Annotated in this window: 51 protein-coding genes and 1 pseudogene (1 of these 52 running past the window's edge); 49 read left to right on the forward strand and 3 right to left on the reverse strand. The window is 45.1% G+C overall.

What is annotated here, in order from left to right:
• Positions 1-56: 56 nt before the first annotated feature.
• Positions 57-233: a hypothetical protein gene (locus tag BM184_RS15280; RefSeq protein ID WP_157080409.1), complete on the reverse strand. Its 177-nt coding sequence runs from the start codon at positions 231-233 to the stop codon at positions 57-59.
• Between the two features lie 402 nt (positions 234-635).
• On the opposite strand from BM184_RS15280, the gene BM184_RS07470 reads away from it, so the two are divergent.
• From BM184_RS07470 to BM184_RS07540, 14 genes and pseudogenes are all read left to right on the forward strand, one after another.
• Positions 636-1,703 carry an NERD domain-containing protein gene (locus BM184_RS07470; RefSeq protein WP_179195048.1) on the forward strand — a complete coding sequence of 356 codons (1,068 nt, stop codon included), beginning with the start codon at positions 636-638 and terminating at the stop codon, positions 1,701-1,703.
• A 283-nt stretch (positions 1,704-1,986) separates the two neighbouring features.
• Positions 1,987-2,439 (forward strand): annotated as a pseudogene (locus BM184_RS15400) (nuclease-related domain-containing protein); the annotation flags it as partial.
• Positions 2,440-2,511: 72 nt separating this feature from the next.
• Positions 2,512-3,243, forward strand: a complete 732-nt coding sequence (locus BM184_RS07480; protein WP_086943091.1) for a plasmid pRiA4b ORF-3 family protein — start codon at positions 2,512-2,514, stop codon at positions 3,241-3,243.
• A gap of 358 nt (positions 3,244-3,601) precedes the next feature.
• Positions 3,602-4,537, forward strand: a complete 936-nt coding sequence (locus BM184_RS07490; RefSeq protein ID WP_256213072.1) for a macro domain-containing protein — start codon at positions 3,602-3,604, stop codon at positions 4,535-4,537.
• Entirely contained in the window at positions 4,534-5,538 is a 1,005-nt protein-coding gene (locus tag BM184_RS07495) for a DarT ssDNA thymidine ADP-ribosyltransferase family protein (RefSeq protein ID WP_086942915.1), read from the forward strand. The genes BM184_RS07490 and BM184_RS07495 overlap by 4 nt, the downstream gene beginning before the upstream one ends.
• Positions 5,539-5,905: 367 nt before the next feature.
• Positions 5,906-6,652 (forward strand): YecA family protein, encoded by a 747-nt coding sequence (locus tag BM184_RS15530; protein ID WP_086942916.1) that lies wholly within the window; start codon positions 5,906-5,908, stop codon positions 6,650-6,652.
• A gap of 338 nt (positions 6,653-6,990) precedes the next feature.
• The gene (locus tag BM184_RS07505; RefSeq protein WP_086942917.1) at positions 6,991-7,692 is read left to right on the forward strand and encodes a type IV toxin-antitoxin system AbiEi family antitoxin domain-containing protein; all 702 of its coding nucleotides are present in this window, start codon (positions 6,991-6,993) and stop codon (positions 7,690-7,692) included.
• 64 nt (positions 7,693-7,756) lie between these two features.
• Positions 7,757-8,620, forward strand: coding sequence for a nucleotidyl transferase AbiEii/AbiGii toxin family protein (locus BM184_RS07510; RefSeq protein WP_256213073.1), 864 nt, complete (start codon positions 7,757-7,759; stop codon positions 8,618-8,620).
• Between the two features lie 352 nt (positions 8,621-8,972).
• Entirely contained in the window at positions 8,973-9,689 is a 717-nt protein-coding gene (locus BM184_RS07515) for a nuclease-related domain-containing protein (RefSeq protein WP_177208587.1), read from the forward strand.
• An 89-nt stretch (positions 9,690-9,778) separates the two neighbouring features.
• Positions 9,779-10,135, forward strand: coding sequence for a type II toxin-antitoxin system RelE/ParE family toxin (locus tag BM184_RS07520; protein WP_068562077.1), 357 nt, complete (start codon positions 9,779-9,781; stop codon positions 10,133-10,135).
• The gene (locus tag BM184_RS07525) at positions 10,132-10,443 is read left to right on the forward strand and encodes a helix-turn-helix transcriptional regulator (RefSeq protein WP_068562078.1); all 312 of its coding nucleotides are present in this window, start codon (positions 10,132-10,134) and stop codon (positions 10,441-10,443) included. The genes BM184_RS07520 and BM184_RS07525 overlap by 4 nt, the downstream gene beginning before the upstream one ends.
• A 419-nt stretch (positions 10,444-10,862) precedes the next feature.
• Complete coding sequence (locus BM184_RS07530) at positions 10,863-11,654, forward strand: nuclease-related domain-containing protein (protein ID WP_143091126.1); 792 nt, start codon at positions 10,863-10,865, stop codon at positions 11,652-11,654.
• A gap of 650 nt (positions 11,655-12,304) precedes the next feature.
• Entirely contained in the window at positions 12,305-13,231 is a 927-nt protein-coding gene (locus BM184_RS07535) for a GGDEF domain-containing protein (RefSeq protein WP_177208588.1), read from the forward strand.
• 380 nt (positions 13,232-13,611) lie between these two features.
• Entirely contained in the window at positions 13,612-14,511 is a 900-nt protein-coding gene (locus BM184_RS07540) for a nuclease-related domain-containing protein (RefSeq protein WP_086942922.1), read from the forward strand.
• A gap of 316 nt (positions 14,512-14,827) precedes the next feature.
• Here the strand turns inward: BM184_RS07540 and BM184_RS07545 are convergent, their stop codons facing one another.
• On the reverse strand, positions 14,828-15,532 hold the full coding sequence (locus tag BM184_RS07545) for an EAL domain-containing protein (RefSeq protein ID WP_086942923.1): 705 nt from the start codon (positions 15,530-15,532) through the stop codon (positions 14,828-14,830).
• 424 nt (positions 15,533-15,956) lie between these two features.
• On the opposite strand from BM184_RS07545, the gene BM184_RS07550 reads away from it, so the two are divergent.
• From BM184_RS07550 to BM184_RS07560, 3 genes are all read left to right on the forward strand, one after another.
• Entirely contained in the window at positions 15,957-17,006 is a 1,050-nt protein-coding gene (locus tag BM184_RS07550) for a GGDEF domain-containing protein (RefSeq protein ID WP_086629561.1), read from the forward strand.
• Between the two features lie 344 nt (positions 17,007-17,350).
• Positions 17,351-19,615 (forward strand): putative bifunctional diguanylate cyclase/phosphodiesterase, encoded by a 2,265-nt coding sequence (locus BM184_RS07555; protein WP_086942924.1) that lies wholly within the window; start codon positions 17,351-17,353, stop codon positions 19,613-19,615.
• 67 nt (positions 19,616-19,682) lie between these two features.
• Positions 19,683-21,179, forward strand: coding sequence for an HD domain-containing phosphohydrolase (locus BM184_RS07560; protein WP_086942925.1), 1,497 nt, complete (start codon positions 19,683-19,685; stop codon positions 21,177-21,179).
• 67 nt (positions 21,180-21,246) lie between these two features.
• On the opposite strand, the gene BM184_RS07565 is transcribed toward BM184_RS07560, so the two are convergent.
• Positions 21,247-22,230, reverse strand: coding sequence for a sensor domain-containing diguanylate cyclase (locus BM184_RS07565; RefSeq protein WP_160117133.1), 984 nt, complete (start codon positions 22,228-22,230; stop codon positions 21,247-21,249).
• Between the two features lie 280 nt (positions 22,231-22,510).
• Here BM184_RS07565 and BM184_RS07570 point away from each other — a divergent pair, with 280 nt between their 5' ends.
• The 32 genes from BM184_RS07570 to BM184_RS07730 all read left to right on the forward strand — a co-directional run.
• Complete coding sequence (locus BM184_RS07570; RefSeq protein ID WP_143091127.1) at positions 22,511-22,888, forward strand: hypothetical protein; 378 nt, start codon at positions 22,511-22,513, stop codon at positions 22,886-22,888.
• The gene (locus BM184_RS07575; protein ID WP_086942927.1) at positions 22,845-23,342 is read left to right on the forward strand and encodes a PilW family protein; all 498 of its coding nucleotides are present in this window, start codon (positions 22,845-22,847) and stop codon (positions 23,340-23,342) included. Before BM184_RS07570 ends, BM184_RS07575 begins: the two co-directional genes overlap by 44 nt.
• A gap of 9 nt (positions 23,343-23,351) precedes the next feature.
• The gene (locus BM184_RS07580; RefSeq protein WP_086942928.1) at positions 23,352-24,872 is read left to right on the forward strand and encodes a PilX N-terminal domain-containing pilus assembly protein; all 1,521 of its coding nucleotides are present in this window, start codon (positions 23,352-23,354) and stop codon (positions 24,870-24,872) included.
• Between the two features lie 17 nt (positions 24,873-24,889).
• Positions 24,890-26,515: a GspE/PulE family protein gene (locus BM184_RS07585; protein WP_218151005.1), complete on the forward strand. Its 1,626-nt coding sequence runs from the start codon at positions 24,890-24,892 to the stop codon at positions 26,513-26,515.
• Complete coding sequence (locus BM184_RS07590; protein ID WP_445790548.1) at positions 26,508-27,545, forward strand: type IV pilus twitching motility protein PilT; 1,038 nt, start codon at positions 26,508-26,510, stop codon at positions 27,543-27,545. Before BM184_RS07585 ends, BM184_RS07590 begins: the two co-directional genes overlap by 8 nt.
• Before the next feature lie 39 nt (positions 27,546-27,584).
• Positions 27,585-28,790 carry a type II secretion system F family protein gene (locus BM184_RS07595; protein ID WP_086942929.1) on the forward strand — a complete coding sequence of 402 codons (1,206 nt, stop codon included), beginning with the start codon at positions 27,585-27,587 and terminating at the stop codon, positions 28,788-28,790.
• A gap of 139 nt (positions 28,791-28,929) precedes the next feature.
• The gene (locus BM184_RS07600; protein WP_086942930.1) at positions 28,930-29,259 is read left to right on the forward strand and encodes a competence type IV pilus major pilin ComGC; all 330 of its coding nucleotides are present in this window, start codon (positions 28,930-28,932) and stop codon (positions 29,257-29,259) included.
• 115 nt (positions 29,260-29,374) lie between these two features.
• Entirely contained in the window at positions 29,375-30,130 is a 756-nt protein-coding gene (locus tag BM184_RS07605; RefSeq protein ID WP_086942931.1) for a prepilin peptidase, read from the forward strand.
• Between the two features lie 43 nt (positions 30,131-30,173).
• Positions 30,174-31,196 (forward strand): type IV pilus biogenesis protein PilM, encoded by a 1,023-nt coding sequence (pilM, locus tag BM184_RS07610; RefSeq protein WP_086942932.1) that lies wholly within the window; start codon positions 30,174-30,176, stop codon positions 31,194-31,196.
• Position 31,197: 1 nt separating this feature from the next.
• Positions 31,198-31,737 (forward strand): hypothetical protein, encoded by a 540-nt coding sequence (locus BM184_RS07615; protein ID WP_086942933.1) that lies wholly within the window; start codon positions 31,198-31,200, stop codon positions 31,735-31,737.
• Positions 31,734-32,291, forward strand: coding sequence for a hypothetical protein (locus BM184_RS07620; protein ID WP_086942934.1), 558 nt, complete (start codon positions 31,734-31,736; stop codon positions 32,289-32,291). Before BM184_RS07615 ends, BM184_RS07620 begins: the two co-directional genes overlap by 4 nt.
• Before the next feature lie 345 nt (positions 32,292-32,636).
• Entirely contained in the window at positions 32,637-33,290 is a 654-nt protein-coding gene (locus tag BM184_RS07625) for a VanZ family protein (RefSeq protein ID WP_086942935.1), read from the forward strand.
• 894 nt (positions 33,291-34,184) lie between these two features.
• A complete protein-coding gene (locus tag BM184_RS07630; RefSeq protein WP_160117135.1) occupies positions 34,185-36,749 on the forward strand; it encodes a G5 domain-containing protein in 2,565 nt (854 codons plus the stop codon).
• Between the two features lie 496 nt (positions 36,750-37,245).
• Positions 37,246-38,118 carry an acetyl-CoA carboxylase, carboxyltransferase subunit beta gene (gene accD, locus BM184_RS07635; protein ID WP_086942937.1) on the forward strand — a complete coding sequence of 291 codons (873 nt, stop codon included), beginning with the start codon at positions 37,246-37,248 and terminating at the stop codon, positions 38,116-38,118.
• Positions 38,111-38,875, forward strand: a complete 765-nt coding sequence (gene accA, locus BM184_RS07640; protein ID WP_086943093.1) for a carboxyltransferase subunit alpha — start codon at positions 38,111-38,113, stop codon at positions 38,873-38,875. The genes accD and accA overlap by 8 nt, the downstream gene beginning before the upstream one ends.
• A gap of 83 nt (positions 38,876-38,958) precedes the next feature.
• Positions 38,959-40,488, forward strand: a complete 1,530-nt coding sequence (locus tag BM184_RS07645) for an amino acid adenylation domain-containing protein (RefSeq protein WP_086942938.1) — start codon at positions 38,959-38,961, stop codon at positions 40,486-40,488.
• Between the two features lie 34 nt (positions 40,489-40,522).
• Positions 40,523-40,753, forward strand: coding sequence for a phosphopantetheine-binding protein (locus tag BM184_RS07650; protein ID WP_086942939.1), 231 nt, complete (start codon positions 40,523-40,525; stop codon positions 40,751-40,753).
• The gene (locus BM184_RS07655; protein ID WP_086942940.1) at positions 40,750-41,814 is read left to right on the forward strand and encodes a 3-oxoacyl-ACP synthase III family protein; all 1,065 of its coding nucleotides are present in this window, start codon (positions 40,750-40,752) and stop codon (positions 41,812-41,814) included. Before BM184_RS07650 ends, BM184_RS07655 begins: the two co-directional genes overlap by 4 nt.
• Before the next feature lie 20 nt (positions 41,815-41,834).
• Positions 41,835-42,059, forward strand: coding sequence for an acyl carrier protein (locus BM184_RS07660; protein ID WP_086942941.1), 225 nt, complete (start codon positions 41,835-41,837; stop codon positions 42,057-42,059).
• Between the two features lie 14 nt (positions 42,060-42,073).
• Positions 42,074-42,712, forward strand: a complete 639-nt coding sequence (locus BM184_RS07665; RefSeq protein WP_160117136.1) for a NeuD/PglB/VioB family sugar acetyltransferase — start codon at positions 42,074-42,076, stop codon at positions 42,710-42,712.
• A 41-nt stretch (positions 42,713-42,753) separates the two neighbouring features.
• Positions 42,754-44,043: an ATP-grasp domain-containing protein gene (locus tag BM184_RS07670; RefSeq protein ID WP_086942943.1), complete on the forward strand. Its 1,290-nt coding sequence runs from the start codon at positions 42,754-42,756 to the stop codon at positions 44,041-44,043.
• A gap of 62 nt (positions 44,044-44,105) precedes the next feature.
• A complete protein-coding gene (locus BM184_RS07675; RefSeq protein ID WP_086942944.1) occupies positions 44,106-44,777 on the forward strand; it encodes an LbetaH domain-containing protein in 672 nt (223 codons plus the stop codon).
• Position 44,778: 1 nt separating this feature from the next.
• Entirely contained in the window at positions 44,779-45,651 is an 873-nt protein-coding gene (locus BM184_RS07680) for a beta-keto acid cleavage family enzyme (RefSeq protein ID WP_086942945.1), read from the forward strand.
• Positions 45,652-45,857: 206 nt separating this feature from the next.
• The gene (locus BM184_RS07685) at positions 45,858-46,493 is read left to right on the forward strand and encodes a sugar transferase (RefSeq protein WP_086942946.1); all 636 of its coding nucleotides are present in this window, start codon (positions 45,858-45,860) and stop codon (positions 46,491-46,493) included.
• Between the two features lie 44 nt (positions 46,494-46,537).
• Positions 46,538-48,040 (forward strand): hypothetical protein, encoded by a 1,503-nt coding sequence (locus BM184_RS15535; RefSeq protein WP_086942947.1) that lies wholly within the window; start codon positions 46,538-46,540, stop codon positions 48,038-48,040.
• Between the two features lie 1,262 nt (positions 48,041-49,302).
• On the forward strand, positions 49,303-50,427 hold the full coding sequence (locus tag BM184_RS07700) for a glycosyltransferase family 4 protein (protein ID WP_086942949.1): 1,125 nt from the start codon (positions 49,303-49,305) through the stop codon (positions 50,425-50,427).
• 84 nt (positions 50,428-50,511) lie between these two features.
• Positions 50,512-51,315: a glycosyltransferase family 2 protein gene (locus tag BM184_RS07705; RefSeq protein WP_086942950.1), complete on the forward strand. Its 804-nt coding sequence runs from the start codon at positions 50,512-50,514 to the stop codon at positions 51,313-51,315.
• Between the two features lie 85 nt (positions 51,316-51,400).
• Positions 51,401-52,936: a lipopolysaccharide biosynthesis protein gene (locus BM184_RS07710; protein WP_086942951.1), complete on the forward strand. Its 1,536-nt coding sequence runs from the start codon at positions 51,401-51,403 to the stop codon at positions 52,934-52,936.
• A 35-nt stretch (positions 52,937-52,971) separates the two neighbouring features.
• On the forward strand, positions 52,972-54,792 hold the full coding sequence (locus BM184_RS07715; RefSeq protein ID WP_177208589.1) for a polysaccharide biosynthesis protein: 1,821 nt from the start codon (positions 52,972-52,974) through the stop codon (positions 54,790-54,792).
• A 146-nt stretch (positions 54,793-54,938) separates the two neighbouring features.
• The gene (locus BM184_RS07720; protein WP_086942952.1) at positions 54,939-56,138 is read left to right on the forward strand and encodes a DegT/DnrJ/EryC1/StrS family aminotransferase; all 1,200 of its coding nucleotides are present in this window, start codon (positions 54,939-54,941) and stop codon (positions 56,136-56,138) included.
• 130 nt (positions 56,139-56,268) lie between these two features.
• Positions 56,269-57,294, forward strand: a complete 1,026-nt coding sequence (locus BM184_RS07725) for a YveK family protein (RefSeq protein ID WP_086942953.1) — start codon at positions 56,269-56,271, stop codon at positions 57,292-57,294.
• On the forward strand, positions 57,291-57,671 hold the 5' portion of the coding sequence (locus BM184_RS07730) for a CpsD/CapB family tyrosine-protein kinase (protein ID WP_409373510.1). It continues 351 nt past the right edge of the window; 381 of the gene's 732 nt are visible here — the first part of the coding sequence; it begins with the start codon at positions 57,291-57,293; its stop codon lies beyond the right edge, outside the window. Before BM184_RS07725 ends, BM184_RS07730 begins: the two co-directional genes overlap by 4 nt.

Here is a 57,671-nt window from a genome sequence, read left to right on the forward strand (position 1 = left end):
GTTTTTCCGCAAACAAGGTAAATGTGCTTAACCTTGGTGTAATCAACAATCATCCGTCACAGCTCCTTCAACAAAGCGTACAGGATGTATTTTTCAATGCCTTGATATACTGAAACCGTTCGGTTTCGAACTGTATCCTTTATTTCAAAAGCAAGTTGTCGTTCGTGCGGTATTGGATCAAAATCAATTTGATTATCTAACTGAATAGGAACAATGTCCGGCTGTCTTTCCATTTGGGTACCTCCGTTATATATGATAACTGAAGTATAAATGGAAAAACTCCTCCCGAAAATCTACCTGATTATTTGGCGCTTACAATCAATATTAATGGAATCTTTTTTTATACCCCCAATATTGAAATAATCACTTTTAATCATAGTTTAATCTGATTGGGTATAGTAAAATTGAGGTTGAAATAATTGTTTGCATTAAGTTGAAAAGCATAATTGATCAGCCCTCTGTTCTGAAAAGTATTTCGTTTCATTCAGGATGAATTCTTGTTGCAGGACACGGGGCTTTTATATGGGAAAGTCAGCTGTCCCAGGTGGGTGCTTCGACAAATTTGCTCAGTACTGAGCGAGTTTTTTTTAAGTATCCAAATTATAAAATAACGCAAATGAGATAGGAGGGTTATGATGGGAGTTTTTGATTCATTCAAAGAATTGGTTACGCAAAAGCCGGTGGGTCTGAAGAAACCGGATTTTTATAAGGCGGACAGCGATGCGAAGAAGCAGCTGGAGCGGTTGCAGCAGCTTTACGCCACCGCGCCGGACAGGGTGAAGCCGCAGATTGAGCGCGATATGAAGCTGCTCGCGTACGGCATTGCCGGGGAGGAGAACGTCGCGTTCGAGCTGAACAACAGCTACCTGCCGATCATCGTCCTGCACGATCTGCGCCTCGAGCACGAGGGTCTGTCGGCTCAGATCGACTACCTCATCATCACCACGAAATTTTGCCTTATCGTCGAATGCAAAAACCTTTTCGGGAATCTTGAAGTCAATAGCCGTGGGGAATTTATCCGCGAACTAGAGTTTAATGGGAAGCGCAAAAAGGAAGGGATTTACAGTCCGATTACGCAGAATGTGCGGCACATGGAGATGATCAAGGCGCTGCGGCTGGGAAATAAACGGAATCCGCTGATGCGTGTTGCGCTCGATAAATCATTCGGCGAACTCCACAAATCCGTGATTGTGCTGGCTAATCCGAAAACCGTCATCAACCTGAAGCGAGCGCCGAAAAATGTGAAAAATCAGATCATCCGGAGCGACCAGCTGATTGACTACATTAAGCGGCTGCTGCGAGAAAGCAAGGATTTGGCATCGTCGGAAAAAGAGATGTACGAGATGGCGGATTTTTTTGTGGGGTTGCATAAGGAGAATCCGGTTGATTATACGGAGAGGTATTTGGTGGGCGATAGCGGTGAGGTGCGTGCTGAAGCGGTCGAAGTGCTGCCGAATCCGGTCGAAATCGACATCACCGAAACGCCGCTTTATCAAGCGCTCAAGCAGTACCGCTACGAAACAAGCAAAGCAGAGGGCATCAAGGCATATTATGTCTACAATAATCTCCAGCTGGAGGCGCTGATTGCGACAACGCCTGCGAATTTGGATGAGTTAAGGAAGGTTTCCGGTTTTGGGGATGTAAAGTGCGAGAAGTATGGGGAAGGGATTGTTGAGATAGTGAGAAGATATAGGAAAACTTGAAGTTATGGATGCATGTGGATAAATGAATAGATCGACTGCTGATTGAAGCCACATAAAATCGAGGTATGGTTAGGATGTATCTGGAATATACGGAATATCCCATCCCATTAGTATAGATTGTTTCTTTTTCCAAGCCAAAACGAGCTGGGGAAAGAACAGCCCAATTGGCAAAAGGCAATATGATAGAATAGATGTTCGGTTCAGTTTTCATTTTAAATTGGTAGATACGGATTTCGTGTTTTGACAAAAAGCAATTCATTTACTGGTAGAGGGGCTAACTGAAATGGAAATACTGATATTTATCATTTTTTTGGCGGCTTTAGTAATAAGGCCACCCCATCAAGGCCGTTTCAAATCATCCGGGTACAAAGAAGCGAGCGGGCATAGCTTGTTTGAGACGTTAACTGATCGCGGACGCAGCGGTGAATACTTGACCTATGTCTGTCTGGAGCAATTCGGCGAGGAACACAAATTGTTGACGAACGTCTACCTGCCCAAAGAGGATGGCACGACCACCGAAATCGATCTGATTATGGTTTCTGCGACAGGCATCTATGTTTTCGAATCGAAGAATTAAAGTGGTTGGATTTTTGGCGACGAGAAATCCAAATTCTGGACGCAATCGCTCAAAGGCGGGAAAAAGTTTCGTTTCTACAATCCCATCTGGCAAAACAAGAAGCACATCAGCGTTCTGCAGAAACACCTGAGTCTGGGCAGTGAGGTGTTCCGCTCCTACATCATTTTCAGTGAACGCTGCGATGAAATGGCGCAATTAGCGACTGTACTTGAGAAAGCGAGGAACTTAATTATGAAAGCATACATCATCAAAATCGAACTTTTGTATTCCAATCCCGTAATCTGGCGCAGGGTGATCATGCCCGCCGATGCGACATTCAGGCGCCTGCACGACGTCATCCAAACCGTGACCAATTTCCTGAGCGGAGGCCCTTATGGCGGCTACCATCTCTACGAATTTGACCTGTCGGCGGAAAACATTTCCGTCACGAATGACGAGGAAAGTTTTGAGGAGTATCAATATTACAAGCAAAATAAGAAACAGTATGAAGAACGACTAAGACTAGCGCCACTTGGATCATTTGAGCGGTCCGATCTGGAGCGCTTGATGAAAACCGTAGTGCGCCAACCATCCCGGATTAAAATCGATAACTATCTGGAAAAATACAAAGAAATCCGCTATTCGTACGATTTTGGCGACGGATGGGAGTTTCTGATCACGTTGGAACAGATTGTGGATGATTATCACTTTGGCTACCCGACATTGCTCGATGGTGCCGAATCGGCTCCGCCTGAAGATGTAGGTGGCTTGGGCGGTTTCGAGGAGTTCCTGAAAATCTACCGCGATCCATCACATCCCGAATATGCGGAAATGAAAGAATGGGCCGATTCACAAGAGTTCAGGGAATACGACCCCGACTGGATCAACAACTCACTGAAATACCTGAACTACAAGAAGACCGAGTGGGACCAAATCAACCACGATAACTATTTCATCATCGAAGACAAATACCGGAAGAATTGAACCATGAAAAGACCAGTGCGGCCGCACTGGTCTTTTTGCGCGGACCTACCTCCGATGAAGAGTGGCCTTGTCGAAGGTAAGATCTGCGCTAGGTACATCAACTCCGATGAGCGAATGCTGGCCGGAGCAGGTTGCGTGTTGGTTGGACGTACTCCGGCGAAGCCGCAGTGGTCGGAGGTGATGATTTTTATAAACGCTATTCTCCGGCGTGATTTCTTTTTTTAATGGAGAGGGACAAAAACTCGGATTTTGATGCTCTGAAATTCTCATTATCATAGATTGAATGCGGTGTCCGTATGTTATACTTTACTGGAGGTATGGGTAAAGTAAAGATAAAATGGGGGGATATAAGATGTTGATGTATGTCCAACAGGATATTTTCAAAAGTCCCGCGCAAGTGATTGTCAACACCGTTAACACAGTCGGGGTGATGGGAAAAGGTATTGCCAAACGTTACAAAGAAATCTATCCGGATATGTATAAACAATATCAAAAATTTTGTGAGCAGCATTTGCTGGATATCGGCAAACTTTGGATCTATAAATCCGATACAAAATGGATATTGAATTTCCCAACAAAAAAGCATTGGCGAAATCCATCCAAAATCGAGTATATCGAACAAGGTCTCAAGAAATTCGTGGAAACATATGAGGAAAAAGGTGTAATCTCCATTTCATTCCCGCAACTAGGCTGCGGAAATGGCGGTCTGGACTGGGAAAATGAAGTCAGACCTTTGATGGAGAAATACTTAAAAGACCTTCCGATTGATGTATTCGTGCATATTTACAGTGACAGGACTGCTGGTGCAGAACACATGAATGTTCAAGAAACAAAAAAATGGCTGCAAAGTAGCCCAAGTAACTTAAGTGCGGAGCAAGTATGGGATGATTTGGTGGATGCTGTTGAGGCTGATAACCAACTGGTCATAAATGATAGGCATTGGAAAATCACTTCAAAAAATATAGCCAGCAAAACAGACTTCAGTTACGATACAGACTCAGAACCCTATCTTCTAATAGCAAATGAAGGCAAGACGCATATTTTCTATCAAGCAGATTTATTCGAGTTGTGGATTAAATTGCGAGAGACCGAATTCATCAGGGACACGGATTTTCCTTCACATTTTAACCGTAGCGAGGAATTGCGCCTTGTGTTCAATCTGTTGGGGAAATTGGGTTATATTGAGATGGCTAAGGTCATCGATCCAAACGGGAAAGTCATCTTTGGGCTGACTGTCATAAACAGTGAACTACCCGAAACAGATTCTGCAAATCGAGAAGAGGTAACATTATGAGTGATTCTGTTACATCCTTTGGCGAAGTCATCAGTGAACTCCGAATGGCCAAATCGTTGGTTGGCTTGAACCGTGACAAGAAAAAAGTGTGGACCTCATTTTGCTTCCACTTTACCAATCTGAACAATGCGGTCTCGATTTTACAAAATGGGATGTTGGTATCCCGGAAAAAGGCATTGGAATCGGGCATAATGGAAAATGAAAATGCCAGCATCGATGTCATCAATCAGACGGACGAGGAATGGAAAAAATATGTTCGTCTCTACTTTAGGCCGAGAACACCTACCCAATACAATAATGAAGGATTCAGGAGCAAGTCTAATTTAGGATCTCTTCAGGCGCACTGCCCATTCCCAGTTTTCTTTCTTTTTGACTTAGAGGAAACTTTGCAGAAACCAAATTGTTATTTCACAAAAAATAGTCTCGCTAAAAGCGGAGAGCATGAATTGCTCCAGACACCTCAGCAATTCAGTGAGTTGCCATTTTCCAATATTTATCATGAGGGACCTTTTGAGAGTCATGAAAGAGATGAAATAGTCGCTTGCAGACATGCGGAAATCGTTGTTTTGGATGAACTGAAGTTGGATGAGGCATTAAAGTTTATTCTTGTCAGGAGCCAATCTGAAAAGAACACACTTTTGAGTTTGTTGGGACCCACAGAAACAGAAATGTATGCAGATAAAGTTAAGGTTGATAATAAGCAGATTGTGTTTTTCTCGCTTTGGACATACGTCAGCAAATCAGAGCTATCAAGTGATAAAGTCATTTTGACATTCAATAATGGGTTAGGGGACAAGACTTTCAATCTGAAAATCAAAATGACTGACCCTCAATCCGGATTAACCAACGAAGTAGTTTTTTCTGATTATAATTGTAATGGACCTTTTAAGGGGAAAATAGGAACGCCATTAATGGAATACAGAATAGAAGTATACCTTGATGATAATTTGGCATATGCTGATTGCTATAATGGTCATGAAGAAAGCGACCTGCCGTTCTAAACAGAACTAAATCAAGTTGGCTAACTCTGAGTAAAATTAAATGAATTGTTAACTGAGAAAGCAGCAGGCGATTTACCAACTTAGGTGAACATCAGCTGTTTTTTTATTTTTCCAAAAGCATTGCGCAAACTCCGGTGAGGGGATGCTGGCCGGAGCAGGCTGTATTGCGGGTGGCTGTACTTCGGCGAAGCCGCCGTGGTCGGAGGTGATAGTCTTTTTGGATGTTTTCCTCCGGCAAGGAACCCCTTAACCGGAGGAAAATAAATAAAGCCCACTATTTTTCAGGTTATTCTGTATTCCTCATGTTTCTCTATAGTAAAATGGATGGGAGAAGGAATGCAAAATTAAACCCGAGCGGAGTGAAAGCATGAATCAATTGACGGAATATATCATCGCTTTGAGCAATTTGTATGGCATGATCCAGAAGGATATTTTGGTGGAAATTTACAATACCCAAAACGAGGAGCCAATCAGCTTGGGGGAAGTGGAGGCGTACCTCGAGAATCCGCCGGCGGAACTGAAAAAGGGGTATACTTATCCCCACAAGGATTATTTCGTTCACGAAACGATTCTGGAGTTTGATGAGTTTGAATCGATGCTGGAGAAAAAGGGGGATAAGCCTTTTTATGTTCCGGCGAAAGAGGAACTTTTGCGCTATACGGATGATTTTTACTTTGAGAAGACGAAGCAATATAAGGTGTTTTATGATTATGTGAGAAAAAATTTGTTTGGCGGTGATGGGGTCAAGGCCCAGGAGCTTTGCGAGGAAATCCGTGATGCTTTCGAGTTGGATTTGGGCATGTCATCTGTGTCTAAGGCGTTGGAGCGTGCGGATGTCGTGTTCGATAATGAGCAACAAGTCAATGAAATGATGCGCCTGATGATGGACATGTCGAATCATATTCGCCGTTGGGAACATAACGGCAATACGCCCCAGGAGATTTTCGAGGAGTTCGAAAAGCCGCACTTGCGTCCATTGCCGAAAAAACCGTACCGCGCGAGCGCTTCGAATGTGGTCCCTTTTGAGAAAAAAGTGAAAATCGGCCGCAACGATCCGTGCCCATGCGGCAGCGGGAAGAAGTATAAGAATTGCTGCATGAATAAGGTGGAATAAAAAAGAAGAATCATTTGATCATATAGCCCGCGCAACTCCGACAAGAGCATCCTTACCGTAGTTGCACGGGCTTGTTTGTATTGTTCTCCGGCGAGCGAATGCTGGCCGGAGGAGGAAGCGCGGCAGTTGGCTGTACTCCGGCGAAGCCGCGGTGGTCGAAGGTGATGATTTTTTTGGGTTATTTCCTCCGGCGAGAGGATCTTAACCGGAAGAAATTGCTGCTCCGCTAAGGTTTTCTCCCCATAAAAAAACAAGGGTTTTGTCAAGATAAAATCAAAAAAACTTGACAAATACTACCGTTCTGAGTACGATTTGGGTAGTAAAAGAGGTGAGCAGTGATGAGTTTTACAAGTACAATTGTTGACAGTGTGAAAAGATATCCCGAACTGAAGATCATCGATGCACGTCAAATCTACAAAGAGAAATTCAGCGAAATTCCGGAGCAAGCCTTTTATCAGGCAGTTTCACGTATGGCAAAGGCTGGGGAAATTGAAAGATTAACGAAAGGAATTTATTGTAGACCAAAATCAGGGAGATTCGGGAAAATTCTTTCGAGTGAGAAGGACATTCTGGAGCACTATCTTGGCAAGAATGAAAAAAAAGGAATCATCATCGGTTATCGTATGTATACTATGTACGGATTGACAACTCAACTTTCCAAAGACATTCAAATGTACTCAAATATACCTCTCGAGGAAAAAAGACAAATCAGAAATGTTTCAGTGAAAAAAGCGGACCTCAAATTTGATTCATCGACAAAAAGCATGATAGAACTGCTTGAAGTTTTGCAGCACCACAAAGAGATTGAAGATCTTAATTACAAAAATTTACGGAAATTTCTGAGTGCTGCTTCAGAACATTATGATGAAAAAAAGCTGGAGAACATTCTCGGCGAAATCGGTTATAAAAAAAGCACGATCGCTTCTTTGAAAAATGTTCTGGATCACTTTGATGTGACCAATACTGTCGGAAAGTATTTAAAAGGAACCTCGAAATACGATGCATTGGATGTGAAAAAAATCTATGAAACTGCACCATAATCAATAGGATTTTGAAGAACTGCTTGAGTTGACGGCTCAAAGGAGACACATTCCTTCCGATGCGGTGAGGAAAGATTATTTCATCACGTTGCTACTGAAGAATCTTTCGGATAGTGAATTCGTTGACAGTATTGTGTTCAAAGGCGGTACTTCTCTGAGTAAATGTTACCCTGGTTCAATTGAGCGTTTTTCAGAAGACATCGATTTGACATATATACCCGAAGCTGGCCTCTCAACAAAACAGATCAATAAGGCGTTAAAAGCCGCTGAAAAGGTGATAATCGGGCGTGGGAAGTCTGAGCTCGTCATCGATGAAAGAAACGATCGGAACAAGAGTAGCTATGTCTGGTTCACAGATGAGTTTCGAAATCTTGAACGGATAAAATTGGAAATCGGATCGAGCGTCAGACCGCACCCATACGAAAGGAAAACGATGAAGTCCTCTATTCAAGAATTTTTGGAGAGTATCGGTGAAACGGATGCGATCGCTGAATATGAACTGAGGGAAGTCACGGTAAACGTCTTGGACGTGGAAAGAACATTCATTGACAAAGTAATGTCGGTAAAACGCCATGCCTTATCAGGAACATTATCAAGCAAGGTGAGGCATATTTATGATGTTGTCCGGTTATATCAATTGCCGGAAATCCAACAGTTCTTACAAAATAAAATAGCGTTGAAATCTATTGTAAGAATAACGAAAGAAACTGATGCGGCTTATTTAGAGAAACGAAAAATTTCTGATCAGTTTGATCCAACCGCAGCATACGATTTTCAATCTTGGAAAGAACATTTTTCCAAGGATACCAGAAAAAGTTATGAATTGCTGCACACCTCGTTGCTATACTCGGACACAATGCAGAATTGGGATGAAGCCTTGGCATTTTTTGAACAAATTGGAGAACTGCTCCAAGAAATCGGAGAGTAGTATATTGCGCTGAAAAGACCGATGGGACACTCCCATCGGTCTTTTTAGTATGACCACCAAGCGAAATCCTTACTGGAAAGGCGCAGTCCTCTCTTCCGTATAGCTCAACTCCGGGGAGCGAATGTTGGCCGAAGGTGACTGAATTGCGGGTGGCTGTACTCCGGCGAAGCCGCGGTGGTCGGAGGTAATAAGCTTTATTGAGATTCTCCTCCGGCGGAAGGACCGTTCACCGGAGGAGCGAGCGCAATTTAAATCTTACTGAAACAGCAATCAATTTCTGGTGAGTCGCGTATATTATCTTCGAATGCTTAAACGCCTCTCTCATACTCACCGATTAAAGGAGCTGCTGAATTTGGAAATAATACTGATTTTTCTTCTGGTTGTTGGTTTGTGTAAGGAATTTAGTGGAGCCCCGACGAAGCAGAAGAAACATAAGCGATACAACCGATACCAAAGGACCGCGTACAACGCTGCAAGCGGCAATAGCGTCTTCGATACGCTGTTTGATGATGGAAAATACGGTGAATTCCTGATCTATTCCTGTTTGGAGGACTTGGGCGATGCGCACAAATTGTTGACGAATATTTATATGCCCAAGGTAAATGGGACGACCACTGAAATCGACTTGATCATGATTTCGGCAACCGGCATCTATGTTTTCGAGTCGAAGAATTTCAGCGGCTGGATTTTCGGGGATGAGAACAGCAAGTACTGGAAACAGATTTTCCGAGGCGGCCGGCACTATCAATTCTACAATCCCATTTGGCAGAACAAGAAGCATATCAGCGTTCTGAAGCAGCATCTTGGTCTGGGCGACGAGGTTTTTCGTTCTTATATCGTTTTCAGTGAGCGGTGCGCCCTCAAGAAAATGTCTGTTTATTCGCCGGAAGTGAAGGTGATGAACCAGGATGTGCTGGCTTGCGAAATTGCAGAGGACATGATGCAGCGGCCAGAATTTTTCACGCCTTTGGAAATAGAACAGATCTACAATGAATTGAGTCGATACACCCAAGCTGATGACGAAACGAAACAGGCGCATATCGATGCGATTAAGCGCAGAAATCCGTGAGGGGGATATCTGTTCATATATAATCATGAAATGAATAATTGTAGCGTACTCGCTACAGTTTGTTGTATAATAACATAAAGAGGTGCCGAATGGTTAAACCTGAATTTGATTGGGGAGAAGAATTTGAAACGTTTCTAAACTCACTGAGTACTAAAGAAGAAGCGCAGTTCAGAGCACTGATAGATCGAGTCGAAAATACAGATTTGCAGGATTCCATCAGAAAAGAACGAGTTAAGAAGTTGGATGATGATATTTATGAACTTCGATCCCAAACAAATGATCATTGGTTGAGAGGCTGTTATTTTCAAATACAAGGCACCGAATATTATATCACGCATGGTTTCAGCAAAAAGACAAATAGAACTCCCACCAGAGAAATTCGCAGAGCGAAAGCTGTCAAAAAAGCATACTGGTCAGCCAGAATCAAAAGGAGGAATGACAAATGAGCAAGAACAGTGAAGTGATTAAGCGACGCAAGTCCGAAAGCCCCGAATTCAAACAGGCGTTTGAAGATGAACAAGCAAAATTGGATTTTGCAGATCTGTTATTCGAATTGAGAGAACAAACGGGATTGAACCAAACTGCATTCGCCAAGAAGGTAAACAAATCACGCTCGACCATTGCGCGGATCGAAAGCGCTAGAATGGAACCATCATTTTCCATGCTCGAAGACATAGCGCAGGCTTTGGGGAAACGCATCGAAATCAGTTTTGTAGATGCAAATCAACGAGTAGAAGAGAAATTAGTCAGATAGTCGCTAAAATACTATATTGAAAAGACCGATGGGACGATTATTCCATCGGTCTTTTCAGCATGCTCAAGAAACGAGATCCCTCATGGAAAAGTGTAGGGGCGTTCCTCCTACGAGAGGAGCGCTCCACGGAAGATAGTCTCGCGTCGGGCAGCCTACCTCCGACGAGCGAATGCTGGCCGGAGGTGATGCATTGCGGGTGGCCGTACTCCGGCGAAGCCGCCGTGGTCGGAGGTGATGATTTTTTTGATCTCCTCCTCCGGCAGAGAACCTTCTCACCGGAGGAAAACCCTCCCCGGCACCCCAATCAAGCAGGTAGCCGAAATTCCATGAATAAAGTTGTAGTCTAACTTCCGATAATATAGTAAAATCGATTTAGCGTGAGGCCGTTCATCGGAATCCTCTGTTTGGATAATCCGAAAATGATAGCGGTAACAATTCTCGGGTGGGTCGAAACTTTACGCAGCGCTGGCCGTCGGGAAGTCCGGCCAGTTTTCGCGGCTGACAAAACCATTCTGAAGGAGAGCACCGATTTGGAGACCCTCTTATTTTTTATCATTCTCGTTTTTCTTATCGCGGCGAGGCCGAATCACATCCGCTTCGTCAAGTCGGACAACGGTTCCGCGAGCGGGCACAGTCTTGCCGGGGCGCTGCTGGACAAGGGTACGAGCGGCGAGTTCATGATTTATAGTCACTTGGAAAAATTGGGCGAGCCGAATCGGCTGTTGCCTCATCTTCATTTGCCGAAGAGCGATGGGACCACGATTGAAATTGATCTCGTGATGATTGCGCGGACCGGTATTTATGTGTTCGAGTCGAAGAATTTCAGCGGCTGCATTTTCGGCGACGAAGACAGTCGTTATTGGACCCAGACGATGAAACGTGGTCCAAAGCATCAGTTTTACAACCCCATTTGGGAAAATGAGAGCAGCATCTCGTCGTTGAAACGTCAGTTGGCGCTCGAGGCCGATGCGTTCAAATCTTATGTCGTTTTCAGCGATCGCTGCACTCTGAAGAAAATGTACGTCCAGTCGGGCCCCGTCAAAGTCGTGAATCGCCACCTGATTGTGCGCGAAATCATCAAGGACATGGCCGAGCTGCCCGACATTTTCACGCCACTTGAAATCAAACAAATCTATTCCGAACTGGCGCTGTATACGCTTACAGCTGCTGCGATCGGGCAAGCGCGGATCGAAACTGTGCGGTTGGAATGAAGGAATGAATGTTAAGAGCTAGTAAACCTCCGGATTCCGGGGGTTTTTGTGTTGGTTGGGCGCATGAGTCTGTTGTGTGGACGGTCGCCAGCTCCGATGAGCGAATGCTGGCCGGAGGAGGCTGCGTGTCGGGCGGCTGTCCTTCGGCGAAGCCGCGGTGGTCGGAGGTTATCGTCTTTTAGGCGTCTGTCCTCCGGCGAGGAAGCCCCTGCTCGGAGGAAACCGGCACCTCTGAAGCCTTGAAAATATGAAAATACAATATATTGGTGTAAAATATCACTCATCACGTTTGTATTAAATACAAAATTGTATTTTTTTGATTTGTAAAAGTTTCCATCAATTTATAATGATATGTGTACAAACTAAAGTAGGTTATAATGAATTAGTTAATGCTGAGTACGGATCAAATATTTATATTCATTAAGGGCGTATGCTGACGCATCAGGATACAGATTCTAGCATGAGCAGTCCAATCAAAATTTAAAACGAGTTGATTCTACTGGGCATAGGTATATAAGGAGTTTACAATGGTTAGTCTACTGGCAAATATAGGGATCTTGTTTCTGGCTGTTTATTTCTGTTTGAAAAGCGGAAGATTAGGAGCGAATCACGATCATACAACAAAATCTGGCCTTATCGGATGCATTTTAATGGAAGTGCTGTTAGGCACGATTTTATTGAGTTTTTCCACGGTTATCTTGGGGATCAGATATGATTTCAGGGTGCTATTGTTTTGTTTTTCCGCAAAGCATATGGATTGGAGAATAACCAGTTCGAGCATTTTTTTGCTGGGGATCATCAGATTTTTTTGGGGGAACAGTGAGGCTGCCCAGGTAAACCTGATCGTCAGCATAATATTGGCCATCACCTTGCCGATGATAGTGAAGCTTATTCGGGACAGAATGAACGATTTGGCGCAACTGCTGGTCTTGGTCACCATTGCGCTTATTCCTTCCATCGTCTTTACCAAGCACATGATAATGGATAAAGGGCTTGTGCTGTTGATCAGTATTATTCTGATCGCTTTGAATTATGGCGCGGTTTTTGTGATGCATTACTTCATTTCGGATCTGTACGGTCTGATTGCCTCGGCCAGCACAGACCACTTGACGGCGCTCAAGAATGTGCGGCTATTTAACAGTGATCTGATAGAAATGGAGCGGAGAAAGCATCCGGTCACGTTGGCGGTGATCGATATTGATCATTTCAAAAATTACAATGATTGTTATGGACATGACAGCGGTGACGGCATCCTGAAGCAGCTGGCAGCTATGTTCAACGAACTGGCGACCCCGTATACCACTTTCTATAGAATCGGCGGGGAAGAATTCGGGGTGATCGCCGATTACTTTAGTCCAAGTGAAGCTGAGGCGTTCCTGCATAATCTGAAAAGTACCGTCGCCCACAGAAATTTCGCTGCACAAGCCGGCGAAACGATCAACCTCACCATCTCGGTGGGAGTTGCCCACAGCCAGAAGGGTGAAACTTTGAAAAATACACTCAAGCGGGCCGACATGGCGCTGTATCAAGCAAAAGAAACCGGCAGAAACAAAGTGATGGTATCCGCCCGGGCATAAAAAAGAGCATCTGCAAATCTGTTAGCATAGCTATATTTTAGAATAAAAAGCCGATCCCTGATGAGACGATACTCATTGGGGATTTTTTGTGCGTTTAATTAGTAATGTATCAGGGCGTCAGCTCCGATGAGGCAGGTGCCCGCCGAAGAAGAGGACTGCGCCGGATAGCTCAACTCCAATGAGCGAATGTTGGCCGGAGGAGGGTGCTTGGTGGGGCGACTGAACTACGGCGAAGCCGCGGAGTTCGGAGGTGATTGTCTTTTTGGATGTTTTCCACCGGCGGGAAGATCACTTATCGGAAGTCACCGAAAAAGAAATAAACGCAAAAGCGGATGGACTGCAGAGATTATTGGTGACAACAATTTGAGGAGGATCAGATTATGGCATACAAAGAACGCACGAAACCGCGCTTGCTCTGCATTTATGAAGCGTTGGCCAAGCGCATGAAATTGAGTCCGGATGACCATTATTATTTGTTGCATATGGACGGAGGCTTCGGAGGGGAACTCGGTCTTGATGTGCACACGGATGCGCTCGACTCGAGCTGTTTGGTATTGAACGATCTTCAATTGAGGCACAACCGCTGCTCATTTCAGATAGACACGTTGGTGATTTGCCCCGATAAGCTATTGCTGTGCGAGGCAAAAAATTATAAAGGCGTCCATACTTGGGGGCAGTTGACATTCAGGAAACCAAGCGGTGCCACTCTGGAAAACCCGTCTATCCAGCTGCGAAGGACCCAGGCAAGATTGACTGTATTGCTTACCGATTTGAAGATCGAAATGCCGATCGAAGCCTATGTTGTATACACCAATCCTGAATTCACTTTGCTGGGGGCGCAGGAAAATGCGGATTATTTGCTCCCTAGTCAAATTCCAGATTATTTTCAGAAATTGCAGGTGAGAGGTGAGATCGGTCCAGAACAACAACGCTTGGCGGATACGCTGATTCGAATGCATAATCCGCGCTACTTTGCGGAGGAGTTGCCGACAATCGAATACAGAAAATTGCGAAAAGATTTGTTTTGCCTTGCTTGCGGATCAGCGGTGCGACACGATGGCATCAAGTCAGTCTATTGTCCGGTTTGCCAAAAAAGGGAGCGGACGACAAAAACGATTGTGCACAATATCGAGGAATTCCGGCTGCTGTTTCCGAGTGAAAAAGTGACAACACCGCGGATGGCCGATTGGTGCGGCATGGAAAACAAAGATCGCGTCTATCGGGTGCTCTGCAACAGCTATCGGGCTGTCGGAAAAGGTCACGGGCGCCATTATGTGTGAATAGCTGAAAATTGTTAAAGGCAAGAACTCCGACGAGCGTTGGCTTCGTCGGAGTTCTTGCCTTTTTGTGATTGGTGGTTTCGATCAGATGGATGTATGTTAGGCCGGCTGCACCGGCCTGTGAGGGCACCGCACCTCCGGCGAAGCCGTGCGTCCCCGGAGGTAACCCTGGGACGTGATGCACCAGCTCCGGCGAGGGAAGCCTCCCCGGAGGACAGCCCCAGCAGACGGCGCCAACTACGACGAGGGCGTTGCTCACCGGAGGAGAGCGCACAAAAGCCTAGGAATGTTAGGCCGGCTGCACCGGCCGCAAAGGTCAAACTAATACTTGGCCTTTCCCATGGTAATAGCCTTGCTGATAAACCATACCCAAATTTTTAAGCTCATTGCTGAGGCTTTCGGATTCAATGCCTTCGACAATCATTTTAAGCTGATAATGTTCGGACAAATAAAGCCAACTGTTCAGAAATTTGAACAGAACTTCTTCGTTCAGATTTCGAAACTTCAGCAGCGAAACTTTTATCGTGGAGATGTTCGGGATGTTCCTCGCTACTAATTCAAAGTTATTTTGACCACTCCCCACATCATCAATCGCTACGGAGAATCCTTTTCTCTTCAGTCTTAAGATATAGTATTGGAGGTAATCCTCTCTATCTGATCGATCAAATTCGCAGTAGTGCTCAGTCAACTCGATGGAGACATTCCTTTTCATCGATGAAATAGTGTCCAGAAAATCCCAGGTTGAGGGATGCTGCAACTGTTTGGGATGCAGATTCAGTGATAATTTGGTGTTGCTGTGGATATCCATTATTTTTGCCAGTTCCCTCGAATAATAACCCATCAATTTGGAATTGCGTTGCTCTTCCTCGATGAACCACATGAATGTTTTTTCAGGAAAACGTTGCAGTTCTTTTGATCTTAATAGAATTTCGTACCCATCGATAACAGTTGTATTTGAACACAGCATGATTGGTTGGCACACTATGTATAAATCATCTAACAACTCTTGCGTATCATCCACTCACTTTCCCCCTTCACAAATACTGAAAATTTACTATTGAGAATATGTTGAATCAAATCCTATGGTTAAACAGTTGCAGCAATCAGAAAAATTATACTGGATGACTATTCGAATGCGCTTACTCTTTGGTAAAATTAAATATAAAATTACCAACTAAAGTTAAAGTATCGGCCTAAATAAAAAAAAATTAAGTCCAAAATAAAATACAATATTGTACTTTGGTTGTGTTAATTTTTTCGAAAACAAATTAGTATTATACAATATGAAATAAGTAAGTTATAATTGGCAAGATATTACTGTTTTAAAGAAGTTAGTCACTGAAATCAAACATTTGTTCCGAGGTGATGGATACACAAACTTTAAACAACAATCGAATAAAAATAATAACTTGTTTCTATTAAGGTATGCATGTAAGGAGTGCACAATGGTTAGTCTACTGGCAAATATTGGGATCATATTTTTTGCTATTTACTTTTACTTGAGAAGCAATTTTGGGTCGCCAAATCAAGATAATGAGAAAATATCCTACTTCATCAAATGCATTTTATTGGAAGTGCTGGTAGGAATCGTTTTGTTAAGCTTTTCCACGGTTGTTCTGGGGATAAGATATGACTTCAGATTTTTGATGTTTTGTTTTTCTGCAAAATATATAGATTGGAAAATAACCAGTTCAAGTATCCTATTGTTAGGGATCATCAGGTTTTTCTGGGGCAATAATGATGTTGCCCAAATCAACCTGGTCGTCAGCATTTTACTGGCAGTCACATTGCCGTTGATAGCCCACTATACCCAAGATAAGTTGAATGAGCTGACTCAATTGCTAGTCTTGGTCACTTATGCCATGATCCCTACAATTGTGTTTACCAATCATCTGATAGCTGATAAATCACTCGTGTTGGGGATATTCAGTATTCTGATTACCTCCGGGTATGCTGCAACTTATGTTATGCACTATTTTATTACGGATCTTTATAGATTGATCGTATCTGCGAGTACCGATCACCTGACGGATCTCAAGAATGTGCGCACTTTCAACAACGATCTGATATACGTGGAGCGGGAAAAGAAAGCAGTAACTTTGGCAGTGGTTGATATCGATTATTTTAAGGACTATAACGATAGCTTCGGACATGACAATGGCGATTTGCTTTTAAAACAGTTGGCGCAGGTGTTCAATGAGCTTTCGACTATTGACACAGATTTCTACAGAATCGGTGGTGAGGAGTTTGGCGTGATCATCGACACTCCAAATCAAAGGGATGCAGAGGAATTCATTCATGATTTGCAGGAAATAGTCGCTCACAGCAAATTTTACACAACTTCAGGCGAACCGGTCAGCGTTACCATATCTGTGGGGGTGGCGCACAATCGCACAGGGGAAACCTTGAAAAAAACGCTCAAACGGGCAGATGTGGCGCTGTATAAAGCAAAAAAAGGCGGCAGAAACCAAGTTATTGTTTCTTTTCCCCATTAAAGACAGGGGGTTCACTGAGTGGAACAAAACTGACAGCTTCGTTTGTTATAAGTAAGGATTTTAAACTAACGTACTATCAGCCTCTGTGCAACCCCATTAAAAAAAACAGCCACAACTGTTGATAAGACAACTTTTGTGGCTGTTTTTCGATTTTGGACAAAAAACAAATCAGTTCAGCATTTAAAGCCATATTCCGATAAGCAAATAATCAATATTGTTTCTATCGTTTTGTACATTAGATGATATAATCATTTAAGTGAATAGCAAGGGATAATTGATATCTCCGCTTTTCACAAGATTGTTTCAGAAAAAATAGGGCAATAAGTGTTATCGGGGGTTGAGTGATGGGAAGAGACAAATTAAAGATGGTAGAAATAACCTATTTCTTGGTACCCTTTTTGATAATATCAATAGGTTTCTCGATTTTGACAGCTTTAACAGTCAAAAATCGAATTGATGAACAGTATCGTCAGCTTGAAGAGACGACTTTAGAAATTGCAAACAGCTATTCCCACAGTTTGACTCACACAAGCAAAGCATATGAGATCATTACAGAACTTTTGGATGAAAAAATAATGATAGCAAGTCAAGCCATCATGCTTATTGAAAATAAGGATAATAATGAGGTGTTGGATAGTATTTCCAAAACGTTCAATGTGGATGAAATACATTTGTACAGCAATGAGGGAGTCATTACCAATAGCACTGATGAAGAAATTATCGGGTGGCAAGCACCTGAAGGACATCCGGTTCATGATTTCATGATGAGCGATCAGACTATGCTGGTGGAAGACGTCCGTCCGGACACCGAGAATGGTTTATATTATAAATTTGGCTATGTCAAAGATGAGACGGGTGGATTTGTTCAATTAGGGATTCTGGCTGAAAATATCCAGGATTTCATTGGGGCGTTTGAAATCACAAAATTATTAAGTGATATTTCAAACAGGGGAGATGTAAAACACGTATTCTTTGTCGACACGAAGTACGAAATCCTTGCGAGCAGTCTTCCAAACTATACAGGCAGTACAATCGATGTGAAAGACATTCGTGAGGAAATGGATGGCAATGAATCGGATGTGCATAGAGATGAAATAAATGGATCCTCATTCTTTAGAATTTCTGTACCTATATTTGTCGAAAAAGAAAAAATAGGGTCGTTGTTGATACATTGGCCAACCGATAAAGTGGATGCCAAAATTACTCAAATGCTTCGTTACGCTACTACGGTCTCACTAATTGTTATTAGTATAACGGGGGGCATCCTCTATTATGCTTATCGGAAAAATAAGTCCAACATCAAAATCGCTTACTATGATGAACTTACGGGCCTTCGAAACAGCAAATATCTTACGGAGTATCTATATCAAGTCCTACGAAATCCATACAGAAGAAGTAAAGCGGTGCTGCTTCTCAATTTCGTTAATTTTAAAACACTGAACATCACCTACGGATTTTTATATGGAGATGAGGTACTAAAACAGATTGCAGTTAAAGTCAGGACATTATTGGATTCGGATGACTTATTTTTCAGGTTTGACGGAGACAGATTTATATTAGTGCTTGAAGATTACGCAGACCAGCAAGAACTGAGAGCTTTCGCTGATAAACTTATGCACATTTTTGAGGATCCGATTATTGTAGGAACGGAACGTCAGTATGTGGCTGTTCAAATAGCTATAGTGGAGATCAAAGATAGACATACCTCAACGGATAAAATTCTGCAGGATGCAACACTGACACTTTCTCATATCAAGGATAGTTCAACAGATCAGGTGGCTTTCTTTAACGAAGATATGGAGAAACGACTCCTACGGCAAGATAAAATTGTAAAAGTATTGCGGGAAGTCATTGAAGGAAAAGATACTGAATCTTTTTATCTGGAATTCCAGCCGAAGCTCGACTTGATGAAAGATAAAATCATTGGGTTCGAAGCACTGGCTAGGCTTCGAATTGAAAATCTGGGCCAGGTGGCTCCGGATGAATTTATTGCTTTAGCTGAGGAAAAATTGTTGATCTATGATGTAGGCAACCATATTCTGCTGCGTGCATGTGACTTTTTAAAACGACTCCAGGATGAAGGCTTTCATGAAACGAGTGTAGCAGTAAATATATCCGGCATTCAATTGCTGCGGGAAGACTTTGTGGAGAATCTGCAACAAAAACTCTTTTCATCAGAAAAGGTCAAGAAGCCACTGGAATTCGAAGTTACTGAGACGGTATTGCTCGACCATTTTAGCCAGATCAACGAAACATTAGAGGCAATCAAAAAAATGGATATAGCCATTTCATTGGATGATTTTGGGACGGGTTATTCCTCTTTTTCCAGACTTGCTGAACTGCACATAGATACTATAAAGATAGATCGATTCTTTATCGATAAGATAAGTCATACAGCTGAAAAGGACCTGATCATTTCCGATGTCATCTCTATGGCCCATAAAATTGGGTTAAGCGTTGTAGCAGAGGGTGTGGAGGATGAAAGGCAAAAAGCCTACCTGCAAAAATATGGGTGCGATATCATCCAAGGCTATCTTCTCAGTAAACCGTTACCTGAAGAGAGTGCCATAAACTTTTTAAGACGTTACGAAAGTGACCTACAGCAGTGAATTTGCTCAGTAAACGTGACACATGAATGATTTGAATGCACCGGGAAAGTAATTAAAGGAGGATAAAATGGTAGTTGGATTTCAAGAAAATGACTTGGATAAACTTGACTCGGTAATTAAGAGTGATACCCATAAGGACATCTCATTGGAAATGCAAACAGAAAATAATCTGAGGGAGGAAAATATCGAGCTGCAACGCTATGTCTCAGTGATAAAAGATTTATTCTGTATTTTTTCATTCGGTGGAAAAATTATCAAAATCAATCGGGCATGGCGCGAATCATTGGGTTACAATGATTCGCAGATGATCGGCAAGAGTATTTTTGAAATCATCGTTAATGATGATGTTTATGCCACAAAATTTGCTATCAGTGAGTCAGTGAAATCTGGCGGGCTTGATAAATTTGTCAACAGAGTCCTGAACCATAAAGGGATAGTCCATTACTATGAGTGGCGTGTGAAAGTTTTTGAGAATAGCATATATGCATCAGGACGCGATATTTCAGATCTGATTATGACGCGGGAAAAACTTGAGTACTATCATAACAGAGATGCATTGACAGGGATGTATCAGCGCAGTTTTATCCAATCTTCATCCGAGGCGATGGTTCTGCCCTATCAACTGCCTCTTAGCGTCATTTTTGTTGATCTGAATGGGTTGAAACTGATCAATGACTCTTATGGACACGATCAAGGGGATGAATTACTGCGCACGATTTCACAGAAAATGCTAAGTTATCAACGGGAAGGCGACATTTTCGTCCGTTATGGTGGCGATGAGTTTGTGTTGTTGCTCCCATACACATCTTATGATGTTGCCTCTTCACTTGCTGACAAAATAAAAAATAGTGATACTTTAAAAATTTCCGGGAGATTCCCGTCAGAATGGGTTTCTATTTCATTGGGGGTTGCAACAAAGATAGGGATAGAAGACTCTGTTGAAGACATCATTATGGAAGCAGATAGATTGATGTACGAAGATAAGTTGCGCAAAAGCCGGAAGCACAAGCATTCGATTATTGAAGGTATCAAGTCGAATCCAAGGTTATTAAGGAAATGGGATCCGATTCACGCAGAAAATGTTGCCGACCATGCCGGAAAAATTGCAGAAAAAATGGGGCTTGAGCCATACTTACAGGAATTAGTGAAGAAAGCTGCCTTAGTGCATGATATCGGGAAAATAACTATACCGTCAAAAATTCTCAATAAGGACGCCTCATTAACTCAAAAAGAATTAGAGCAAATCAAACGCCATCCTGAATCGGGATACCAAATTCTTCGGTCCGTAGATGAATACGCATCTGTTGCGATGATTATCTTGTCCCATCATGAGTGGGTAGATGGATCAGGGTATCCAGAAAAATTGAAAGGAGAGGACATTCCTTTAACTTCCCGGATCATCGCAGTTGCCGATTCATATGATGCAATGACCAGTGGGCGTATCTATACCGATTGCAAAACAAAGGAAGAAGCTATTCAAGAATTAAGGGCATGCGCAGGATCCCAGTTCGATCCTGAAGTTGTTTCGGTATTCATTGAACAAGTACTTCTTTATGGAGAATAATGAGGCTGGAGACGACTTTGATTCATTTGAAAAAAGGAATCTTATACTCCTTTTGGCTATCCTACAATCAGGAATAGACGATACGATTTCGGCCAGTATGTTTTGCGTGGTAAAGACGCTCGTCGGCAAGTTCCAAGAGTTCCACCAGATCTTGCTTTTCGTGATTTGAGGCGATTCCAGCACTGACAGTCAAGGCATGCTTGATGGGGAAGTCAGTATTCTTGAGGCTTTGCTGAATGCGTTCCCCGATAATTCGAGCATTTTCACTCGCTAGATTTGGGAATATAATCAAAAATTCTTCTCCACCATATCGAGCAGCAATATCCACTTCACGAATGTTGGAACGGAGGACGGGACCGATTCTGTTCAACACTTGATCACCGACCAAATGGCCGTAGGTATCATTTATATTTTTGAAATGATCTATATCCAGCAATAAAATAGAGTAGTTTTTCTTATTCAGAAGACTGTATTGATGAATCGAGGATAACTTTTCATTCAATGCAGCCCTTGTGTACAGCTTGGTCAGGCTGTCAATTTCTGCCCGTGCACGCCAGAAAGTCGATTTATGAAGCAGTTCCCGTTTCTGGTTCTCGTCTTCAGTTATATCAAACACATTTCCTGCAAGGAACAGTGGCTTATGATCGGCTGACCATTGCGTAACTTTGCCACGATCATAAAAAACTTTCCAAGATCCGTCTTTTGCTTGAATGCGGTACTTGACTTCCCATACAGGTACTAATCCCTTGAGGTGCGCACGCATTTCATCCATCACAGCGTCATAATCTTCAGGGTGCAGCTTTTCTGTAAAAAATTCGAATCCCGTTTCTGCAGGCACTTCATCCTGTGAATACCCAAGCGCACTTGCTTTCAAAGGATTGAAAGTTACAATATTTTTTTGACAATCCCAAAACCACTGTCCCAGGTTTCCCAACCACGGGAATTTCGAGAAATCATCTTGGTATACTTGACTGATCAGTTCCTTGTTCAAACGTTTTAAATAGGCAATTTCATCCAATAGGCTTTTTTGCTCTGTTCCATTGTTTTTCATGATAACCTCCGTGTCAATATACGTCTTAACGACCATTTTACCATCATATTTGTGAATAGTCTTGTCGTTAAATGGGGGCTGTATACTCTAACGCAGGGGAACACCATTTTGCATGAATTCAATATCATTGACAGTCAACCGGCAAGATAATATACTCATTAATAACATTTTTAACAAAATTGTTGCATTTTGAGATTGGGAAAGCGGTCCGTATTTATAAATATATTTCCAAAGAGGGAAGAAGACCATGAAATGTTGGTATAGGAAACAAATGAAGGGTATGTTATCAGAAGAAGAGGGTATGACGCTCGTCGAGGTGTTGGCATCCATTCTGCTTCTGTCGCTTATCATCACAACTTTTTTATCTTTTTTTATCCAAGCAGCAAAAATAAATAATCAGACCGATACCGTCAATGAGGCAACTTTTATTGCACAAGAACAAATCGAATTACTTACCTACTATTCAAAGACAGAGAGTGTGGAAAAAACAAAGAGTCTAATGGAAACGGAAAGTTCGGGCACCAACTCAGGATTTCAGATTAAAACAGGATTGGTCAAATCAGGTGAGACACTCTACATAGGAACTGTGACGGTTTCCAAGGAAGGAAAAGTTCATGCACAAATGGAAACGCGGCTGTCGTTTCGTACAGCAGAATAGCTCGAAGATTAATCTACGGAACGAGTCAGGGATGACTCTCGTGGAGTTGTTGGCCAGTATTGCGCTGCTTTCTGTTGTGCTTTCATTGGTGGGGGCTGTTCACCTGTTTGGCCAAAAGCAATATCTGACGCAATCTTATTCCGCACGTCAATCAAATGATTTCGCTTACACGCTTTCTGTCATTTCCAGAGAAGTGCGCAAGGCGCCATTTGATGATATAACGGTATCAGAATCAGAATCAGGGGATGCCATTTTGACTGTTGGTGCTGAGGCATTCAGCCAAAAAGGCGCACAGCTTGTGAAAAATAATGATCAGGTTTTGGCAGAGGACGTTGAGGATTTCGTTGTCATTCCCGATGCTGAAACAAAGAGCGTCAAAATCGTGTTGAAAAGTTTGTCAGAAATGAATAGCCAGCCAAAAGAATATAAAACTACGATTTATTTCAGAAGGTGAGTGGATGGGATGGGAATCAAGCATCTCCGGGAGGACGAAAAAGGCAGTGGCCTGGTTTTGACATTAATGGTGCTTCTTGTGCTGTCTGTACTTGGTGTTTCAATCGGAGCACTCACACTCGGCAGCTATCGCCTGAGTGATGCCAACCGCGATGATACATCAGCTTATTATGTGGCAGAGGCAGGAGCTGTTGCAGCTTATGAAGAGATTCAGAGTGAAGTGTTGGGCGCTTATGAAAGTGATGCAACAGAGAGCTCCTTCTATGATCATGTGTCGACAATTGTAACCTCAAAAAATGGACAGTCCTCTGTTGATTTCGGGGAACAGTTCGGTAGCGACCCTACTGCCAAAATCACCACAGCGAAAAACGACTCAAAAAACTACACCCTCACTTCCATTGGAGAAGTGGATGGGAAAAAAAGAACCGTCACCAAACAATTCACTGTGACCTGGGTCAATAAAAATACCGGGGGCGGCGGTGGGTTACCGACACTCCCTGCCAATGCGGCTTTGCTGTCTCAAGGAAAGATTAAAATTTCCGGTGGTACCATACAAGGTGATATATATACTAACTCTACACAAAATGGCGGATTCACAATAGATGGCTGGCCCAATTTGAAGTCAAACACGCTATTTTACTCCAATACGATTTCAGCCGAGCGGTTGCTAAAGTATCCGAAAGATTATGTTAATTTCCCCAAATTGGTAGCTAAAGGCAACGCATGGGATAGCAATAGCTATTTTCAGGATTATACAAGTGTATTGAAGAATGCGACGATACTTAGTGAAAACACTGCAGGTTTTAAAAAATTACCTGACAAAACTATCGAATATGATAAATGGAACGCGTACAAGCTTCTTGATAATGGAAATCTTTTCCTGAATAATTGGATGCTTGATACCTACAAGCTTGATGTTTCAGACAACATTTCATTCAACGATATAATAGTTGGGTCGGGAAAAACGTTGACGATTGATCCAATGGGTGGGAATCATACCATTTTGGTAGATGATTTATCGGTCATGTCAGGGTCACTCAATATCGTTGGAGAAGGCACAATCACAATGGTTGTAACGGGTAAAATGGCATTCAATCATACATCATACATCAATAATCCCGGAACGAGTGATCAGCTCGTGTTTATATATAAGGGCCCTACGCCCAATTTTAATGACATTACAAAGATGAATGCCCACGTGATAGTCTTGGGAAATAAGGGGCCTCTCAATATAAACGGTTCGACTATAAATGGCGTAGTTTTTACGGATAATCAGAATGTCAATCATACAGGGTATAACGGACAAGGTTCATCCAATATGATGCTTATTGCACCAAATGGGAATGTAACCTTATCGAATGCTGCCATAAATGGTACAGTCATCGCGGAAAAATTTGAAATGGCGAACGATGGTGCGAGCCTCAAATATGCGGCCATCAACACAACTGGCTTTCCGTTCGGATCTACGGCGCCTGCTGCTGATCCGGAGCCGGAAGCTATCATCAGCTCAGAGCCAATCATAGAAAACTAGCAGAAAGGTGGGATAGCGTGGCGGATTTTAAGAAGAAAAAATTAGGGGATTTATTGAAAGAAGCGGGTCTCATAACGGAACTGCAGATTGTGGAAGCACTCAGCATGAAAAAGCAGGACGGAAAACTAGGGGATCTGTTGGTTGATCAAGGGTACATCACCGAGAAACAACTGCTGGATGCACTGGAAATCCAATTGAAACTAGAAAGTGTGTCCTTGTACCAATATCCGATTGATATGTCTGTAGTGGAGCTGATATCAAAAGATTTTGCACGGTCGAAATTATTGCTCCCGATCAAAAAAGAGCATAACCGCTTGATTGTGGCAATGAATGATCCCTTGGACTTTTATGCCATTGAGGAGCTGGAATTTTCCACTGGCTATGCCGTCAGACCGGTGATAGCGACACGGGATGACTTGCTGCAGACAATCAACCGCTTATACGACTCAAAAGAAGTGAGTATTGAGTACGTTGAGGGGGAAGATGCTCCAGCAGTAAGGATCTTCAATCAACTGCTGGAAACAGGCGTATCGCTGCGGGCATCTGATATTCATCTGGATCAGACCGAACGTCAAGTATCCGTCCGCTATCGCGTGGATGGCCTGCTCCGGAATGAACGTCCTTTGCCGAAAACCTTGATGAACGCTTTGGTTGCTCGGATCAAAATCATAGCGGGACTGAACGTTACGGAGACACGTCTGCCCCAGGACGGGCGTATCAGCACAACCGTTTTGGGTAAACGGGTGAATTTGCGTGTAGCTACCTTGCCGACCGTTTTTGGTGAAAAAATTGTCTTGCGGGTATTGGATATGTCCAATATGTTCAGAAAAGTGGAGGATATCGGCCTGGAGGGTGATATTTTAGCCGATTATCGGGAATTGATTGCCCAACCTTCGGGATTGATCTTGTTGACAGGTCCGACAGGTTCAGGAAAAACGTCTACGCTGTACGGTTCCATCAATGAATTGAACCATCCAGAAAGTAATATCATCACGATCGAAGACCCGGTTGAGTATCAACTCGAGGGCATCAACCAAGTCCAAGTCAATGCCCAGATCGGACTGACCTTCGCGACCGGATTGCGTTCCGTCTTGCGTCAAGATCCAAATATCATCATGGTGGGGGAAATCCGCGATAAAGAAACGGCTGAGAACAGTGTGCGTGCGGCTCTGACGGGTCACTTGGTGTTCAGCACGCTGCATACCAACAGCGCCATTGAGGCCATTCCCCGCTTGCTCGATATGGGGATTGAACCCTACTTGATTGTATCTGCCTTGAGTGGTGTCGTAGCGCAACGGCTCGTCAAAACCATCTGTAAAGATTGTGCCGACACCAGAGAGGCAACGCCGGTCGAACGGGAAATATTTGAGCGGCGCAACCAGACAATCGACACGATCACCTTCGGCAGAGGCTGTGATGTTTGCCGTCATACCGGATACCGTGGGCGGATGGCCATCCATGAATTGATTGTGATCACGGAAGAAATAAGGCAGCTGATGATGAATCAGGCGTCCATCCAGGAAATCAAGCAACATATCAAGCAGCAAGGTATCCGCTTTTTGGTTGACGATGGCTTGATAAAAGTGAAAGCGGGCAAGACCACATTGGAAGAGGTGTTGCGGGTTGCTTCAATCAATGAATAAGAGGGCGGAAATAATGGAACAAGTCGATACGATATTGACAGCCGCCTATGAAAAAAATGCCTCTGATGTCCATCTTGTCGTAGGTTCTGCACCGGTCTTCCGGGTGGATGGAAAGCTGATTCCCCAAAAACAAGCTCCCCTCACGCCTCAGGATACGGAACAGTTTGCGAAAACTATCCTGAGCGAGGACATGTGGGAGACGCTGGAACAGAAACGGGAAATTGATTTTTCTTATGGCATCCCTGACATTGCCCGATTCCGGGTGAATGCGTTCTATCAACGCAGTGCGCTTTCGCTTGCTTTCCGGATCATTTCCAAAGAAATTCCCAGTGTGGAAAGCCTAGGCCTTCCCGCCATCGCGAAAAAATTGGTTCAACAACCACACGGACTTTTTTTAGTGACGGGTCCAACTGGCAGCGGGAAAAGCACCTCTTTGGCGGCACTGATCGATTATGTGAACGAAACGATGAACCGACACATCATTACCTTGGAAGACCCCATCGAATACTTGCATATGCATAAGCAATCTCTTATTGAACAGAGGGAAGTCGGATTCGATACCTTATCATTCAAAGAAGGTCTGCGTGCAAGTCTGCGCCAAGATCCCGATGTCATTCTGGTGGGGGAGTTGCGTGATATGGATACCATCTCCACGGCCATCACGGCATCAGAAACGGGGCATTTGGTTTTGGGGACGTTGCACACCTCGGATGCAGCCGGCAGCATTGAACGGATGATTGATGTTTTCCCAGCAGGGCAAAGGGATCAGATCCGTTTGATGTTGGCGAATGTGCTCTTGGGCATCTTGTCGCAGCGACTACTGCCGACCAAGAAGTCTGACGGTCGCGTGGCAGCAACCGAAATGTTGGTCAACAATCCAGCAATCAAGAATTTGATCCGGGCTGAAAAAATGCATCAAATCCCCAATGTGCTGCAGACATCCCTTGATCAAGGGATGCACACCATGGAGATGAGCATCAAGCGGCTCGTCGAAGAAGAAATAATCAGCCGGTCGCATCTATTAATATAGTAGAAGAAAAAAATCGTTGAATAAGGAAGGAGGGTAAGGATGGCCGTTTTTGCCTACAAAGCCAAAACTAGAGATGGAAAACTGATGAAGGGGAAAATAGAGGGCACTAATAAAAAAGAAGCCCTGAATGAACTCAGACATATGGACCTGATCGTCTTTGAAGTGGATGCGCTGAACGCTGTCTTGAACAAGGACATCAATTTTCGTACCTCTTTGAAATCAAAGGATTTTATTGTATTTCTGAGACAGTTTTCCTCTTTGATGAACGCAGGCATTTTACTTGTGGATGCGTTGGATCTCCTTGCCGCCCAATCGACAAGCTTAGCACTCAAAGAAGCATTGGAGGAATTATCGGAGGAAATACGCGAAGGCGTGGCCTTGTCTGAAGCGATGGCCAAAAAGCCGAAATTGTTTCCTGACTTATTGATTCATATGATCCACTCAGCCGAGGTAAGCGGGCGTTTGGAGGAAGTGCTCCAACAAATGGCCGACTACTATGAAAAGCAGCACCGTATCAAACAAAAAATTTCGACAGCCATGACCTATCCGCTTGTGGTATCGGTATTGGCCTTCCTCATCACAGCCTTTCTGTTGGTGTTCATCGTGCCGATATTCGGGGATATGTTTGCCTCCATGGGCAGTGAATTACCTGCAATCACCCGAATGGTCCTGACATTGAGCGGCTTGCTTCAGTATTACTGGTGGATGGTGCTCTTGTTGATGGGCTTGCTCGCGGCAGTCATCATTCAGCTTGGGAAAAAAGAGCAAGTCGCTTACGTGTTCGATGTGCTGCAGCTGAAGGTCCCTATTTTGGGGATGTTCATCCAGAAAACGCTGTTGGCGCGGATGACGCAGACACTGAGTTCTTTGATCAACAGTTCGGTCCCGATTCTGCAGGCCATCGAAGTTACCAGTAAAGTAGTGGGAAATCGTGTGGTTGAAAATGTGCTGTTGCAGGCGCAAAAAGATGTCGAGCAAGGCGAATCGCTGGCGAAGCCGATGGTCGATCATTGGTTTTTCCCGCCGTTGATCATTCAGATGATCCAAGTCGGGGAATCGAGCGGGGAGTTGGATGAGATGCTGAAAAAAGTTTCGGAAATCTACGATCAGGAAGTGCAGGAGGCGTCCGATAAAATGCAAGCATTGATCGAACCTATTATGATTATTTTCCTTTCAGGAGTCGTAGGTGTCATCGTACTTTCCATCGTTGTACCGATGTTCAGCATGTTTGAAACTTTTGGATAATTTAGAGCTGAATATATTGCATGTGCAAAATAATTGTTGTATGATTTGAAATAGAAATAAACTTCTGTTGGTTTAAGAAGTGAGTTTTTTTAATAAACAAACAGTAACAAAAATAGAATAAAAAACGGAGGAAAAGAATATGAGAAATAAAATCAAACAGTTGTTGAAAAAAGAAGGCGGGTTCACATTAGTTGAATTACTAGGGGTTATTGTAATCTTGGGACTTATCGTGGGTATTTCAATTCCTTTGATTGGGAATGTGATAGATGGTGCTGAAGAAGATACAATAGATGCTCAAAAAGAGTTAGTTATGGATGCTGCTCAAATGTATGAACTACAAGGAGGAACATTACCTGTAGATACTGATAAATTAATTACAGATGGATTTCTTGAAGAACAAGAAGATGATGCACCAGTTTATACGGTCACAAAAACTGGTAAACAATACGAAATAGCCGCTAAAAAATAGCACCTTAAGTAAGTGGGAACAGAGGGATCTAACTAACACATAAAAAATCAACACCCATTCAAATATGTAGAAAGACTCCTTCGTGGAGTCTTTCTTGCTTACTAGGAGTTTTTTCATGCATACAATCGTAACCATAGTTTTTTTCATCTACGGCTTGGTATTTGGATCTTTCTTTAATGTGGTGGGGTTGCGGGTGCCGAACGGGACGTTTTTGGCTCAAACGCGTTCCTATTGCGACACGTGCCAGCGTACCTTGACTTGGAAAGAATTGATTCCTGTCTGGTCTTTTTTGCGCCAAAGAGGGAAATGCAGTCAATGCAGTGAGAAAATATCGCTTCTGTACCCAATCATGGAGCTGGCGACCGGGATCCTGGCGGCCATTTCTTTCTATCGCTATGGTTGGAATGAACAAACGTTTCTGGGCTTGCTGCTGATTGCGCTCATCATTCCGATCACGGTATCGGATTTGGCCTACAGGAAAATCCCAAATAAGTTACTTTTGTTTTTCACGCCATTTTTTGTGGGTCTGCGCATCCTGTACCCGCAGCCTTCTCTATGGGAGTCCTTAATGGGAGCCGGTCTGGCGTTTGGTTTAGTGTTTGTGATTATCCTCGTATCTAATGGAGGCATGGGTGCAGGTGATCTGAAATACTTCACTTTATTGGGCTTTATTTTCGGACCTTATCATTTTTTGTTGCTTTTCTTTTTGGCCACGCTTTACGGAGCAATCACTGGGATGATCATCATGAAGCTAAAAGGCGGCGATCGAAAAATGACCATTCCGTTTGGTCCCTATATCAGTCTGGCTGCAGTAACTGTTTTTTATTATGGAGAAACGATCATTCAGTGGTATCTTTCACTCCTTAGCTGAGTGGGATCGCTGATTGTGTTTCGGATATGAAAGGAGGTAGGTTATGTTATTTCAGAAAAAACCATTGCTTTATTTTGAATTTTTGGAAAGACGGATCCGCTATTTGGTCATGGATGCGCAATCCCGCACAGTCCTGGAACAAAACGAGATCCTGTTTGATACCGAAATCCTTCATGAAGGGAGAGTCATCAATCCTTCATTGCTTGAAAATCGCTTGAACGCATTAGTGACCGAAAAAAAATGGAAAAATGCGCAAACAGCCATCCTCTTGCCGGACGATTTTGTCATAGTGCGTGAAGAAAAAATACCGGCACAGCTGGCACCTTCAGAAATCAAGGCTTACGTCGCGCTGCATATGGGCCAGCTGATCCGTTCCCCGTTTAAGGAGACGCGTTTTCATTTTGAGTTGCTTGAAGTTGGTGATATGGAGCAGACCATTCTGCTGATGCTCTATCCGCAAGAAGTCATTTTTCAATACGAATCCTTATTGCAAAAGGTAACCTTGAATCCAGTCTCAGCGGATATTTCTTCACTGTGCCTTTACCGGACCATCCTGCAACAAAATGACTTGCAACAGAGTCCCGATAAGCATGTGATGGTGCTGCAATGGAGTCCTGTGGATCATACAATCATGGTTTTTCATCAAAACCTGCCCAAATTTTCCCGCCATTCGCGATTGGCCCGCTTGGTTGACTTATGGGATGTGACCAAAGAAGGCGAATGGATCTGGAAGGATGATCAAGACTCTTTTGAAGAGGCAATCACGGATGTGCTGGATGTTTTGGAACGATTGCTGGAGTTTTATCGCTATTCTGTGATGAACGGCCATGGTGGAGTGACGGACATATTTTTGACGGGCGATTTTCCTTATCTGGAAAAAGTAAGGGAGCAATTATCCCAGCGCTTTTTCCTGCCGATTCATATTCTGCAGGCCTCTGAAGAAATCAGTTCCAAATTTTTGCCGTTATACGGGCTTGCATCGAAAGAGAAACATGCAGCCGCTCCGAAGAAGGATGCTCAGAAAAAAGTGAAGCGCACCAGAAAACAAGTACAGGAGGAAAACTAACATGTTTGAAGTCAATTTTTTTGAGAAAAAACAGAGAAACTTTCTTCCTTATGTGCTGGGCGGTGCTTTCCTTTTCCTGCTTGTTCTTGTAGGCATTTATTTCTTCTCAGCGCAAGCGTATTACACAAAAGCGGAAATGCGTGACCAGGAGTGGCTTCAAGCCGAGGAAGAACAGCTAATGGTTTCACGGCAAATGCAAGAATACGCGCACTTGACGGAACAAGTGGCAGAAAATAAAGCCACTTTTGAAGCGAAGCAATATCCAATGTCCTACGTAACAAAAGCAATCGTTGAACAAGTTCCAAATGGGGAACAGCATGTGACCATTTTAAATAAGAATGAAACGAATCAAATCACCTTAGTTTTGGAAGGCTTGACGGTTACGGAGATTTCCGAAGTTGTCGAAAATTTCAAAGCACTGGTGTATGTCTCCGATGTTCAATTCATACGCATGGAAAATCAACTGGATGGAGCGGGTTCGACGGTTGAGCTCTGGCTGCAACTTGATGAAGCAGCTTTGAGAGAGGAGGTTCTTTCATGAAGCTGAAATGGAATCGCATGTCATTTGTACTGGCCTTTGTGATGGGGCTGCTGGTTCTGGCGACTTTCATTTTCGGTCAAGTGTATTTTCTCGATCCGATTAAGGCGCAAGCTGATCTTGTAGCGCAACAGGTAAATGAACAAACGCGCTTGAAGGCCGAATATCCACCAGAACAAACCTTGCTGGATGACTACAGGCAAAAATATGAAGAAACCTGGGGATTTTTACCTGAAGGCGAAAAGGTTAATCAACAGCTGGTCATTCTGGAACAGACCGCTGCTGAGGAGAACGTCATTGTGCAACAGATAGCACGTGTAGGTGAACCTCAACCGATCGAAGGACTTGATGAAAGTTACATGAAGAGCACTTACGCAGTTGAAATGACAAGCAACACTGCTGGCAACATGCAGAGGCTAGTCGAAAGACTCGAGGGATTAGACCGCATCTGGAATATCTATTCTTTTGGGTTTGAAAAGCTTGCCGAGGAGTCTTTCAGCGGTACATTCACTTTTGAGTTGTTTTACTATGTGGCTGGTTCCGAAGAGACGCAGTAATAAAAAACGATCCGCACCATCACTTAAGATTGTGATGGTGCAGATTGTTTTTTTGTGTGAGAAAGCATGCATGCCTGGCCGGCTGCTCCGGCCGCTGAAGGCAGCCCACCTCCGGCGAAGCCGTGCGTCCCCGGAGGTAACCTTGGGAAGTGACGCACCAACTCCGGCGAGGGAAGCTTCCCCGGAGGACAGCCGCACAAATCGGCACCACCTGCGACGAGCCCGCCGCTCACCGGAGGAGAGAACGCCAGAGCGCAAAATATTCGGCCGACGGACTACAACGGCAGGCAGCTTTCTGATATACTGAAAGGAACATTCAATCGGAATCGAAAGGAGGCGCTGCCGGTGAAAAAGGAGCGACGCTATTACGATTGGCTGCCGGTAATTGCCTGGATGATTGTCATCTTCATCCTTTCGGCGCAGCCGGCGGACCAGTCCATCGTTTTAAGCGGAAGCGTGACACGCTTCCTCGCGGACGCGCTCAATCAGCTTTCTGCATTCATCGCGTATTTTACGCGTGCACAGGGGACGGTCGTGTTTATGGCAGGCATCTTGCTGCTGATCTATCTGTTGGAAACGCAGGAGGATGAACCGAAGCTTTTTGGCATCAAAAAGCGCTGGATCATCGGCGGAACCGCTATTTTTTTGGTGCTGGCAATCGGCTTGTTCCTATTCGTTGATTTCGTGCAGGACACCAGCTTTGCCTACGCTGGCCGATTGATGCGGAAATCCGCCCACTTCATCGCTTATCTGATTCTCGGTTTTCTGGTTTCGCATGCGATGAAGAACGAGGCCTCCACCGCGACCGCCTGGAAACAGAGGCGTACGAGCTTGCTGCTCTGTGTGGCGTATGCCATCAGCGATGAATTCCATCAAGTATTCGTGCCCGGCCGTGGCCCGCTGCTGAAGGATGTCCTCATCGACGGTTCGGGCGCAGCCCTCGGTATCCTGCTCTATGTTGGTGCCAGAGAAGCATGGACGCGCTGGAAAAATAAATAGCCTGGAGACACTGAATTGTGACAGTGTTTCCAGGCTATTTTTACATTTGGGCAACTCCGGCAACTTCGATGAAGAAATGCTTGGCCGGAGCTGACTAATTTTCGGGTAGCTTAAGTTCGGCGAAGCCTGGCTGTCCGGAGGTGATAGGCTTGTTGGGGGTTCTTCTCCGGCGAAAGAACCGTTCACCGGAGGAGAGCGTGATTTCCGATGAAAAGAAAACTGGCCGGAGGTTACAGTTTTGTCCCCGGCCGTAGCATAGAATTGGATTGCAGAGAAAGGGTGTAGTACAATGCAATTATAAGACATGCTCCGTTCATGAGGCTGCTTTTTCGTCAAAACGGTGAAAATCAGCAAGAACACCACTCGCTCCGTCATCCACGACACCTTTTCATCCCGCGCCATACATCATCATCCACGACATTCTATCATTCCGCCATACATTTTCATCCCACGCCATACCGTATCATCCCTCATCCGAAAAACCGAACAGAATCCCGCCACATCCTACTTTTCACATCCTACTTTCGCTGGCACATGCTCCGAGGAACCAAAAGGCAATTCGGATCCTTGACCCGGCATATCCAAGCAGAATAAGCCACCTGATTGCGTTAGAGCCAACGTATTTTCGTCCTGACATCATCTCGCCAAGTTAGTATAAGAGCCAAAATATCCGTAGCTTTGCAGAATTCAAGCTGCGCACAACCTGATTTGGAGGGGGGGGTTCCTGCAAATATCACTCTATTCTTTTGGCAACGAACTTTTTTTGAGAAAGCGGTCTCTCTGTCGCTAGGCAATTGAAGGGGATGTTTAAAAATGAATGATTTCAAGCGAATAAACTGGTTAAAATTATTTCTATTATTTTCATTGTTTGCAATTGGTTTAGGAACAGTTCAAGTGCATGCGGCTACGTCGGGTCCTTTAAACAAAACCACAACAACGAATCCAATCAATGGAATCGGCGAACTCGCTTTGCTGGCGGAGCCAACGGTAAACCTGGCACCGACAAGCATAATCAGCAGCTCTGTCACCTTTTCGGGCATGTCGTACATTAACGATGGTCAGACGAGCAGTACGGCCAGAGCTGCGAAAGCGGGTCCGGGCCTGCATTGGGTACAGCTGGATCTGGGCGCTGTCCATCAGCTCAGCTCCATCAAGTTATGGCATTATTTTGGTGATGGCAGAATCTACCGGGATGTGGTCATACAGCTCTCGAATGATCCAACCTTTTCCAGCGGTGTGGTGACCGTTTTTAATAACGACAGTGACGGCAGCGCAGGCTTGGGTGTGGGGACGGACAGTGAATATAAAGAATCGAGCTTCGGGAAGACACTTTCCTTTAATCCCGTGAACGCCCGTTATGCAAGATTTTACACCAACGGGAGCAATGTGACCGGGTGGAATCACTATGTCGAAATCGAAGTGTACGGCGTTGGAATTCAGGTGGTGCCAACAGTAAACCTGGCACCGGCAAGCACAATCAGCAGTTCTATCACCTTTTCCGGCATCCCGTACATAACCGACGGCCTGACGACTAATTCCAGCAAAGCTGCGAAGTCGGTTCCGGGCTTGCATTGGGTACAGCTGAATCTGGGCGCAGCCCATGAGCTCTACGCCATCAAATTATGGCATTATTTTAGTGATGGCAGAACCTACCGGGATGTGATCGTGCAGCTCTCGAATGACCCAACCTTTTCCAGCGGTGCGGTGACCGTTTTTAATAACGACAAGGACGGCAGCGCGGGCTTGGGTGTGGGGATGGACAGTGAATATAAAGAATCGAGTTCCGGGAAGATGATTTCCTTCAATGCGGTGAACGCCCAGTATGCAAGATTTTACTCCAATGGCAGCACTGTGACCGGGTGGAACCACTATGTCGAAATCGAGATATATGGCTATGAGCTTCCGGTAACGGAAGTCAGAACAGAAACGTTGACCACAAACAAAGTCAGTTACGCACGAATCGAGCAGTTGGACAATACATTCCCCGCTGGTGAAACACAAATAATCCAAGCTGGCGTTGACGGCTATGATACGGTGACGTATGAGGTGACCTACACGGACGGCGTAGAAACGGGCCGCGTTGAGGTTTCGCGGGTGACGACGGCGCCGATCGATGAGATCGTCCGAGTGGGGACTCAGCAGATCGTGACGGAGCGGATAACCGTTACAGAGAAAGCTGTTGCTTACCAAACGCTGGAACAGGAGGATGCCAGCTTGTCGGCGGGTGAACGGGTGATCGAGCAGGCTGGAGCTGACGGCTACGATACAGTGACGTATGATGTGACCTACACGAACGGCGAGGAAACGGGCAGAGTGGAAGTATCGCGGATAACTACGGCACCGGTTGATGAGATCGTCCGGGTAGGGCCTGATCTGGTCGTGACAGAACGGACAACCGCAGTAGAGCAGGTAGTGGCCTACCAAACGTTCGAGCAGGAGGATGCCACCTTGCCGAAGGGTGAAAGGGTGATCCAACAGTACGGCGTTGACGGCTACGATACGGTGACGTACGACGTTACCTACACGAACGGTGTGGAAACGGGCAGAGTGGAAGTAGCACGGGTAACCACGGCTCCGGTCGAAGAGATTGTTCTGGTGGGGACTTATTCAGACGATACGTACGTGATCTACGCCATCGCCGATACACATCTTTCTTTGGAAACAAGCATAGCTTCCCTCGAAGAGGCGACCCTCTCCAGAAGCAGCATCGTCGCTGCTGAGGAACAAGGCGTATGGATGACAGCGGAAGGCACCTTTGTGACGGCGCCGACTGTCTCGGAACGTACGCAAAGAATGCAATCCTTTGCGACAATTGCGAATGCGGATCAGCCGGATTTTGTTTTGCATTTGGGCGATGGGACTGCCGGACCTTCCGATTGGAATTCGTTCCTGGCCGCCTGGAACAGTATCTCCCTGCCCAAACTGTTTGTGCCGGGGAACCATGATTTTGACAACACTACCTACGCATCAGTGGCAACCATGTTCGGCTATAACACGAGGACAACTATCGATAATAACAAGTTCAGCTATGCCCAGGAGATTTCGCTTGGGGACATCAGCTTCCTGCTCTTGGACGTGGATACGAACCGTGTAGAAAGCAGTGGATTCCGGACGAAATTGGATTGGGCTGCGGGGCAACTGAACAGCACCACCAGTCCGTTGGCTCTCATTGTGGCGCACACGGCTCCCCACAATTATCTCAGAAATAATTACGATGGGCCTACCGCATATGCGTTCAACCAAATCGTGCTGAACGCGTTGAACTCAAACCCCAACCTTGAGAAAGTGCAGGGTATTTTCGGACACGAGCATCCATCAAATACTTACCAGGATTTGTTCTTCGGAGCTGATTTTCCGGGGTTGATCCTGAAACCGAATGTCTACACAGTCGGAAGCTATACCAAGATTACCATTGATAGTCAGAATAATATCACTTGGGAGCAAAGGGACCTCTACTAAAGTTTTGGAGGAAGTGCCACCGCATTCGCGTGACTTTGATCATGAATGAGGTGGCACATTTTTTTGTGCTGGACTGGATCAGCGGCATTCATCAAGAATAAATCTTTTGGGTAGTAATAGGCAATAAGAGTTTAAGAAATAAGGGAAATGTGTTAGAATTCAAGTAGACATATACCAGTATAAATTTCCTCTTTTGCATTCATCGTAATAATAGATTCAGTATCCTAACCATCTCAGCAATTCCCTCTTAATAGATTGTTTACAACCGCAACGAACGCGGAAATAGACATCACCAGCTGATTCTTACCTCCAAACTTTCACCCACAACTTGTCTTCAAAGCGAAGTCAAATTACCCCACCTTAACTATCGCGGAACACCGCGCGACGACTCCATCAAAAATTTCATCCAAAAATCCATCAACAGCAGCAACATCCAACCTCAACCCTTATTTGTTTCCTTGCACGCCATTCAGATCGCAAAAAAAGAGGTGATAATATGGAATCATTTCGCAACCGCCATCTCTTTCCCATAAAGCGCGCTACTGATGAAAATGACGGGCGGAATCCCATCGTTCCAGTCGGCTTATGGGAAAAATGTCCCCAGTGCCAAACGATCATTTACAGCAAGTCCTTGGGAAAGGCGAAGGTATGTCCGCACTGCAACTATCATTATCGGATTACGGCTGGTGAGCGTCTGAGCCTGATCATTGATGAAGGCACCTTTGATGAATGGAACACGGTCATGCCTACTCAAAATCCCTTAGATTTTCCGGATTATGATGAAAAATTGCAGGATGCCAAATGGCGAACAGGTTTGGATGAGGCTGTCGTTACCGGAACGGCTGCCATCGATAAGAAAAGGGTCGCTTTGTGCGTGATGGATTCCAATTTCATCATGGCAAGTGTTGGGAAAGTTGTCGGTGAGAAGATTACGCAGGTATTCGAACGTGCGACCGAAGAACGCTTGCCGATCATCGTCTTCACAGCTTCCGGTGGAGCCAGAATGCAGGAAGGCATCATGTCTCTGATGCAGATGGCCAAAGTGAGCATAGCGGTATCCAACCATAGCGATGCGGGGCTCCTGTATATCGCCGTACTGACGGATCCGACGACGGGCGGGGTGACCGCAAGTTTTGCGACGCAAGGGGATATCATTCTGGCTGAAGCAAGATCCACGGTGGGTTTTGCCGGCAAAAGGGTCATCGAACAGACCATCAAAGTAAAAGTACCGGAAGGTTTTCAGACAGCGGAAAAAGCACTGGAGAATGGCTTCATCGATAAAATTGTCATCAGAAAAGATCTAAGGAAAACATTGCAGCATATATTGGCATTACATGAGCCTGGAGAAGTGGGTGATGAAGATGAATGATGTGCAGCAAATCATAAAGGGGGCAAGGAGCATTTCACGCTTGACGGCCTTAGAGGTGATTGATGGCATTTTTGAGGACTTCATCGAATTCCACGGGGACAGGCGTTTCGGTGATGATCCTGCGATTGTAGGCGGTATCGCCAGCCTTGATGGCAGGCCGGTTACCATTATCGGTACCCAGAAAGGGCATGATGTGCAGGAGAATGTCTATCGGAACTTTGGATCGCCGCATCCAGAAGGGTATCGGAAGGCGATCCGATTGATGCGCCAAGCGGATAAGTTTAACCGCCCAATCATTACCTTCATCAACACTGCGGGGGCTTTTTGCGATGTCGAGTCGGAAGAACGCGGAATAGGAGATGCCATCTCCGAATCGTTGCTGGTCATGAGCCGAGTGAAAGTGCCTTTGATTGCCATCTTCATCGGTGAAGGGGGAAGCGGCGGGGCCTTGGCTTTGGCGATGGGCAACGAGGTATGGATGCTCGAGAACAGCATGTATTCCGTCCTATCGCCGGAAGGATTCGCTTCAATTTTATGGAAGGAAAGCTCCCGATCGGAGGAAGCCGCGCTCGTCATGAAGCTGACGCCGAATGACTTGCTTAAGTTGGAGATAATCGACAGAATCATACCGGAAAGAAGGCCTGAGGAGTTGTTGCCGGATCTGAAAACGGAGCTGATAAGCTCGTTGAGGAAATGGCGACGATTGAGCCCAACCGAAATTGTCGCGCAAAGGCAAGAGCGTTTCCGGAAATATTGAGGCAGTCATAATATAAAATCATTTGATCGTGCGTTTCGTTTGTTTGAGTCTATCGCCACACTTAAAAATGGAGGCTGATTTGAATGAAAAAAAATGTTTTGGAGTACTTTGAGGACACGCTTTTGCAGTACAGGTACAAAACGGCCATCAGGGATGAGGAAAGAGAACTGAGTTTCGGCGACTGGGAGCAATGCTCCAAAAGGCTGAGTCTTTCCATCCGCAGCAGGTCGGATGACATGAAAAAGCCTATCGCTGTATTTTTGCCGAAAAGCGCCGACAGCCTCGTAGCTTTTATGGGTATCCTATACAGCGGGAACATCTATGCTCCGCTTGATGTCCATTCTCCTGCCGCGAGGATCATCAACATCCTGGAACACCTGGAGGATCCGCTGGTCATCACTTCGCAAGCCTATGCGGAATCCCTGCTTGCGATGGGCGTAGCCGCCGAAAACCTCATTGGCATCGAGGAGGCCTACGACGCATCCACATTCTTTGACAATGAGGAGGTGCTCGGGCGACTGGACGGACTCATCGATACAGATCCCATCTACATCATCCACACCTCAGGATCGACGGGCACCCCAAAAGGCGTCGTCATCTCCCACAAAGGTGTCATCAACTACATCGATTGGGCTGTGGCCTGCTTCGACATCAGCCCGAAAGAAATCATCGGCAGCCAATCCCCTTTTTACTTCGATAATTCAACCTTGGACATCTATCTCTGTTTAGCCACAGCAGCAACACTTGTCATCATTCCGGAACACCATTTCGCCTTCCCCGTCAAGCTGATGGAATACGTCGCCTCAAAGAACATCAATTTCGTCTTCTGGGTGCCGTCGGTGTTGATCAACGTGGCCAACACGAAAGCATTGGATCATGTCGATACCTGCCCCCTGGAAAAGGTTCTGTTCGCCGGAGAAGCGATGCCGAACAAGCACCTCAACTATTGGCGCAGCAAGCTTCCGGATGCCCTGTTCGCCAACCTCTACGGGCCGACCGAAATCACGGTGGACTGCACGTATTACAAGGTCGAGCGGGCTTTCGAGGACAGTGAACGGCTGCCGATCGGATTTCCATGCCGGAATGCCGATGTCCTCATCCTGAATGAGGAGAATCAGGAAGTGACCGGAAGCGAGATGGGCGAACTGTGTGTGCGGGGCAGCTCCATCGCTCTAGGCTATTGGAACGATGCGGCCAAGAGCGATCAGGTCTTCACCCAAAACCCGCTCAACAACCATTATTTCGACCGCATCTATCGCACCGGAGATCTGGTCTACATCAACGAATACAATGAAATCATCTATGTCGGCAGGAAGGACACCCAGATCAAGTATATGGGGTACCGGATTGAACTGGGCGAGATCGAAACGGCCTTGCTTAGTCTGAGTGGCATCCATAATTCCTGCGTCATCTACAACTCGGACAGGAAAGAAATCACGATGTTTTATGAAGGATCCAGCGATCTCGGGAAAGCGACGATCAGAAAGGAATTGGCGCCGCTGCTGCCGAAATACATGATCCCGACCAAAATCATCATGCTGGAACAGTTGCCGCTGAACAAGAACGGGAAAATCGACAGAAAGACACTGGCTGCGGAGTGGTTGCACAGTTAGTGACGGACAAAGGCATAGGGAGGAGGAGAGCCACATGGGGAAAATTGTGGAGATACTGAAGGATATACGTCCGGAATGCGATTGGGAACATGCAGGTGATTTCATCGCAAACGGAATGCTTGATTCTTTCGACATCATCGTGTTGGTGTCGGAGTTGGAGAGCGCTTACCCGGTTTCTGTGGATGGGAGCGATATCTTGGCGGAAAACTTCAGCAGTCTGGAATCGATTGCGGATCTGGTAAGAAAGAGTGGTGGGATTGTATGAACTTCAACTATGAAAACAAACGGATCAGCGGCATTCTGACTGTCTTGCCGCAAAACGAAGTGGCATTCGAGGATGAAGCGGAAAACTATAATTTCTCCGTCAAGCAGTCCATGAAGCTGAAGAAAATTATGGGCTATGAGAAGCACCGGATTGTAGTAGGGGACACCAGCGTGTCGGACCTCTGCATTTTCGGGATGAGGCATCTGCTGGAGGAAGGCCTGATCAGCGGCGATGACATCGATGCCCTGATACTCGTCACCCAGACGCCTGATTATCATATGCCTCCGACGAGCAACGTCATCCAAGGGGAATTGGGGCTGAAGCAGGATATGCTTTGCTTGGACATCAACCAAGGCTGCGCCGGTTATTTGGTGGGGCTGATCCAGGGGTTCAACCTGTTGGAGCAGGAATCAATCAAAAAAGTGGCCCTGTTGAATGCGGACGTGCTCAGCCGCAGGACCTCAAAACGTGACCGAGGCAGCTATCCGCTGATCGGCGATGCGGCGTCCGTGACAATCCTCGAAAGAAGCATCGACAATAAACGGATCCAGGCGAACCTCAAGATGGACGGGTCAGGCTACAAGGAACTGATCATCCCTGCAGGCGGCATGCGGCTGCCTTCCACAAGCGAGACCGGTGTGATGGAAGTGGATGAGGCCGGAAATTTCCGAAGCTTGGATCATCTCAAAATGAACGGGGAAGCGGTATTCAACTTTGTGCAGACAGAAGTACCGCCACTGGTCGAGGAGTTGCTTGCGGTTGCGGAAACATCGAAAGAGGACATTGATTATTTCATGTTCCACCAGCCGAACCGGTTTATGCTTGAAAAATTAGCCGATAAGATGGAAGTAGCGCGCGAAAAACTTCCGAACAATGTGGTTGAAAACTTCGGGAACTCCAGCAGCGTGACCATTCCTGTAAATATGGCCTTCAATCTCGGCGAAAAACTCCTGACGGATTCCTATAAAGTGTGCCTGTCCGGTTTTGGGGTCGGCCTTTCCTGCAGCGCGATGCTGATGGATATCGGGAAATTGGATTTTTGCCGGATGATTGAATATTAGGATCTAGGAGGAGAGGGATCATGGAGAACTTCTATGAGGAATTTGCGGAAATTTTGGAAGTGCCTGAAGTGAACAGGGAAGATTCGTTGGATGATTACGAAGGCTGGGACTCCCTTGGGTTGTTGTCCACCCAAATCATGGCAGAGGAAAGCTACGGCGTGAAAATCGGCAACGACGATCTGAAAGGCCTGACGACTGTCGGGGATATCGCAGATTTGATCCAATCAAGAAGAAAAGCCGAATAAGGGAGGACAACCAATTGAAAACACTGTTGATAGTCGGAGCAGGCGGTCTTGGCCGCGAAACGTACCAGTGGGTTTTGGATCAGGAAAAGGCAGAGAAGCGCTGGGATGACATCGGCTTTTTGGATGACAACAGCCATGCGTTGGATAACTACAAAGTTTCCGCTAAAATCGTCGGAACCGTAAAAGATTATGAACCCAAAGCCGGCGAAGAGGTCATCTGTGCCATAGGCGATGCGGAGGTTATCGCAGACATCTGCCCTGTCCTTTTGGATAAAGGGGCGGTATTTGCGACGGTGATCCATCCGACCGCATTGTTGGCGGACACTTGTGAAATCGGAAGGGGCGTCATCGTTGGGCCTTATGCGATCATTTCGACGGATGCAAAAATCACTGATTTTTCGGTTGTGAATTCCTACGTCAGCGTCGGCCACGATGTCTCCGTTGGCAAGGGCTGCGTCATCAGCGGCTTCAGCGATCTGATGGGCTTTTCTGCTTTGGAAGATGGCGTATTTTTGGGGAGCGGCGCTCGGCTGCTGCCGAGTGTGCGGGTCGCCGAAAACGCCAGAGTCGGCGCGGGGAGCATCGTCCTCAAAAATGTTAAGGCGAATACGACGGTTTTCGGCAATCCGGCGAAAATCATTTCCACACCCTGAAAGAGGATGGAATCAGCGACTAAAAGCGGGAGGTGAAAAGAATGACGAGAAAAAATGTTTTGATCTTTCCGGGAGGAGAATATTCTGCCTCGCAGATCTATTTTTCACTGCATAACAGCCTGCAGTATCGGCCCATCTTGGGATCGAGCAGAAGCGATCACAGCGAATTCATCAGCAAAGATGCCATCACTGATTTGCCGTTCATATACGAGGAGCATTTTATTGAAGCATTGAACCAGGTAATTCAAAACGAAAGCATTGATTTCATCATACCTGCCCATGACACCGCTGCGTTCAGCTTAATGGAAAGACAAGATGAAATTAGGGCGACTGTTGTGTGCTCCCCTTTCAAAACAGCTGAACTGTGCCGCTACAAAAGCAAGACTTACGAGCAATTAAAAAGCTTCCCTTTTGTTCCCAAAACCTATGACATGGCACAGGGGGATGCGGAATTCCCTTTGTTCGCCAAGAATGATGTTGGATCAGGATCGAGAGACGCCTTTGTGATTTCTTCGGCCGAACAACTGGAGAAATTATTGGATCCCAAAATAAGCTATGTTTTGTGCGAATACTTGCCGGGTGAGGAGATCACGGTGGACTGCTTCACCAACAGCAAGCGGGAATTATTGTTCGCGCAACCGCGCACGAGAAGCCGTATCTTCAACGGAATCAGCGCACGATCGACAACAATCACGATGACGGAAGAAATAAAACGGATAGCCGAGGCCCTTTCATCCGAAATTGAATTCAGGGGTTATTGGTTTTTCCAATGTAAAAAGGATAAAGACGGCCAGTACAAATTATTGGAAATTTCCACCCGCTTTGCAGGTACATACGGGGTAAGCAAAAACTTGGATGTCAATTTGCCGTTGCTGGCATTATGTGACTTTGACGGCATGGATGTGGACATAACGCCCAACAAATATGAAATCACAGCGGATAAAAACTATATCGATCGCTACAAATTGAATCTGCGGTATGAGCGTGTTTATGTAGGTTTTGATGATACCATAGTCTTCAACCAGGAAAAACACAATACGCAAATGATGCAGTTTTTGTATCAATGCCTGAACGAGAACAAAGAAATTGTTCTGATTACGAAGCATGCTCCCGATATCCGGGAGACGTTGAAGAAACAGCACCTGAACGAGGATTTGTTTGCTGGCATCATTGAAGTGCCCGAAAATTCCGAGAAATATGTATTCATGGATAACAGCAAGCCGAGTATATTCATTGACCATGCCTATGCAGAGCGGAAAAGGGTGAAAGAGCAGTTAGGGATACCGACATTCGGTGTTTCAAATGTTGAATGCCTGCTTGACTGGAGCTGATGGGTCGAAAAGAAGAAAAACCTGCCTGAATGGCAATGATCATTGGGAGGCGAATTCAAAAAATGAGTAATCCGGTAATCGTCTATGGAAGCAAATTTTTAGCAGAAATGCTGTATTATGATTCCTTGAAACACCCAGATTTTAAAATTGAGGCATTTGCCGCAGATGAAGCATATGTGGATGAAACGGGATTTTACTTAGGTTTACCGATGGTGGCGATGGAAACGATCACTGAACGTTTCCCACCATCTTCATACGATATGATTGTTTTGACAACTTCTTTTCATGATATGCGCAATCGGGAGGGGATGTATACAAAAGCGAAAGCCTTAGGGTATAGGCTACGGAATTATATCAGCCCGTCCAGCATTGTTTCGCCAGGTGTAGAAATGGGAGATAACAATATCATTTTTGAACAAGCATTCCTGGGTCATAGAGGTCACATGGGCTCGTGCAATATCATCCGGCAACAAGTGTATGTAGGTCATGAATTTACGGTTGGAAACAACAATGTCATCACGTCAGGTTGCACGATCGGCGGAGAGTGCCGCATCGAGAACAATTGCTACATCGGTCTGAATGCCACAATCCTTAACAAAATCACTGTTTCGGAAGAGAGTCTCGTGGGTGCGGGAAGTGTCGTGATAAGAAATACGGAACCCTTTTCCAGGAATGTGGGAAATCCAAGCAGAGTTTTGAGTTACCATAAGGAAGGGCTAAAGGTGAACCTATAACATGGACAAAATAATTGTGAATTTCACCCCGACTGGCATGATTCCAACCAAAAAAGATACCCCTTTTGTACCCGTTTCACCTGAAGAAATCATCCGTGAGGTCAGACAAGCTTGGGAATTGGGGATTTCCATGGTGCATGTGCATGCCAGAAACAGCGAGGATGAAAAACCGACATATCGAAAGGAAGTTTATGCGGAAATCATTGCGGGCATACGGCAATTCGCTCCGGAACTTGTCATCTGTGCTTCGACATCCGGAAGGAACTTCAATACTTTGGAAGCCAGATCGGACGTTTTGTCGCTTCAAGGAGATTTGAAGCCCGATATGGGCAGCCTGACACTCAGCTCGCTGAACTTTAACCGAACCACCAGCGTAAATGAGCCTTCCATGATCGTTTCCTTGGCTGAAGTGATGAAAGAAAACGGCATCCGGCCCGAGTTGGAGGCCTTCGATTTGGGGATGGTCAATTATTGCAACTATCTGATCAAAAAAGGGGCGGTGGTTGCGCCTTATTACGTTAACCTGATTTTGGGCAACATCGCTTGCGCTCAAGGGGATTTGTTGCATATCGGATGCATGCTGAAGGATATTCCCGAAGACAGCATTTTTTCGTTAGGCGCAGTTGGCACCGATCAATTTAAAATGAATTCTCTGGGGATCACCATGGGCTGGGGCGTACGCGTAGGACTGGAGGATAACTTCTGGTATGACGAAAATCGGACGAAATTAGCGACGAACATGGAACTTCTGAACAGAATCCACAAAATCATTTCAGCAAACGAGAAAGAGGTCATGAGTTCCAAGGAACTGCGGCAAAGGCTCAATCTGGACCCAGGCTTTGGCAAATATGGCGTTGCCGGATCCAATGTTTAATGGTGTGCAAGGGGAAATGCTTGCGGAGAAAGTCAAGGTCATACTTGTCTTTTTCCGTGTCAGCTGGTTTTTGGTTGTTGTCCAACGCAGATCTGCATCCGTTTTGTCTGATAGACAATTGTCATATAACTGCATATATGCTGATTGTGTGCCAGTCAAAATGGAGTACCGCGTTTGAAACGAAGCAGATTGAAAAAGGGGTGTGGATGATGAGGTTCTATCAGCATTATGGGAAGCGACTGTTGGATTTTGCAGTGACACTTGTTGCACTCGTTCTCTTAAGTCCAATTTTACTGACCTTGGCTGTGCTGGTGAGAGCGGAGCTCGGAAGCCCAATCATTTATCGGCAGCAACGCCCCGGGTTGAATGAGAGAATCTTTACCTTGTATAAGTTCAAAACGATGACAGATAAAAAAGACGAAAGCGGAAAATTATTGCCGGATCGGGAGCGGCTGACAAAGTTCGGCAGGCTTCTGAGAGCGACAAGTCTGGATGAGTTGCCGGAATTGTTCAATATCCTGAAAGGCGATATGGCGATCGTAGGGCCAAGACCTTTGCTGGTCAAGTACCTGCCACTCTATAACAGTCAACAAAGAAGGCGCCACGAAGTAAGACCAGGGTTGACTGGTTTGGCGCAAGTCAGCGGCAGGAACGCAATCAGCTGGGAAGACAAGTTTAATTTGGATGTAAAATATATTGAGAGCCTCAGTTTGCTGGGTGATTTGAAAATCATTCTGAGGACCATAAAGAAGGTTGTAGCGAAGGAAGGCATCAGTTCTGAAAAATCCGTAACGATGGAAGCATTCGAGGGGACCGAAAAAGCAGATAGAAAGCAATTTTAAAATGAATTGGCACTGAGAGAAGGTATTTCAGGAGGCGAACATTTATGAAAATCCAAAATGAATTAACGGAGTACTTTTGTGATACGTACAAGATAGATAAGACGCAGGATTACACCCTCGAAGAGGTCGATGCCAAGACGCTCCTTACCGGCGAACGGTTGGATTTGGTTGCCAAAATCAAATATATTGAATGCAGAGAAAAAGGCCAAAACACTGATTTTATCAAGGCACTGTACAGAAACCACATCGAAGCATTCACATTCGGAATCAATGCTGAAAGCGGCAATCAGGCAAAAAATTCGATCGATAAGTACTTTGAAACCTTCGATCATTTGATCGACACGATCAAGCATACTGGATTTGATGCAGCGAAATCGATCGTTCCGGTAGGAAAAGACAACGTCATCATGGACGGAGCCCACAGGACAGCGATCGCCATCTACTTTGGATTGAAGCTCCCGATCATTCGTTTTCCCGAACTGTATCTCCGGTTTGATGCCGAATATTTCCGTAAGCGGCTCCTGGATGAAAAATACATCGATTATCTTGTCCTGGAATACTGCAAAATGAACCCGAACACCTATTTTGCAAGCGTCTGGCCTGCTGCCGGCGACAAAAAACAGCAAATGGATCAGATGCTGGCTTTGATGGAGAGCAGCTGCAAAATCATTTATTCAAAGAAAATAAATATGGGTTTTGAGGCTTTGAATAATTTCATAGCACAGGTCTACATGAAGGAGGATTGGACCGGAACCTCGGAAAGCCAATATGAAGGGTCCAAAGGCAAGACCAAAAATTGCTACTTGTGGGGAAATGAAACGACCATCTATATTCTCGAATCGCCTACTTTTGAGGCTATCTTCAACATGAAGCAGAATATCAGGGAGATCTTCAAAATTGGCACGCACTCAATCCATATCACGGACAATCAAGCGGAAACGATCAGATTGGCCAATCTGACTTTGAATCGGAATTCATTGGATTATCTGTTCCGCGGGAAACCGTTGATTTATACGGATTTCAACAAGAAAGTGTCCGAATTCAAGGCAGCCTTGATGGAACATCATTATGAGCCGGATGACTTTATTGTTGCCTCCAGCGGCGTATTGGGTGTCTATGGATTACGGGATATCGGCGATATCGATTTTTTCACACTGAAACCTGATTACGAAGTTCTGGAAAATGAAGGCTGCGAAAATAACCAGGCTTATGCTGGATACTACGATAAACAGCTGGATGATCTGATCTACAACCCTGACAATTATTTGGTCTATAACGATATCAAATTCATTACGCTGGATGTTCTGAAAAAATACAAGGCGGCGAGAAACCGTGGCAAGGACTTGATGGACCTAAAATTGATCGCGGGCCTGACCAACGAGGAGACGAACAGTCATGCGGGATGGTCAAAATCCCGAGTGGCACTCAACCGGGAGTACAGGCTCATAAATTATCGCATAAGGGTAGCTGCCTTCAAGGCATTGAAGCAACTGGGGCTGTACAGCGCCGTCAGACAGGTATATCGGGGAATCAAAGGGAAAAACTAGCGGATTACAACGCTCAGTTAAGTGAGGTGTTTCTTTTGTATATACATCATTATCTTTTTCTTGCATTTTTGCTGTTGAAACCATTTTATTTTTTCCCTTCAGGAGGAATTCAAATATCTGATCTATTTTTTATTGCTTCTTTCATCCTGTACCTTCTTATCGTGAAGAAAGGGGATAAAATAACGATCGACAAGGCGGATAAATGGTTGCTGTATTTTGTCACTTTGGTTTTCGGCATAAATCTGATTTATTTTCTGATGTACGGAAAGTTTGGATTTATGATTTCATCCATTTACTATATGTACAATTTTCTGATTGTAGTGGTTTTTAGAATTTATGCAGACGATGAAGGATTTCTAATGATTTTGGAAAAGGTCTGCAAACTGAACATTATTATCCAAGTGCTCATATATGTATTGAAATTTGGCAGATTTTATTCAGAAAACCGATACATGGGAACTTTCAATGACCCGAATCAGATGGCGTTCTTCATATTCATGTCTTTGATCACCGCTTTTACAATTAGCGAAATAAGAAATGCCAAGCTCCATATAGCTTATCACATAATGGCGGTCGGCTTGATTTTCCTGACCTCTTCCACTGGGATGTTTTTGGGTATTGCGGTGTTCTATACAGTCCAGGTCTTAATGAAGGTCGCAAAAGTCATTAATCATGATTACAATGTGAAAGTTCTTTTGTTTATCATTGCTTCATTGATCATGGGCTTGCTATTCAGCGCAAAGATAGATGATTACATCACAACCTTTTCGCAATCATCTATCATAGTGCGAGTGGAACAAAAGCTGGATAAATCGAGCGATAACAATGGGGGTTCAACTAATATCCAGGAAAGGGGAATAGACAAACTGATACTTTATCCAGAGAAAACCATTTTTGGAGCTGGGGAAGGGTATTATGCCAGATTTGATAAAGCTTATACGGATCTCGAAGTACATTCGACGGCATTAAGTATTTTCTTTTATTACGGTATCGTGCCGACAATGTTGTTTTTGATATGGTGTTACAAAAATATACGCATCTTATCAGTGAGCAATGTCGCGGTGATACTGGCGCTATTCGTCGAAAGTCTTACCTTGTTGAACCAAAGACAACCGCTTTTTTGGATGATATTTGTCATTCTGAATATTCTCGCTAATAAAAAAATGGCTGACAACGAAGCATTATCGAGCGAGGAGATGACAAATACGGCAATCAGTCCGGCGGATTATTTCCAAAAAACGTAACGCAAGGAGGACAAATAAATGAAAATTCTGTATGTTTCAACTACATCAGCAACAATCAATTCATTTTTAGTGCCGCACATAGAAATGTTATTGGATTCGGGACATCAAGTAGACATGGCTTGTAATATAAGTAAGCCGATCAATCCGACTTTATTGGACCGCGGGTGCAGGGTATTCCCCATGGACTTTAGACGTTCGCCTCTAAAGAAAAGTAATTTCGTGGCATATCGAAATCTAAAAAAACTAATTGAGGACGGGGGGTATGAATGGGTGCATACGCACACGCCAATAGCATCCACATTAGCAAGACTTGCCTGCAATAGGGGGAGCAAGGGTGTCAAGGTAATTTATACAGCCCATGGGTTCCATTTTTTTGAGGGGGCACCAGTAAAAAATTGGCTGACTTACTACCCGATAGAAAAATGGTTAGCTGGGTATACGGATGTGCTGATCACCATGAATAAGGAAGATTACGAACGCGCTCAAAAAAAATTCAAGTCCAGAAAGATACGGTTAGTGAACGGCGTAGGGGTTAATCTGAATAAATTTACTGTTCAGACAGAAATGGAAAAAAATAGGGTGCGCCGGCAATATGGATTCGATCCAGAAATGTTCATCCTGGTATACGCAGCCGAACTGAGCAACAGGAAACATCAAGATTTGCTGATCGCAGCAATGGAAAAATTAGTGAGGGATATCCCCAATAGTAAGCTGCTCTTGATCGGTAAAGGCCCCAATCAGGAACGCTATCAAAGTCTGATAAATAAGCTTCAACTAAACGATCATATCGAGTTGATGGGATTCAGAGATGATGTCGACAAATTGATGATAATTGCCGATGTTGCCGTATCTTCCTCTCTCCAAGAGGGTTTGCCGGTGAACGTTATGGAAGCGATGGCGACCGGCTTGCCTTTAGTGGTGAGCGGCTGCAGGGGGAACACTGATCTGGTCAAGGATGGGGATAACGGATTTGTCATAAACGATGGCTTGCCTGAGCAGTTTGCCGAAAGAATTCTCCAAATTTATTCGGATCGGGAATTAAGATTGGAGATGAAAAATGCAAGTTTAGCTGCTATACAAAAATATTCCACCGAAAATGTGTTGAAGGATATGGATGAAATATACAAAGAATTGCTTGTTTAAACCTGTTGATATGGCTGATGGTATCTCGGCAAAGTGACACCTTTCTTCTCGATAAAAGGATCCGATGAATAGGAGGAAAACACCATGACAAAAATATCGGTCATCATGGGTGTCTACAATGGCTCAAAAAAACTGACCACTGCAGTCGAGTCAATACTAAATCAGACATTCACAGATTTTGAATTCATCATCTGTGATGATGGATCATCCGATGATAGCCTTGCGATACTGGAGGGATTTTCAGTTAGGGACGACAGGATCAAGCTTCTTAGGAATCCCCGGAACCTAGGTTTGGCGTCCACACTTAATAACTGCCTAAAGGTGGCTGTCGGAGACTATATAGCCAGAATGGATGACGATGACATCTCGCATCCGGATCGGTTCGAGAAGCAAGTCGCTTTTTTGGATTCACATCCAGAGTACGCTCTATTAGGCACGAGTCGAAATATGTATGACAACAAAGGTATATGGGGAAGCCTCGTTCATGAAGGTGAAAGGACAAAGCTCAATATCTATCATGGGGTGACCTTTCTTCACCCGTCCGTCCTGATGAGAAGAGAGGCCCTGCTTGATGTGGGCGGGTATACCACTGGGCCAGAAACCGAAAGAACAGAAGATTTCGATTTGTGGTGCAAATTGTACGAAAAAGGTTACCGGGGTTACAATCTGAGTGATTTGTTGGTCGATTATTACGAAGCAAGGGATTCATACACTAAACGAAAATATAAGTATAGGGTTTGTGAATACAGGTTAAAAAAGAAATGGCGGGAAAGGCTTGATTTGCCGCTGAAATACCAACTTCATGCCTACAGGCCGTTAGTTGTCGGTTTGATCCCAGCCAAACTGTTGCGGACCTACCATGAACGGAAATTTAGGGTCAGGACCTGAGAAGAAAACGAGGTGTATGCCCCCTCTTTTCAGGTTGGGAGCAAGCCGGAAAAAAATAAGCAAAAGCGTGCTGGGGGGGAAGAGCATGTCACGGACCAGAAATTCATTAATTAATTTAACCGTAGCGATGGTTGGGGAAGTGGTTGCTGTACCAATCGGTTTCGTGGCACGCATGGTTTTCATAAGGAGTCTCGGAGCTGAGTATCTTGGCGTCAATGGCCTTTTCACAAGCATCCTGACGATGCTTTCGCTGGTGGAACTGGGGATTGGTCCGGCAATCGTATTCAGCCTATACAAGCCGTTAGCGGAAAATGACACAAAAAAAGTACAGGCTATCATGCAACTGTACAAAAAGGCCTATACCATAATCGGCACAGTGATAGCCGTTTTGGGCATAGTCATGACTCCTTTTTTATCGTACCTGATCAAGGACGTACCAGACATTAAGAATATTGAATTCATCTTCCTGTTGTTCGTCATCAACTCGGCCATTTCCTATTTTTATGCCTATAAGCAAAATCTGATCATTGCTGATCAGCGTCGTTATGTGGTCACTCTTTACCGTTATGCTTTCTTCTCGATCGTTAATCTTCTGCAGATTGCATTCTTGTACCTCACCAAAAACTATATCGTATTTTTGGTATTGCGAATCGTCTGTACGTTATTGGAGAATCTCTTGCTGGCAAGGAGTGCGGATAAGCTGTATCCATTTTTGCGGCAAAAAACAACGGAGAGATTGGATGGAAACACGATTCAAGAAATCAAGAAGAATACCGGTGCGATGGTATCGCAGAAAATCGGGGAAATAGTGACGAATTCCACCGATAATATCGTGATTGCTGCAATGGTAGGGACGATTTGGGTTGGTATATATTCAAATTATATACTGATCACCTCTGCCCTGAATGGGATAATGGGCCAGTTTTTTACTGCGATCACCGCGAGTGTCGGGAATTTGGGTGCAACGGAAAGCAAAGCGAAACTGCTTGCCGTTTTCCAAAAGATCCAGTTTGCAACTTTCTGGATTTTTGGCTTCAGTTCGATCTGCTTGTTCTATCTTGTCAATCCTTTCATTGCAGTCTGGGTAGGTAATGAGTACTGGCTGAGTATGGATACAGTTTTGCTGTTGGTTGTCCTATTTTATATTCAGGGCATGAGAAGAGCGGTGCTCACCTTTCGAGAGGCGTTGGGGTTGTATTGGTATGATCGCTATAAACCTCTGTTTCAAGGAGTGATCAATTTGGCGATTTCGGTTGTACTTGCGCCGAAGCTAGGAATTTCCGGTGTCATCATTGGTACGGTGATAAGCGTTTTGACCACTTGTTTTTGGATAGAACCGTATTTTTTATACAAGAAGGGCTTTGTTGCACCCCTGAAATCTTATTATTTCAAATATGCCGTCTATACCGCAATCACGGTAGTTACCGGATTGGTGACAGGGGCAGGCGTCGGGTTCATTACAGGAGATACCTTAGCAGCGTTTATCGGAAAATTCCTCGTCTGCCTGTTTGTTCCTAACCTCATTTTCTTGGCCATGTTTTACCATGCGCAAGAATTTCGGTATTTCCTTTTACTGGCAAAAAATATCGTACTTAAAAAGGTAATAAAAAAAATTGGTTAACCAGCAAGTAAATAGAATGTAAGGTGGTGTTGGAAATGAAGGCTTTATCCTTGCGGGGGAAAATGATTGTTTTGATGTTAGCCGATATCCTCTGTATCACATTGGCAGCATTGCTCGCGTACTGGCTTCTGGAAAATTACATTGCTCTGCCTGATGTCTACTATTACGTGATGGTTGGCATCACCTGTGTCATCTATGTCTTTTTGGGCACATTCCGCCATATGTTTTCGAATATGCCCCATTACACGGACATTCATGATGTAGTCATTAATGTTCAGATTTTATCGGTCGGCTTTTTGCTGTCAGCAGTCGTTTCAACCGGGATTTTTAATCTGGTGAGTCGCCGCTACATCCTGTTGACTTATCTTTTTAGCCTATTTTTTATACCAGGGCTTCGGGTAGCTTGGCGCATTTTCCGCGAACGCAATGAGGATCTTTCCCGACAGGACACTTCCGATGGCAGAGGGAAAGTGCGGACGCTGTTGGTCGGCGCCGGAGAAGGCGGACGCCTCTTCATCTCCAGCCTGATGCATCGGCCGAATGAGATTGAGATCGTCGGCATCGTAGACAGGGATGAAAAAAAGCGCAATTATCGGTTGATGGGCATCCCGGTACTGGGGAAGGAAGAAGATATCCCTCTTCTGGTGGCGGAATATAACATCGATCAGGTGACGATCGCCATCCCTTCACTGAAGCCAATGGAAATGGAGCGCATTTTGGATTACTGCAACCAAGTGGGCGTGACTGTGAACCAGATGCCGAAGATAGAGGACGTCATGACCGGAAAATTGTCCGTCAATCGCCTGCGTGACATTGATGTGGTCGATCTGTTGAGCAGGGAAGAGGTCGAACTGAACAAAGAGTTGATCTCCGAAAATCTGAAGGGAAAAGATATCCTCATCAGTGGTGCAGGCGGGTCGATCGGCTCCGAAATCTGCCGGCAAGTTGCGAAGTTTGAACCAAGGAGCATCATTTTATTGGGCCATGGGGAAAATTCGATCTACTTGATCCACAGGGAACTGAGTCTTCTTTATGGGAAAACGATAGATATTGTCCCAGTGATCGCCGATGTTCAGGACCGCAAGTTGATTTTTGAAGTGATGGCCCGCTATCAACCGGAATATGTTTTCCATGCTGCAGCCCATAAGCACATTCCGATGATGGAGTGGAATCCGCGGGAAGCGGTCAAAAACAACATCTACGGCACTAAAAATATGGCGGAAGCAGCTAAAGCTGCCGGAGTGAAGAGCTTCGTCATGATTTCAAGTGATAAGGCAGTACGCCCCACCAATGTGATGGGTTCGACGAAGCGCATCGCAGAAATGATTGTGACGGCGCTGAACGAACCCGGCAAAACAAAATTTGCAGCGGTCCGTTTCGGAAATGTCTTGGGCAGCCGAGGAAGTGTTATCCCCGTATTCAAAGAACAGATCGAAAAAGGCGGCCCCGTGACGGTGACCGATTTCCGTATGATCCGCTATTTCATGACCATTCCGGAGGCAAGCCGTTTGGTCATCCAAGCCGGCGTGTTGGCAAATGGGGGAGAGATTTTTATCCTTGATATGGGGGAACCCGTAAAAATAGTCGATCTGGCCAAGAAAATGATCAAACTGTCCGGATACACGGAAGGGGATATCCCGATCGTCGAAACAGGGATACGCCCAGGCGAAAAACTCTACGAAGAGCTGTTGGCCGATGAGAGCTTGCTGGACAGCCAAGCCCATGAAAAGATATTCGTCGGAAAGGCATCCGCCTACAAATTGGAAGACACCCTCGCTTTTGCGGAAGAACTCGTGCAGCTTCCTGTCGGAGAAATCCGTCAGAACCTGATTGATTATGCTTGTGAGCATCAATGATTATCCATCACTTATCACCCCCCTTAATTAAACCTCAGATCTAACCTCAAAAGATCACTCAATAAAACTCTCAAAACATAACAGCGTTATTGTTGAACGGATAAGCTGTTCCTCGTTTTGCTCCCCACAGGAAGGAGACGGTTTAAATGACCCAAAAGAAAGAAAAGAGAATATTGTTAGCTTCCCCGCATATGTCGGGATACGAAATGAGCTACATCCAAGAGGCATTCGATTCGAACTGGATTGCTCCGCTGGGGCCTAATGTCACTGGATTCGAACAGGAAGTATGTGCCTATACGGGCGCAAACTATGCAGAGGCGCTTTCTTCCGGCACAGCTGCCATCCATATGGCGCTGATGTATCTGGGTGTGGGCAATGGAGACATCGTCTTTTGCCCTTCCTTGACTTTTTCCGCATCCGCCAATCCCATCATCTATCTGGGTGCCACACCGGTGTTCATCGATTCGGAAAGGGAATCATGGAATATGTCGCCGGCAGCTTTGGCGAAGGCCTTCGAGAAGTATCCCCATCCGAAAGCGATTGTTGTCGTGAATCTTTACGGACAATCAGCTGATTTTGATCAGCTGAAGGCGATTGCGGACGAACACCAAGTGCCGATAGTGGAGGATGCCGCAGAAAGTCTGGGAGCCACCTATAAGGGTGTGAAAACGGGCACGATCGGGGAAATCGGAATCTACTCCTTCAACGGAAACAAAATCATCACAACGTCAGGTGGCGGTATGTTGGTGGCGCGCGAGAAAAAAATAATCGAGAAGGTAGAGTTTTGGGCAACGCAAGCAAAGGAAAATGCTCCCTATTACCAGCATAAGGAAATCGGCTATAACTACCGGATGAGCAATGTTGTCGCTGGAATCGGCCGGGGACAGTTGCGGGTATTGGATGATCGGATCGCCAAGAAAAAATATATCTTCGATTATTATGCGAATGCCTTCCAGGATATCGAGGAGCTGGAAATGATGCCGATTGCGGCATACGGTGAACCGAATTATTGGCTCAGCTGCATGACGATCAGACCGGAATATGATATACGTCCAAAAGCCTTGTTGGATTATCTGGCAACGAAAAACATAGAGGGGCGGCAAATCTGGAAACCGATGCATCTGCAGCCCGTTTTCAAAGGCTTCGATTTTTTCAGCAACAATCCGGAAGGGACAAGTGTGTCGGAAGACATCTTCGCGAGAGGGTTGTGCCTCCCGTCGGATACGAAGATGACGGATGAGGATCTGGAGAGGGTCGCGACGCGGGTCAGTTGGTTTTTTGGCGCTGAGGCCGCGCGGAAATCGAGTTGGGTTCTTACTTTTGTCCAAAAGGGGATTCCTTTCTAGTATATAGGGAAATATGGTATAATTAAGACAATCATAAGGGGCGATGCGACAAGTCGAAACCCTTTTCATCAGAAGCCTGTTTACTTTTGTAACGCTGATTGTCATATGCCGAATACTAGGAGGGAATGCGATGAAGGAAGAAGTCTCTTTAAGAGACCTGATGGCAATAATAAAGCAAAAAATGATGATCATCATAAGCTTTGGCGCCTTGGGCCTTATACTATCAGCAGTCTACACGTTTCTGGTTGTGACCCCGATGTACGATTCCACCACCCAATTACTGGTTAACCGTACAAATGATGGGACCAATAATATTCAGCTCAATGACATCAATTCGAATGTGCAAATGATCAACACCTATAAAGACATCATAAAGGGACCGGTCATATTGGATGGAGTCAAAGAAGATTTGGACCTTGACTATACAGTCACGGAACTGGCTGAAATGGTGGTAATCGACGTAAATCAGGATTCACAAGTTTTCTCGCTGACTGTTACGGGACCGAATCCAGACGAAGCAGCCGAAATCGCCAACGGAATCGCAGCGACTTTTCAAAGTGCCATTTTTGACATCATGAATGTCGAAAATGTAAGTATCATTTCCGCAGCGTCCGTCAATTCAAAACCGGTTTCTCCTGTCGTAGTGAATAACTTGATGATAGGTCTGGGGGTTGGCTTGCTGTTCGGATTCGGAGTAGCTCTGATCCGCTATGCGATGGCGAAGACGATTGATGATTATCAGTTCATTACACAAACCATCGGCTGGCCCAATTTGGGTTCCATTTCAGAATTGAATAAGGAAGAGCAGAGTGCCATCGTTGCTTCGCAGAAACAAAAAATTGCGGCCGCGAAAGCTGTCAAAGTGGCGGAAACGGCACAAGCGGCTAACCCAAAACGGATTCCTGATGGAGAAGTGCTTTCCGTTGCAGAGGTGCAGCTGGAACGCCCTCGGACGACTGTCGAAAGTGCCGTCGGGCAGGAAATGGAAAAACAACCCAAGAAGCACCCGAAACAGTATTCGGCATCACATTCGGGCATGAACCGCGAACGGCTTGGGACCGTTGCGGATATGTCGAGGGAAAAAATCGGCGTCATCCTGCAGAACAGTGATGATACCCAAGCCGTGCATTCCGGCAACAAAAGGGGGAAAAGATGATGGCGCAGGCAGTGAAAAAGAAAGCAAAAGGAGCCAAACAATCCAACCGCATATACGGATTGATCACCTTAGCCATGCCGAGCTCCCCTGTGTCGGAGCAATTCAGGACGTTGCGGACCAATATCCAGTTCTCGATGATTGATAAAAAATTGAAGTCGCTGATTGTCCTATCAGCCACGCCAGCTGCCGGGAAATCGACAGTGGCCGCGAACTTGGCGGTGACCTTCGCCCTACAGGGGAACCAGGTCTTGTTGGTGGACTGCGATCTGCGCCGTCCATCTGTCCACCGTGAATTCGGACTGAAGAACACAGAAGGACTGACGAATCTGTTGGCCAATCAAAACGGGAATAAGATCGACGCTTATCTGCAAGCGTGC

Origin of the sequence: Trichococcus pasteurii (genome assembly GCF_900112935.1) — a bacterium.
Taxonomy (GTDB): Bacteria; Bacillota; Bacilli; order Lactobacillales; family Aerococcaceae; genus Trichococcus; species Trichococcus pasteurii.

Excerpts from the sequence above, each read along its gene's own strand:
- BM184_RS07620 (WP_086942934.1), top strand. The coding sequence starts at position 31,734 with ATGAAGCTGAAATGGAATCGCATGTCATTTGTACTGGCCTTTGTGATG.
- BM184_RS07670 (WP_086942943.1), top strand. The coding sequence starts at position 42,754 with ATGACGAGAAAAAATGTTTTGATCTTTCCGGGAGGAGAATATTCTGCC.
- BM184_RS07590 (WP_445790548.1), top strand. The coding sequence starts at position 26,508 with ATGAATAAGAGGGCGGAAATAATGGAACAAGTCGATACGATATTGACA.
- BM184_RS07650 (WP_086942939.1), top strand. The coding sequence starts at position 40,523 with ATGGGGAAAATTGTGGAGATACTGAAGGATATACGTCCGGAATGCGAT.
- BM184_RS07600 (WP_086942930.1), top strand. The coding sequence starts at position 28,930 with ATGAGAAATAAAATCAAACAGTTGTTGAAAAAAGAAGGCGGGTTCACA.
- BM184_RS15530 (WP_086942916.1), top strand. The coding sequence starts at position 5,906 with ATGAATCAATTGACGGAATATATCATCGCTTTGAGCAATTTGTATGGC.
- BM184_RS07605 (WP_086942931.1), top strand. The coding sequence starts at position 29,375 with ATGCATACAATCGTAACCATAGTTTTTTTCATCTACGGCTTGGTATTT.
- BM184_RS07680 (WP_086942945.1), top strand. The coding sequence starts at position 44,779 with ATGGACAAAATAATTGTGAATTTCACCCCGACTGGCATGATTCCAACC.
- BM184_RS07520 (WP_068562077.1), top strand. The coding sequence starts at position 9,779 with ATGGTTAAACCTGAATTTGATTGGGGAGAAGAATTTGAAACGTTTCTA.
- BM184_RS07480 (WP_086943091.1), top strand. The coding sequence starts at position 2,512 with ATGAAAGCATACATCATCAAAATCGAACTTTTGTATTCCAATCCCGTA.
- BM184_RS07575 (WP_086942927.1), top strand. The coding sequence starts at position 22,845 with ATGCACAAATGGAAACGCGGCTGTCGTTTCGTACAGCAGAATAGCTCG.
- BM184_RS07530 (WP_143091126.1), top strand. The coding sequence starts at position 10,863 with ATGATAGCGGTAACAATTCTCGGGTGGGTCGAAACTTTACGCAGCGCT.
- BM184_RS07525 (WP_068562078.1), top strand. The coding sequence starts at position 10,132 with ATGAGCAAGAACAGTGAAGTGATTAAGCGACGCAAGTCCGAAAGCCCC.
- BM184_RS07645 (WP_086942938.1), top strand. The coding sequence starts at position 38,959 with ATGAAAAAAAATGTTTTGGAGTACTTTGAGGACACGCTTTTGCAGTAC.
- BM184_RS07705 (WP_086942950.1), top strand. The coding sequence starts at position 50,512 with ATGACAAAAATATCGGTCATCATGGGTGTCTACAATGGCTCAAAAAAA.
- BM184_RS07720 (WP_086942952.1), top strand. The coding sequence starts at position 54,939 with ATGACCCAAAAGAAAGAAAAGAGAATATTGTTAGCTTCCCCGCATATG.
- BM184_RS07470 (WP_179195048.1), top strand. The coding sequence starts at position 636 with ATGGGAGTTTTTGATTCATTCAAAGAATTGGTTACGCAAAAGCCGGTG.
- BM184_RS07675 (WP_086942944.1), top strand. The coding sequence starts at position 44,106 with ATGAGTAATCCGGTAATCGTCTATGGAAGCAAATTTTTAGCAGAAATG.
- BM184_RS07570 (WP_143091127.1), top strand. The coding sequence starts at position 22,511 with ATGTTATCAGAAGAAGAGGGTATGACGCTCGTCGAGGTGTTGGCATCC.
- accD (WP_086942937.1), top strand. The coding sequence starts at position 37,246 with ATGGAATCATTTCGCAACCGCCATCTCTTTCCCATAAAGCGCGCTACT.
- BM184_RS07540 (WP_086942922.1), top strand. The coding sequence starts at position 13,612 with ATGGCATACAAAGAACGCACGAAACCGCGCTTGCTCTGCATTTATGAA.
- BM184_RS07660 (WP_086942941.1), top strand. The coding sequence starts at position 41,835 with ATGGAGAACTTCTATGAGGAATTTGCGGAAATTTTGGAAGTGCCTGAA.
- BM184_RS07595 (WP_086942929.1), top strand. The coding sequence starts at position 27,585 with ATGGCCGTTTTTGCCTACAAAGCCAAAACTAGAGATGGAAAACTGATG.
- BM184_RS15535 (WP_086942947.1), top strand. The coding sequence starts at position 46,538 with ATGAAAATCCAAAATGAATTAACGGAGTACTTTTGTGATACGTACAAG.
- BM184_RS07655 (WP_086942940.1), top strand. The coding sequence starts at position 40,750 with ATGAACTTCAACTATGAAAACAAACGGATCAGCGGCATTCTGACTGTC.
- BM184_RS07550 (WP_086629561.1), top strand. The coding sequence starts at position 15,957 with ATGGTTAGTCTACTGGCAAATATTGGGATCATATTTTTTGCTATTTAC.
- BM184_RS07615 (WP_086942933.1), top strand. The coding sequence starts at position 31,198 with ATGTTTGAAGTCAATTTTTTTGAGAAAAAACAGAGAAACTTTCTTCCT.
- accA (WP_086943093.1), top strand. The coding sequence starts at position 38,111 with ATGAATGATGTGCAGCAAATCATAAAGGGGGCAAGGAGCATTTCACGC.
- BM184_RS07725 (WP_086942953.1), top strand. The coding sequence starts at position 56,269 with ATGAAGGAAGAAGTCTCTTTAAGAGACCTGATGGCAATAATAAAGCAA.
- BM184_RS07560 (WP_086942925.1), top strand. The coding sequence starts at position 19,683 with ATGGTAGTTGGATTTCAAGAAAATGACTTGGATAAACTTGACTCGGTA.
- BM184_RS07535 (WP_177208588.1), top strand. The coding sequence starts at position 12,305 with ATGGAAGTGCTGTTAGGCACGATTTTATTGAGTTTTTCCACGGTTATC.
- BM184_RS07505 (WP_086942917.1), top strand. The coding sequence starts at position 6,991 with ATGAGTTTTACAAGTACAATTGTTGACAGTGTGAAAAGATATCCCGAA.
- pilM (WP_086942932.1), top strand. The coding sequence starts at position 30,174 with ATGTTATTTCAGAAAAAACCATTGCTTTATTTTGAATTTTTGGAAAGA.
- BM184_RS07700 (WP_086942949.1), top strand. The coding sequence starts at position 49,303 with ATGAAAATTCTGTATGTTTCAACTACATCAGCAACAATCAATTCATTT.
- BM184_RS07580 (WP_086942928.1), top strand. The coding sequence starts at position 23,352 with ATGGGAATCAAGCATCTCCGGGAGGACGAAAAAGGCAGTGGCCTGGTT.
- BM184_RS07490 (WP_256213072.1), top strand. The coding sequence starts at position 3,602 with ATGTATGTCCAACAGGATATTTTCAAAAGTCCCGCGCAAGTGATTGTC.
- BM184_RS07495 (WP_086942915.1), top strand. The coding sequence starts at position 4,534 with ATGAGTGATTCTGTTACATCCTTTGGCGAAGTCATCAGTGAACTCCGA.
- BM184_RS07715 (WP_177208589.1), top strand. The coding sequence starts at position 52,972 with ATGAAGGCTTTATCCTTGCGGGGGAAAATGATTGTTTTGATGTTAGCC.
- BM184_RS15280 (WP_157080409.1), bottom strand. The coding sequence starts at position 233 with ATGGAAAGACAGCCGGACATTGTTCCTATTCAGTTAGATAATCAAATT.
- BM184_RS07565 (WP_160117133.1), bottom strand. The coding sequence starts at position 22,230 with ATGAAAAACAATGGAACAGAGCAAAAAAGCCTATTGGATGAAATTGCC.
- BM184_RS07710 (WP_086942951.1), top strand. The coding sequence starts at position 51,401 with ATGTCACGGACCAGAAATTCATTAATTAATTTAACCGTAGCGATGGTT.
- BM184_RS07685 (WP_086942946.1), top strand. The coding sequence starts at position 45,858 with ATGATGAGGTTCTATCAGCATTATGGGAAGCGACTGTTGGATTTTGCA.
- BM184_RS07555 (WP_086942924.1), top strand. The coding sequence starts at position 17,351 with ATGGGAAGAGACAAATTAAAGATGGTAGAAATAACCTATTTCTTGGTA.